This is a genomic window from Nocardioides pyridinolyticus (assembly GCF_054653575.1).
Genome location: NZ_BAAIFY010000025.1, coordinates 1 through 55,369 on the forward strand (window position 1 = coordinate 1; position 55,369 = coordinate 55,369).

Sequence of the window (55,369 nt, forward strand, 5' to 3'; positions counted from 1 at the left end):
ACGACCTGGGGCGGCTGGCCGGTCTCGCTCACCATGGGACGGCCGGCCGCCGCCCAGTCGAGCATGCCGCCCTCGAGGTTGACCGCCTCGTGGCCGTGCTGCTGGAGCCACATCACCGCCTGCGCAGAGCGGCCGCCGACCTTGCAGACCACCAGCACCTGCTGGTCCGCGGGCAGCTCGGCGACCCGCGCCGGCAGCGTGGCCAGCGGGATGTGGACGGCCCCCTCGATGTGGGCGTACTGCCACTCGACCGGCTCGCGCACGTCGAGGACCGTGAGGCCCTCCGGGAGCGGGTCCGGCACGCCGTCGACGGTCACGGTGGGGATCTGGGTCACGTGGCCGAGGCTACTCGCCCGGCTCACTTCAAGAACTTGCTCGTCCTGCGGTCGGCCAGCGGCTTGCCGCCGGTCTGGCAGGTGGCGCAGTACTGGAGGCTGGAGTCGGCGAAGGACACCTCGCGCACCACGTCGCCGCACACGGGGCACGTCTCGCCGGTCCGTCCGTGCACCGCGAGGTTCGACTTCTTCTCGCCCTTGAGCTCGCTGGCCGCGAGGCCGCGCGAGCGCTCGACCGCGTCACCGAGCGTGGTCCGCACGGCGTCGTACAGCACCTGGATCTCGTCGTCGCCGAGGTGCCCCGCGGGCTTGAACGGTGACATCTTCGCCGCGTGCAGGATCTCGTCGGAGTAGGCGTTGCCGATGCCGGCGATCGTCCCCTGGTGGCGGAGCACGCCCTTGAGCTGCTTGCCGCCCTCCTGCGCGAGGATCGCCTTGAGGGTGTCGACGGTGAAGTCGTCGGTGAGCGGGTCCGGCCCCAGGCTGGCGATGCCCGGCACGTCCTGCGGGTCGCGGACGACGTACGCCGCCAGGCTCTTGCGCGTGCCGGCCTCGGTGATGTCGAGTCCCGACTGGTCGTCGAGCGCCACCCGCAGCGCGAGCGTCGACTTGGTGCTCGCCTTCGGCGGGATCGCCGGCACCTCGTCGCGCCACCGCACCCAGCCCGCCCGGGCGAGGTGCAGCACCAGGTGGGTGCCGGACGCCTCGATGTCGAGGAACTTGCCGTGCCGGGTCACGTCGTCGACCAGCGTCCCCTCCAGAGCGGAGAGCGGCGGGTCGAAGGTCTTCAGCGCGCTGAACTGCGCCACATGGATCTTCGCGATCGCGTGCCCGTCGAGCCGGCCCTTGAGATCGAGGGCCAGCGCTTCCACCTCGGGGAGCTCGGGCACGTCGCCGAGTGTAGGTGGGTGCGGAGGCATACCCACGGACGATCCGTACGTTCGGCGGCCCTCCTGACCGCAGGATCGTCCGTGGCTACCCCGGCGGGGGACCCGGAACCAGTGACAGGCGTCGCCTCGCGGGCGCAGAATGAGGACGTGACCGCGGTCCGGCCGTTCCCGACTGAGGGGTCGATCTTCCTCGACGCCCGCGGGGGCGACCGTGCGCTGCGGGCCTCCTGGCACGAGGAGGCCGGGGTCGTGGTGCTGTCGCTGTGGCGCGACAACATCTGCGCCGGGTCGTTCCGCCTGACCATCGACGAGGTCCCGGACCTGATCGAGATGCTCCGCGCCGGCCTGGTCCGCGCCTACGACGCCGCGTGCACCCGCCTCGAGGCCGTCGAGTCCGCCTGACTCCGCCGCCTGACCCCGCCAGCTGTAACGCGGGGTTAGGAGATCTGGGCACCCCGTTCTAAGGGGTTCATAGATGTCATAACCCCGCGTTACAAGCGGCGGCGGCGCGTTGTCTACAGAATCCGCTAGAGAGCCGGATACCGTGCGAGCGTGGACCCGATCCGGAACCCGTACGCCCCGGGGGCAGGCCAGCGGCCGCCCGAGCTGGCCGGCCGCGACCGAGAGCTGGAGCAGTTCGAGGTGACCCTCGAGCGGGTCGCGGCGGGCCGGCCCGAGCGCAGCATGGTCCTCTCCGGCCTGCGCGGCGTCGGCAAGACCGTGCTCCTCAACGCCCTCCGCGGCCAGGCCGTCCGACGGGCGTGGGGGACCGGCAAGATCGAGGCCCGTCCCGACCAGAGCATCCGCATCCCGGTGGCGCAGACCGTGCACGCCGCCGTGCGGGAGGTCAGCCACCGGCACCGCGACCCCGACCGGGTCGATCAGGTCGCGGGCGTGCTGAAGAGCTTCGCGATGAGGACCGCCCTCGACGACCGCAAGGGCATGAGGTGGACGCCGCCGGTCGACGTGCCGGCTAGCAAGGGCCGTGCGGACTCCGGCGACCTCGAGCTCGACCTCGTCGAGCTGTTCACCGACGTGGCCACCCTCGCGCAGGACCTCGGCGTCGGCATCGCGCTGTTCGTCGACGAGATGCAGGACATCCCGCTGCCCGAGCTGGCCGCGCTCTGCGGCGCCTGCCACGAGATCAGCCAGCAGGGGGCGCCGCTCGTCGTCGTCGGCGCCGGCCTGCCGCACCTGCCGGTCGCGCTCGCCGCGTCCAAGTCCTACGCCGAGCGCCTGTTCCGCTACGTCTCCGTGGACCGCCTCCCGCGGGAGATGGCGGACCGGGCGTGGACCGTGCCCGCCGGCACGGAGGGGGCGGAGTTCGAGCAGGAGGCGCTCGACGAGCTCTACCGCCTCACCGACGGCTACCCCTACTTCGTGCAGGCCTACGGCAAGGTCACCTGGGACGCCGCGGTCACCAGTCCGATCACGGCCGCCGACGTCCACGAGGCCGCGCCCGAGGCGGAGGCCGAGCTCGCGGTCGGGTTCTTCGGCGCCCGCTACGACCGCGCGACGCCGGCCGAGCGCGACTACATGTCCGCGATGGCCGACCTCGGCGCCGAGCACGGCGACGCGGCGGTCGCGACCTCGGACATCGCCCGCCACCTCGAGCGCAAGCCGCAGTCGCTCTCGCCAGCCCGCGACGGGCTGATCAAGAAGGGCCTCGTCTACGCCGCCGAGCGGGGGAGCGTGGCGTTCACGGTCCCGCACTTCGGCAAGTTCCTCCGGTCCCGCTGACGCGGGCTGTCATCATCGAAGGGTGGACCTCGTCCAGATCGCCCAGCACGCCGACGACCTCGAGCGCGCGACCGCCTTCTACGCCACGCTCCTCGGTTCCGGGCCGACCGCGAGCTTCGACCCGCCCGGCCTGGTCTTCTTCGACCTCGGCGGGGTCCGGCTGATGCTGTCGACCGGCAGCGCGCCGGCCACGATCTACCTCCGCGCCGACGACGGCATCGACGCCGCGGTCGCCCGGCTCCGCGACACCGGGGTCACGGTGGAGTCCGAGCCGCACGTGATCTTCGGCCACGACGACGACACCCTCGGCCCCGCCGGGACCGACGAGTGGCAGGCCTTCGTCCGCGACACCGAGGGCAACCTCGTGGGCCTCGTGGAGCATCGAGCGCGATGAGACCGCAGGTCGTCGCGCACCGCGGCGCCAGCCACGACAACGCCGAGCACACCCTCGGGGCGTACGTCGCCGCGCTCGACGCCGGCGCGGACGGGCTGGAGTGCGACGTGCGGCTGACCGCCGACGGGCACCTGGTCTGCGTGCACGACCGCGACCTGCGGCGTACCGCCGCCAACAAGGGCGTGGTCTCCACCATGGAGCTGGCCGACCTCGACCAGCTCGACTTCGCGGCGTGGAAGAACCCGTGGGCCGACCTCGACGACGAGGCGCCGGCTCGTGACGAGCGCCTGGACCGGGTGCTGACGCTGCGGACGCTCTTCGAGACCGTGGCCGACTACGACCGCCGCGTCGAGGTCGCGATCGAGACCAAGCACCCGACCCGCTACGGCGGCCTGGTCGAGCGCCGGCTCGTGGAGATGCTGCGCCACTTCGGCTGGGACCAGCCGGGGTCGCCGGCGCGGGTGATGAGCTTCAGCTGGACCGCGCTCCAGCGGGTCGACCGCCTCGCGCCGGCGGTCCGGAAGGTGCAGCTGATCGACAAGGCGCGCCACTGGCCGGTGCTGCGCCGGATGATCGGCGAGGACTGGCTGGTCGGACCCGGCATCGAGGCGCTGGCCGAGCACCCGGGGCTCGGCCCCCGGATCACGGCGTCCGGGCGCGACCTGCACGTGTGGACGGTGAACACCCCGGCCCACCTCGACCTGTGCCTGGAGCTCGGCGTGAAGGCGGTCATCACCGACCGCCCGGCCTACCTGATGGAGCAGATGGAGCAGCGCGGGCTATAGGTTCTCGGGCATGGCGAAGAAGTCCCGCACCAAGGCCCGTCCGGCGCAGACCGACGGTGACGTCAACCCGCGTCAGCCCTGCCCGTGCGGCTCGGGCAAGCGCTACAAGGCCTGCCACGGGGCGGCCGGCGGGGCACCCGCGCCGTTCGTGAGCCGCCCGTTCGAGGGCATGCCCGGCGAGTGCGACGTGGTCGCCCTGCGCGAGCTGGTGCCGGCGGCGACCGCGCCGCTGACCCTGAAGGACCACCCGGACCGCGAGGTCGTGCTCTGCTCGCTGCTGCCGATGGCCGCGCCCGGCATGGTGCGCGACAGCGGCGCGATCTGGCTCGGCATGCAGGTCCAGCACAACTTCGGCGACGTCTCCCGCGACCTGGGCGCGGTGCTCACCAGGGCACTGGACGCCGAGCCCGGCATCGTCGGCCTCACCGACCCGCCGGGCGAGGGCCCGCGCCTCCAGGACCTGGTCGCGAACGACACCCTGGACGTGACCGTCCACGACGGCTTCGAGTTCTGGATCGCGGACGTCGAGGGCGGCGACCGCGCCGCGATGACCGCGGCGCTCGAGCAGGCCAACGGCGCGGCCTCGCCGACCGCCCGGCTGACGTCGGTCGAGGCGGCGTACTGGACCAACGTCGGCTCCAAGGAGCACCTGCGGTGGGTCATGCCCGAGCCCGAGGGCCCGCTGCTCGACGCGCTCGCCCGGCTGCACGCCGCCGGCCAGGACGTGCTGGTCGCCGACTCGCGGTTCGTCGGCATGTTCCGCGCCCACGGCCTGCTCGCCCCGGTGTGGGACCTGCCGGTCGGCACCGGCGCCGAGGTGCTCGAGGAGCCCGCGGCCCGCTTCGCCGCCGACCTGGCCGAGGCGCTCGCCGACTCCTCCGACCTCACCGCGGAGCAGCGGTCCGCCCGATCGGGCCTCGCCAACCGTCAGGTCACCCTGCGCTGAGCCGTGTGACTCTCGTCGCCTCGGTCACGATCGGCGTGTGAGTTGTGTCCCGGGTGCCGGGCACGTAGATTCGCAGCGCTCGGTCGTTGTCGCGTCCCCCGTCGGCAACGGCCGAGCCCTTTACTTTCCGGCTGCTATCTCGCGGGCGGTTCGGCTCGCCGCAGCACGTGCGGCTGGAGCCGCGCGTAGCCCTTCACCGAGGCCCGCGGCACCGGCTTGAGGCGGTACGCCGGGATCTCGGCCAGCGCCTCGCACGCGCCCCGGTCCACGAGCACGGTGCCCGGCCGCGCGACCGAGGTCAGCCGGGCGGCGACGTTCACCGTCGGTCCGAACACGTCGCCGAGGCGGCTCACCACGTCGCCGTACGCGAGCCCGGCGCGGACCTGGGGGAAGGGCTCCTCCCGCTCGGCCAGGAGCAGGACGGCCTCGGCGGCCTCCTCGGGGCGGTCGGCCACGAACATGACCTCGTCGCCGATGGTCTTGATGATGCGCCCCCCGTGCTCGACGACGACCTCGGTCGCGGCGTCCTCGAAGCCCTCCAGCCAGGCGACCAGCTCGGCCTGGTCGAGCCGCTTGCTGCGTGAGGTGTAGCCGACGATGTCGACGAAGGCGACCGCCAGCGGGCTGGCCGCGCCGTCGGCCTCGTCGAGGGTCCGGGCGGCGGCGCTCGCCAGGTGCCGGCGCCAGGCGTAGGACTGGAGCTGCTCGACCCGGGCGAGCAGCGTGTCGGCCATCGCGTCGTCGGGATCGACCTCGGCGAGCAGTTCGGCCTGCCACTCGGCGAGGCGGGCGAAGCTGCGCCCCCACGTGCGCACCAGCGCCGCCTGAGAGTCGGGTCCGATGACGCCGAGCTCGATCAGCTCGCGCGCCTGCCGCAGCGCGACCACGTCGGCCTCGGTGAACGCCCGGTCGTCGTCCGCCGCACGCGGGAAGCCCAGCATCCGCCAGAGCTGCTCGGCGACCTCGATGGGCACGCCGGCGCGCTCGGCCACCGCGACGCGGGTGAGGTGCGGCCGCTGCCCGAGCAGCTGCGCCTCCAGGTCCATCCGGCCTACTCCGTGCCTACTCGGAGCCGAACCGCTCGAGCGCGACCGCCTCGAGCGCCGACGAGAAGGTCGGCATCTCGTCGCACAGGCGGCGGACCGCGTCGTCGGTGAAGTGGATCATCTCCAGCGGCGTGAGGGCGACGATCGAGGCGGTGCGCAGCGAGTGGTTGACGATCGCGGCCTCTCCGACGATGTCGCCCGCCCCGAGCTGGGCGATCTCGCGGCCGTGCTGCCGCACGGAGACGGTGCCGTCGAGGATCAGGTACGCCTTGTCGGCGGGCGTCTGCTCCCAGATCGGCGACCACCCCTCGGGCACGCGCACCCGGGTGCCGGACGCGCTGATCCGGGCGATCTCCTCGGGGGAGAACCGGTCGTAGAACGAGTCAGCCATCAATCAGTCCTCTGCGGTGGGTCCCTCCCCCTCCCGCGCCGATCTTCCCCGAGGGGTACCCACCGAAACCGGGTCCAGACCAGTGGGCCGGACCGGTTACCGTTCGCGTCGTGTCGAGCCTGCTGATCCGCAACGCCCGCCTGGTGCCGCTGCAGCCCGGCGAGTCCGCACCCGACCACCTCGTCGACGTCGCCGTGACCGACGGCGTCGTCACCGCCGTCGCCCCCGGCGCCGAGCGCCCGGACGCAGCCCACGTCGTCGAGGCCGGCGGCCGGTGGCTGGTCCCGGGCCTCTGGGACCAGCACACGCACCTCACCCAGTGGACCCTCGCCTCGCAGCGCCTCGACCTCGGCGCCACCCGGTCGCCCGAGGAGATCGTGCGGCTGGTCGCGGAGCGGATCCGCGAGTACCCCGAGCTCCCCGTCGTCGGCTGGGGTCACCGCACCGGCACTTGGGACCGCGAGGCCACCGTCAGCGAGCTCGACGCCGTCTCCGGCGACACCCCGGTCGTGCTGATCAGCGGCGACGGCCACCACGCCTGGCTCAACACCACCGCGCTCCTGCACCTCGCGATGCCGGTCCGCGACTCGGTCGTGCGGGAGAAGGAGTGGTTCGCGGCGTACCCCCGCCTGGTCTCGGTGGTCGGCGCCGACGGCACCTCGCCGGAGGCCTACCGCCGGATGCTCGACACCGCGGCCGCGCAGGGCATCGTCGGCATGGTCGACTTCGAGTTCGGCGCGAGCATGGAGGGCTGGGCCGGCCGCTGGTCCGAGGGCTGCGACGTCCTGCGCATCCGCTGGGCGACGTACGCCGACACGCTCGACGACGTCCTCGCCGTCGGCCTGCGCACAGGGGACATGCTGCCCGGCTGCGGTCCGCTCGCGACGATGGGGCCGCTCAAGATCATCAGCGACGGGTCGCTCAACACCCGGACCGCGTGGTGCTGCGAGCCCTACGGCGACGCGCACCGGCTGGAGTACCCCGCCGGCCAGCCGAACCAGTCGGGCGAGGAGCTCCGCGAGCTCTACCGTCGCGCGCACGCGGGCGGCCTCGAGGTCGCCTGCCACGCGATCGGCGACGCGGCCGTCGAGGACGCCCTCTCGGCGTTCGCCGAGACCGGCGCGCGCGGGTCCATCGAGCACGTGCAGATGGCCCGGCGCGAGGACCTGCGCCGGATGGCCCGGCTCGGCATCCGGGCGAGCGTCCAGCCCGCGCACCTGCTCGACGACCGCGACCTGACCGAGCGCGTGTGGGGCGAGCGGTCCGAGCGGTGCTTCGCGTTCCGCTGGATGCTCGAGGACGGCGTCGACCTGGTGCTCGGCTCGGACGCCCCGGTCTCGCCGCTCGACCCGTGGCTGGCGATCGCCGCCGCCGTGCACCGCAGCGCCGACGAGCGCGAGCCGTGGCACGCCGAGCAGGCGCTCACCGTCCGCGAGGCGCTGGCCGCGTCGGTCGACGGTCAGCCGATGGTGCGGCCGGGCTCGCGGGGCGACCTGGTGCTGCTCGACCGCGACCCGCTCGGGCTCCCGGGGGGCACGGCGGAGGTGGGCGGCGCGCTGCGCGGGATGGCGTCCGCGCTGACGGTCGTCGCCGGCGTACCCGTGCACGACACGATCAGCTGAGCTCGACACGCCGGGGCTCAGGCGGCGGGTTTCACCGGGTACCCGGTGAAACCCGCGCGACACGCCGAGGCACACCGGCGTGTCGGGCGGGTTTCGGCGGAGAAGCTCAGCCGAGCTCGGCGATCGCCGCGCGGACGTCGACGACCAGCACGGCGTCCTGTCAGTCCGCGAGCTCCTCCAGCACGAGGTCCGCGACGGCCTGCTGCTCGACCGCGAGCGGGTGGTAGGCCAGCGCGGTGGTGGCGGAGGTGACCCGCCCGTTGATCCACGGCTCGTCGGCGCAGATGTCGTGGCCGGCGCTCGGCTCCCAGAGGTCCACGAACTCGACTCCCGCCTCCTCGGCGGCCCGCTCGACGGCCCGGGCCAGACCATGGTTGATCGTCCGCGCGAAGGCGTAGTCGCCCTCGGCGAGCGGCAGGTCGTCGCAGGTGCCCGATGCGGGGATGAGCTGCGGGTAGCCGATGAGCAGGATCCGGGCGTCCGGGGAGCGCTCCTCGATGCCCGCGACGACCTGGACGAGGTTGTCGGTGATCCGCGCGAGGATCCGGTCGATGTCGCGACCGCCACGGGCCGCGTCGGTGCACGGCGAGCCGGTCGGGTCCTGCGACGCGACCGCCACGCAGTTGCCGAGCGTGCCGCCGAACAGCCGCTCGTCGTTGCCGCCCAGGCCCACCGTGACCAGGTCGGTGCCGGGCCGGAGCGCGTCGAACTGCGGCGGCACGGAGCCGCCGTCCCCGGCCTGCGGGCGGAGCGTGTGGCGGGTGGCGGCGCTGCTGCAGCTCACGTCGGTGAGCTCGGTGCCGGGCAGCTGCTCGGCGACCAGCGCCGGGTAGTTGACCGCCGAGCGCAGGCAGCGGGTCGAGGTGTCGGTGGGGGGCACCAGCGGCGCGGCCGTGTAGGAGTCGCCGAGCGCGACGTACTGGTCGTACACCGTCGGCGCGCCGACCGGTGCGCCGGTCTCGCGGGCGGGCAGCGGCTCCGGCTCGGCGTCGCCCGAGCAGGCCGTCAGGGCGGCGGCGAGGGCAACGGCGGCGAGGAGCGGACGCATGCCGACGACCGTACGTGCGTCGCGTGGGTCACACGCCTGGGGGTACGGAGGGTGCGTGTTCACCGTCCTCGTCGCGCTGACCGCCAACGGGCTGCTGGCGATCGCGAAGTCGGTCGCGGCCGCGGTCACCGGCTCGGCCTCCATGGTCGCCGAGGCCGCGCACTCGTGGGCCGACACCGGCAACGAGGTCTTCCTGCTGGTCGCCGAGCGGAAGGGGGCCCGTCCGCGCGACGAGAGCCACCCGCGGGGGTACGGGCGCGCGACGTACATCTGGTCGCTGGTCGCGGCGTTCGGGCTGTTCTCCGCGGGCGCGGTCGTGTCGATCTGGCACGGCCTCACCGAGCTCGCCGCCGAGGGGCCGGAGGAGACCAGCTACCTGGTGAACTACGTGGTGCTGGGCATCGCGTTCGTGCTCGAGGGGACGTCGTTCCTCCAGGCCACCCGGCAGGTGCACGGCGCCGCCCGCCAGCGCGGCCTGCACCCGCTGCGCTTCGTGGCGCGCACGTCGAACTCCACGCTGCGCGCTGTGTTCTTCGAGGACTTCTCCGCGCTGCTCGGCATCCTGCTCGCCGGCGGCGGCATCGCGCTGCACCAGCTGACCGGCGACCGGGTCTGGGACGCGGTCGGCTCGATCGCCGTCGGCGTCCTGCTCGCGCTGGTCGCGGTGTTCCTCATGCGCCGCAACATGGACTACCTGCTGGGGGAGGGGCTCAGCCCCGACCTCCGCTCGCGCGTGATCGGGCAGCTGCTCGACCACCCGGCGATCGACCGGCTGACCTACCTCCACGTCGAGTACGTCGGACCGCAGCGGCTCTTCGTCTTCGCCGCTGTCGACCTGACCGGCGACGACCCCGAGCCGCACCTCGCCGTCCGCCTGCGGCAGACCGAGGCCGACATCGAGCAGGATCCGCTCATCGAGGACGCGATCCTCACCCTCGCCCTGCCCGACGAGCCCGCCCTGCGCCCCTGACGACGTTGAGTTGGGCCTTGCTGCCCGTTGAGTCGGGGGCATGGTCCCGCGGGCCGCTTGACGACCGATGGGTTCGTGCGTTGAGACTGACCAATGCCGGATGGTGGGCGGCCTACCTCCGGGACGGTCAACGGATGAGTCTCGAACGCCTCGCGCTCGGTGTCCTGCTCCCGGCCTTCCCGGGTACGACGCTGCCCGGCGACTGGGCCGAGCTGTTCGACCAGGGCCTCGGTGGCGTCTGCCTGTTCGGCAGCAACACCGCCGCCGGGCCGCACGCCGTCGCCGACCTCGCTCGCTCGATCCGCGCAATTGCGCCGTTCGCGGTCATCGCGGTCGACGAGGAGGGCGGCGACGTCACCCGGCTGCACGCGCTGACCGGCAGCCCGGTGCTCGGGCCGGCCGCGCTCGGTGCGGCGGACGACCTCGAGCTCACCCGCGCCACCGGCCACGCGATCGGCAGCGAGCTGGCCGCGGTTGGCATCGACCTCGACCTCGGCCCGGTCGCCGACGTGAACACCAACCCCGACAACCCGGTGATCGGGACGCGCAGCTTCGGCACCGCCCCCGCCCGGGTCGCCGAGCACATCGCCGCCTGGGTGGAGGGGCTCCAGGCCGCGGGCGCCGCCGGCTGCGCGAAGCACTTCCCCGGGCACGGCGACACGGCGCAGGACAGCCACCTCGAGCTCCCAACCGTCGACGCGCCCCGCGCGACACTGGAGGCCCGCGAGCTGGTGCCGTTCGGGGCATCGGTCCGGGCCGGGGTCGCCTCGGTGATGACCTCGCACATCGTCGTACCCGCCCTCGACGCGGAGCTCCCCGCGACGCTGAGCGCGCCGGTGCTCGGGCTGCTGCGCGAGGACCTGGGCCACGACGGCGTGATCGTGACCGACGCGCTCGACATGGCCGGGGCCTCCGCCGGCCGGGGCATCCCCGAGGCCGCGGTGCTGTCGCTGAACGCCGGCGCCGACCTGCTCTGCATCGGCGCGGACCCCGGCCGACCTGGACGAGGACGCCCAGCGTGGCGACCGCGGCGAACATCGCGATCGGCGAGGTCCCGTGGGGCCTGCCGCCCGACCGCGTCGTCGCACCGGGGGAGCCCGTCGCCGGCGACCGGCCGGTGGTCCTTCAGGTGCGCGACGCCCACCGCCGTCCCGACATCGTCCCCACCGGGGCCGCGGTCGTGGTCGAGTGAGGGTGGCCGGGTCCCTACGACGACGTACCGCCGCGGATCTGCACGAACGGGTACTCCCGGCCGGGGGCCGTGGCCCTGACGGACGAGCTGCGGAAGGCAGGGTGGGAGCGGTGAACGTCGGTCTGGACATCGGTGCGACCAAGACGCTCGGGCTGGTCATCGACGATGCCGGCGAGATCCTCGCCGAGGTGCGCGAGGCGACCGAGCCCGGCGCCGACGGCGTCCTGCGCACGGCCGCCCGCGTGGTCGAGGCGCTGCGGGCCGCGACCGGCGAGCCACTGACCGGCACCGTGGGCGTCGGAGTCCCGGGCCTGGTCGACCGCGCGGACGGCACGGTGAAGCACGCGGTCAACCTGGGTCTCGAGGGGGACTGGTTCGCGCTCGGCGAGCGCCTCGGCGAGCGGCTCGGCGTGCCGGTCGTCGTCGAGAACGACGTCAACGCCGCGACCCTCGGCGCGGTGAGGATGAGCGGCGAGGACGACCTCGTCTACGTCAGCATCGGCACCGGCCTGGCCGCCGGCCTCGTGCTCGAGGGGCGCCTCCGCCGCGGCGACCACGGCGCGGCCGGCGAGGTCGGGCACCTCCCGGTCGCACCCGACGGCGCCCTCTGCGAGTGCGGCCAGCGGGGCTGCCTCGAGACCATCGCGTCCGGTCGGGCGCTCGCGACCGCCTGGCCCTCGGCCGGCCACGTCCCGCCGGCCCAGGCGCTCTTCGCCGCCGCGCAGGACGGCGACGAGAAGGCCGTGACCCTGCGGGACGAGTTCGCCGCCGGGCTGGCCGCGGCCATCCGCGTGCTCGCACTGGCCGTCGACCCGCGCACCGTCGTGCTCGGCGGCGGCGTCGCCCAGCTCGGCGAGCAGCTGCGGGTCGCGGTGGCCTCCGCGCTGCGCGAGCAGGCCGCGACCTCGCCCTTCCTCGCCTCGCTCGACCTGGCCGGTCGACTGCGCGTGGTGCCGACCGACTATCCCGTCGCGGCCGTGGGCGCCGCGCTGCTGGGCCGATGAGGGTCCCGGGCCTCGTCGACGCCCAGGTCAACGGCGCGGCCGGCATCGACCTCACCGCGTCGCCCGACCGGCTGTGGGAGGTGGCGTCCGCGCTGCCGGCGTACGGCGTCGTGGCGTTCGTCCCCACCGTCATCACCTCCGATCCCGAGGCCCGCGCGGTGGCGCTGGCGACCCTCGCGGCCGGACCGCCCGCCGGCTGGGAGGGCGCCGAGCCGCTGGGCCTGCACTTCGAGGGGCCGATGATCTCCCCGGCCCGTCGGGGGGCGCACCCGGAACACTGGCTGCGGCCGCCGTCGCCCGACCTCGTCGACGGCTGGTCGCGCGAGGCGGGGGTCATCATGGCCACGATCGCCCCCGAGCTGCCGGGCGCGCTCGACGTGATCGCGCGCTTGGTGTCCGAGGGCGTGGTCGTGTCCGTGGGGCACACGGACGCGACCGCGGCGCAGGTGACGGCGGCGCTCGACGCCGGCGCCACGGTGGTCACGCACCTGGGCAACGCGATGCCGCCGCTCCGGCCCCGCGAGCCGGGCCCGGTGGGCGCCGTGCTCGGCGGGGCCGACGTGGTCGCCGGCCTGATCGTCGACGGCCACCACCTCGATCCGCTGTTCGTGCGGGCGGCCTGGCGGGCGCTGGGGCCCTCCCGCTTCCTGTCGGTCGCCGACACCACCGCGGCGCTCGGGCTGCCCGACGGGCCGACCCGCCTCGGCGACCAGGACGTCGTCATGGCGGCCGGCACCGTGCGGCTGCACGGTCGACGAGGCGGTCGAGACGGCGACGACCGTCCCGCTCGCCCTGCTCGGCCTGCCGCCGCGCGAGGAGACCGTCGAGCTGGAGCTGGGCATCGGCACGGTCCAGCGGAGTTCGGGTCGTGTGCCTGAGCACGCTCCATAGCGCGTGCTCAGGCACGACCCGTTCAGCGACCAGTCACCTCGTCGATCTGCTCGCGCAGGATGTCCATGTGGCCGAGGTGGCGGGCGACCTCGGCGATCTCGTGGTGGAGCACCCACCGCAGCGTCTTCGGGCCGGTGTCACCGACCGGCAGCGCGGTGAGCGTCTCGGCCGACTCCGCGGCCGCGATGTGCCGGTCGGCCTCGGCGATCGCGGCCCGGTAGTCCGCGACCACCGACTCCGCCGAGACGGATGCCGGCACCACCATGGTCCAGTCGATATCGGCGTACGCCGGGTCGCCGCCGAGGTGGTGCGCGAACCACCAGCGCTCCCCGTCGGCGAAGTGCTTCACCAGGCCGAGCAGCCTCGTGTCCGAGGCGACCAGCCGGCGCCGACGCTGCTCCTCGGGTGCCCGGCATGACCGAGATCGGGATCGGACAGGAGCCCCCGCTCACCGACGACGAGGGCCGCCACCCGAACGCGCGACGGATCGTCCTCGACCTGATCGAGGAGTACGGCCGCCACGTCGGCCACGCCGACCTGCTCCGCGAGTCCGTCGACGGCCTGGTGGGCGAGGACCCGGCGCCGGGCACCTTCCCCGGTACCTACACGGCGGTGTCGGGCTCTTCCTGAGCGGGCGGCGACCGCTGGCTGCGGTGTGACAGGGTGTCCCGAAGTGCAGACGCTCCGCGTCTGGGGTACGACGCCCCCATGCACCGACGGCACGGGAGGCTTCCGGGGGTGGACGCGCGATGACTCGCGACCCTGCACAGGGTGCGGCGCGCACCATGCGCGAGACCTTCGAGGCCACGGGGCGGGTGGGCGCCGACCTGCTCGCCGTGGACTGGGCGACGACCCCGCTCGGCGACCCCGAGCACTGGCCGCTCAGCCTCAAGAACGCCATCCGCATCCTGCTGACGTCGAAGTTCTCGATGTGGATGGCGTGGGGCCCGGAGCTGACGTTCTTCTGCAACGACGCCTACCGCCGCGACACCCTCGGCAAGAAGTACCCCTGGGCGCTGGGCCGGCGCGCCGACGAGGTCTGGTCGGAGATCTGGGACGACATCGGGCCGCGCATCGAGCACGTCATGGCCTCCGGGGAGGCCACCTGGGACGAGGCGCTGCTGCTCTTCCTCGAGCGGTCCGGCTACGCCGAGGAGACCTACCACACCTTCTCCTACAGTCCCCTCGCCGACGACGACGGCTCGGTCGCGGGGATGCTGTGCGTGGTCGCCGAGGAGACCCAGCAGGTCGTCGCCACCAGCCGGATGGCGCTGCTGCGCGACCTCGGCGTCCGGATCGGCGCTGCGGGCGACGAGCAGTCGGCGGTGGCGGAGGCGTGCGGGCAGATCGCCGCCGACGGGCGCCTCCTGCCGTTCGCCGCCGTCTACCTCTTCGCCGACGACGGCGAGACCGCCTGGCGCGCCGGCACCGCGGGCATCGGGGGAGACCACCCGGCCGCGCCCCCGCTGCTCCGCGCGGAGTCGCCGGACCCGGAGTGGCCGCTCGTCGACCTGTGGGAGGGCCGGGCAGCCGTCGTGCCGCTGACGGGCCGCTACGACCGCCTGCCGCGCGGTCGCTGGCCCGAGTCACCGGTGGAGGCGTACGTCGTGCCGCTGGTCCAGGCGGCCGCGGACCACCCGTACGGGTTCCTCGTCGCCGGCCTCAACCGCTACCGGCCCTTCGACGAGAGCTACCGCGACTTCGTCGACCTGGTCGCCGGCCACCTCTCGACCGCGATCTCGGACGCGCGGGCCATCCAGGTCGAGCGCGACCGGGCCGAGCAGCTGGCCCGCCTCGACCAGGCCAAGACCGACTTCTTCGCCAACGTCAGCCACGAGCTCCGCACGCCGCTCACGCTGCTGCTCGGACCGGCCGAGGACGCGCTCGCCGACGACACGACCGCGCTGCCGGCGCCGCAGCGGGTCCGCGTGGAGACGATCGCGCGCAACGGGCAGCGGATGCTGCAGCTGGTCAACACGCTGCTCGACTTCTCGCGCCTGGAGTCCGGTCAGGCCCGCTCGTCCTTCCGGCGTACCGACCTCTGCTCGCTGACCAGCGAGCTGGCCGCGATGTTCCAGTCGGCGGCGGAGCGTGCCGGCCTGCGGCTCGAGATCGACTGCGAGGCCGGGCTGATGGCCTACGTCGATCGCGACCAGTGGTCGAAGGTCGTGCTGAACCTGATCTCGAACGCGCTGAAGTTCACCTTCGAGGGCGGCGTCTCGGTGAGGCTCGGCGTCGAGGACGAGCAGGCCGTCCTGCGCGTGATCGACACCGGGACCGGCATCCCCGAGGCCGACCAGCCCCGGCTCTTCGAGCGGTTCCATCGCGTCGCCGGCTCCCGGTCGCGCACCCATGAGGGGTCGGGGATCGGGCTGGCCCTGGTGGCCGAGCTGGTCACGGCGCACGGCGGCTCCGTCGAGGTCGACAGCGTCGAAGGCGCGGGCTCGACCTTCCTGGTCCGGCTCCCGCTCGGCCACGACCACCTGCCGGCGGACCAGGTCGAGCACGAGACCGGCGTGCTCGCGGTGGCGGCCGACGGGCTGACCCGCAGCATGGTCGCCCAGACCCTGAGCTGGCTGCCCGACGAGGCCCGCCCGCGGTCCGAGCTCCCGGACCCGGCGGGGCAGGGCTCCCGGGCGCGGGTGCTGGTCGTCGACGACAACGCCGACATGCGGGCCTACATCGCCGACCTGCTGCGGCCGGAGTACGACGTCGCGGTCGCCGCCGATGGCCTGGACGCGCTCGCCCAGATGGCCGAGGCCGCGCCCGACCTGGTGCTGACCGACGTGATGATGCCGCGGGTCGACGGCTTCGAGCTGCTGCGGCGGATGCAGGACGACCCGGCACTCACCGCGGTCCCGGTCGTCATGCTGTCCGCGCGGGCCGGCGAGGAGGGCACCCTGGAGGGCCTCGAGGCCGGTGCCAACGACTACCTGGCCAAGCCGTTCTCGAGCCGCGAGCTCCTCGCCCGCGTGCGGGTGAACCTCGAGCTCGACCGCGAGCAGCGGGTGCGCCGGGCGCTCGAGCGCAGCGAGGAGCTGCTCGACCAGGCGCAGCGACTGGCCGGGACCGGCAGCTGGGAGGTCGACCTGGCGGCCGACAGGATCACCGGCACGCGGGCGTTCCACGAGATGCTGCAGATGTCGCCGGAGGACATGGAGCGCCTCGGCGCCTCGCGCGTCATCGCGTCGCTCGTCCACCCCGACGACCTCGACCGCGTCAACGCGGAGCTCGTCGCCGCTGTCCCGGGCCAGCTGGTGGCCTACGAGGCCCGCGTCGTGCTGCGGGACGGCCGGGTGCGACTGCTGCAGGTCCGGGGCGAGGTCACCACCGACCACCGTGACCGGAGCGTGCTGCGCGGCTCCTTCCAGGACATCACCGACCAGCGGGCCACCCAGGAGCGCCTGATCGCCGCCGAGGCCGAGCGCGAGGCAGCCGCCCGCGAGCGCCTCATCGCCGACGAGCTCCAGGCCAGCCTGCTGCCGGCGAGCGAGTTCGACCTGGCCGCGGTCGAGGTGGCGACGTTCTACCGGGCCGGCGTCGAGGGCACCCACGTGGGCGGGGACTGGTACGACGTCATCGAGCTCGGGGCCGGGCGTACGGCGTTCGTCATCGGCGACGTCATGGGCCGCGGGGTCCGGGCCGCCGCGGTGATGGGTCAGCTGCGCTCGGCCACCCGTGCCTACGCCGCGCTCGACCTCACGCCGGTCGAGGTGCTCGAGCACCTCGACCAGCTCGTGCAGGAGATCGGGACCAACCAGATCGTGACGTGCGTGTACGCCGTGCACGACCCGGCCGAGCACACGCTGACCTACGCGAACGCGGGCCACCTGCCGCCGCTGCTCGCGCGGCACGACCTCGTCGAGATCGCGGCCCGCATCGACGCCACCGGCCCGCCCCTCGGCGCGGGCTACTTCGGGATGGAGTCCTCGGTCGTCGAGCTCGAGGTCGACGACGTCGTCGTGCTCTACACCGACGGCCTCGTCGAGCGACGCGGCACCGACCTCTACACCGGCATCGCCCGCCTCGCCGAGGCGGTCCGCGCCCGCGCGGACGACCCGATCGACCGGCTCCCGGCCACGCTCGCCGAGGTCCTCCTCGACGGCGAGGCGGACGACGACATCGCGCTGGTGCTGCTCAAGGTGCGGGAACCGGAGGACCGCAGCGTCCAGCTCCGCCTGGACACCGACGGCGAGGCGCCCCGGGAGGCCCGGCGCGCGGTCCGCCGCCAGCTCGCGAGCTGGGGGGTGCCGGAGGAGGCGGCCCACGAGCTCGAGCTGATCACGAGCGAGCTGGTGACCAACGCCTTCGTCCACGCCCGGCCGCCGATCGACCTGCACCTGCGCCACAGCGCGAACGAGGTCGTGCTCGAGGTGCAGGACCGCGCGGTGCTGCGGCCCCGGCGCCGCCGGCCGGACGACGACGACGAGCACGGTCGCGGCCTCAACATCATCGAGGTGCTGGCGACCGACTGGGGCACCCGCTCCTCGGAGTCCGGCAAGACCGTCTGGTGCACCCTGCGGGTCTGACCCGCTCAGCCCAGCGCGACGGTCAGCGCGAGCACGGTGTCCGGGTCCTCGAGCCGGTCGCCGTAGAGCTCGCGCAGCTGGCCCATCCGGTAGCGCACGGTCTGTGGGTGCACGAACAGCGCCGCGGCGACGTCGTCGCGCCGGCCCTGGTGCAGCAGCCACGCGCGCAACGTGTCGGCGAGCTTCTCGGCCGTGCTCGGGCGCAGGCCGGCGAGCGGAGCCAGGAGCTGGGTGCGCAGGTCGGCGCGGGCGTCGGCGTCGGCGTCGAGGACCAGCTCGACCAGGTGGGCCTCGGTGTCGGCGCGCAGGCCGGCGGCGTACGCCCGCAGCGCCCGGTCGTACGACGAGCGCGCCTCGAGCCACGGCCGAGCGGGCCCGGCCAGCGCCTCGCGGTCGGCGAGGGTCCGCAGCAGGACGGCGCGCCGGTGGGCATGCGCGTCGGGCACGAGCAGCAGGACGCGGTCGTCGAGGTCGGGCGGGTCGGCGACCGCGAGCGTGGCGGGGGAGACCGCGTTGAGCACCGGGCGCACCTGCGACTCGGGCACGATCACGGCGGTCAGGGTCTTCGGCGGCTCCCAGCCGGCGCGCTCGGCGGCGGCCACCACCTGGTCGACCGGGGAGCTGCCGAGCAGATGGTGGGCGACCCGCTCGAGCAGCCGCTGGCGCACGCGACCGGTCGTGGCGAGCTCGTCGGTGTGCCCGGCGACCGCGGCGGCGGACTGCTCGTCGATGTAGGCGAACACCAGCTCGGCGAAGTCGGCCAGCACCTCGGCCCCGAGGCCGTGGCGCACCGCGGTGGTGGAGAGCTCGCGCCACGCCACCCGGGCGCCGATCCGGTAGGCCGACAGCAGGGCGTCGGTGGTGCGTCCGCTGCGGGCCTCGCCGCGGCCGAGCTGGTAGGACCCGTCGACCGCGGAGGGCGCCCTGAGGTCGACCGCGCGTCCCCGGCTGGCCAGCGTCAGGAAGCCGCCGAGGGCGAGCTCTACCGCGTTGCTGATGGTCTCGCCCATCGGGCCCGAGAAGGCGTCGCGGTAGCTCGGCACCTCGTCGACGATCGTGGCCACCACGTCGTCGGCCAGCGTGGGCAGCTGGGCGTGCATCGCCGCCAGTGCGTCCGGCGGCACCTCGAGGTCGAACCCGGTCGTGCGACGGTCCATCTTGTCTCCTGCGAACAAATGTGACGCAGATCTTCACGTCTGACGGTCATGATCTTACGCTCTGGGGCCAGCACACTGGACACATGAGCTTCGCTGTCCCGACCTCCGGCTCCTCGGGGTTCAGCCTGCGGCAGAGCCTGCGCCGGGTCGCCGAGGCCGCGGTCACCCCGCTCGACGTCGGCGACGTCCTCGACGTCTTCAGCCCGCTGCGCCGCGGCCGCGACGGCCTCCAGGGCCGGATCGTCTCGGTGGTCCCGGAGACGGCCGAGTCCGCGACGATCCTCATCAGGCCCGGTCGCGACTGGGCGGGCCATGTGCCGGGGCAGTACGTCCGGATCGGGGTCGACGTCGACGGCGTCCGCCTCTGGCGCACCTACTCCCTCACCCACGGCCCCCGCCAGGACCGCTGCATCAGCATCACGGTCAAGGCGATCCCCGGCGGCGTGGTCAGCAACCACCTCGTGCACCGGGTCCGTGCCGGCACGATGGTCCAGCTCGAGCAGGCCGAGGGCGAGTTCGTCCTCCCGCAGCCGCTGCCGGACAAGCTGCTCCTGGTCACCGCCGGCTCGGGCATCACCCCGGTGATCGGCATGCTGCGCAACCTCTTCTCGCGCCGCCGGGCGCCGGGCGTCGACATCGTCCTGGTGCACGTCAACCAGTCCGCCGACACCGCGATCTTCCGCGACGAGCTCCGCGCCCACGGCGACGCCGGCCGGATCACGCTGGTCGAGCGGTACGACGACGTGCACGGCCTCCTCGACGTCTCCGACCTCATCGACCTGGTGCCGGACCTCGACGAGCGCCTCGCCTACGGCTGCGGCCCGGCCGGCCTGCTCGACGCGCTCGAGGCCCACCACGAGGCGCGCGGCCTGAACCTCACCACCGAGCGGTTCCGCGCCGTGCTGGTCGAGCCCGGCGACGGCGGCACGGTCACCTTCGCCGACGGTCGTGAGATCGAGGCCGACGGCGCCACCCCGATCCTCGACGCCGCCGAGTCGGCCGGCGTCCTCATGCCCAGCGGCTGCCGGATGGGCATCTGCATGGGCTGCGTCGTCCCGATGAAGCAGGGCGCCGTCCGCGACCTGCGCAACGGGGCGGTCACCGTCGCCGTCCCGGGTGAGACCGACCCGGCCGGCGTACCGATCCAGACCTGCATCAGCGCTGCGGCTGGTGCCTGCCACATCGACGAAGGAGCGCGCTCCCGATGACGACGATCACGAAGAAGCCCGTGAACCCCACCGCCCACCTCACGCCCGAGGACATCGAGCAGATCGGCATCGAGCTCGACGCGATCCGCCAGGACGTCCTCGACGACCGCGGCGAGCGCGACGCGGCCTACATCCGCAAGGTCGTCGCCGTGCAGCGGCGCCTCGAGCTCGGCTCCCGCGCGGTGCTGCTCGGGTCGGCGCTGCCGCCGCTGTGGGTGCTCGGCACCGTGGGGCTCTCGGTCGCCAAGATCCTCGAGAACATGGAGATCGGGCACAACGTCATGCACGGCCAGTGGGACTGGATGCGTGACCCGAAGATCCACTCGACCACGTGGGAGTGGGACAACGCGTCGACCGCCGAGGGCTGGAAGCACGCGCACAACGAGGTCCACCACACCTACACGAACATCGTCGGCAAGGACAACGACCTCGGCTACGGCATCATGCGCGTCGACGAGGACCAGCGCTGGCACCCGATGTACCTCGCCCAGCCGCTCTGGAACTTCATCAACGCCTGCTTCTTCGAGTACGGCATCGCGGCGTACGACCTCGAGCTCGGCCGCAACCTGCGGATCCCCAAGGAGAAGCGCTCGGCGGAGTTCAAGGCGAACCTGGCGAAGACGCTGAAGAAGATCCGCAAGCAGGCCACCAAGGACTACGTCGTCAACCCGGCGCTGGCCATCCCGTTCGGCGGCTTCCTGCCGGCGCTGGCGGCGAACTTCACCGCCAACGTGGTGCGCAACCTCTGGTCGCACTCGGTGATCATGTGCGGCCACTTCCCCGAGGGCGTCGAGACCTTCGAGAAGAGGTCGATCCCGGACAACGAGACGCGCGGCCAGTGGTACCTGCGCCAGATGCTCGGCTCGGCCAACATCTCGGGCTCCAAGCCGATGCACATCATGACCGGCAACCTCTCGCACCAGATCGAGCACCACCTCTTCCCCGACCTGCCGAGCAACCGGTACGCCGAGGTCGCGCCGCGCGTGCAGGCGCTGTTCGAGAAGTACGAGCTCAACTACCACTCCGCGCCGCTGCCGCAGCAGGTCTACTCGGCCTGGCACCGGGTCGTGCGGCTCTCACTCCCGAACGGCTGGCTCGCCACCACCAACGCCAGGAACCTGCCCGAGCAGGCCAAGGTGCTCTGGGCCATGACCACCAAGGGCCCCAAGGTCCGCCGGGCCGCGGCCGCCCGGCTCGAGCAGCTCGCCCGCCGGAAGGCCGCCGAGGCCTGACGTAGCACGATGACCGCTGTCTGAGCCGCCCGGCGAAGGTTCGCCGGGCGGCTCCGGTATGTCAGTCCCACGACTTCGGGCGTCCCGGCTCCGTGAGGCGCGCAGCGGGTGACCGGCGAGCTCCTTGACGCTGTCGAGCGGCTGTGATTACACTCACAGCCGCACTACAAACGTTTGCAGTCAGCTGTCGTGGAGGGCTCGATGCAGATCCGTCAGTACGTCCTCCGGCGACTGATGATGCTGCCACTGATCATGCTCGGCGTGTCCGTCGTGGTGTTCACCCTGACCCGGTTCACCGGGTCGCCCGTCGGCATCTATGCGACGCCGAACATGAGCCCCGACCAGGTCGCTGCGCTCGAGCAGCGCTACCGACTCGACGAGCCGATCCCCATCCAGTACCTCTACTGGCTCGGCGGAGTGCTCCAAGGTGACCTCGGCTGGTCCGGCGTCTCGGTGGCGCCGGTGACCGAGGTCGTGCCCCTCAAGCTCGCCGCGACGCTGGAGCTGGCGGTCTGCGCCGGCCTGCTTGCGGTCCTCGGCGGCATCGCGCTCGGCACGATCGCGGGCGTGCGCCGCAACCGTTTGCCGGACCACCTCGCGCGTCTGTTCTCGATCAGTGGTGCCAGCACTCCGACGTTCTGGTTCGGGCTCCTGCTCCTCATCCCGTTCTACGTGGTGCTGGCATGGTTCCCGCTGGGTCGCGCGACCCCGGAGGTCTACGACCGGATCACGCACGTCACGAACCTCTACACGGTCGACGCGCTCCTCAACGCAGATCCCGGGGCGTTCGCCGACGCGATCTGGCACCTGGTGCTCCCGGCCGTGACCCTGGGCTTCTCCGCGATGGCGATCATCGTGCGGATGATGCGGTCCTCGATGGTCGAGAAGCTCTCGGAGGACTACGTGGACGCGGCACGCGCCAAAGGTCTGCCCGAGCGCCAGGTGATCCGGCGCCACGCCCGGCGCAACGCGCTGGTGCCGACGTCGACCGTGATCGGCCTCAGTTTCGGCTTCCTGCTCCAGGGCTCCGTGGTCGTCGAGCTCATCTTCCGATGGCCCGGGATCGGCCAATGGGTCACCGACGCCATCCTGTCGGGCGACCAGGCCACGATCATGGCCTACGTCCTCGTGACCAGCCTCATCTTCATGACTGTCAACCTCGCGGTGGACGTGACCTACGCCTACCTCGACCGCCGCGTCGTCCTGGAGGGTTGAGATGACCACGGTGCCCGACTCCATCCCGCAACGCGTCCCGTGGTCGTCCGGGTCGGCCGCGGTCGTGCGGACCAAGCGGTTCGCCGAGGTGTCGCGCGGCGTGCTGCGCAACCCGCTCACGATGCTCGGCCTCGTGATCGTCGTGCTGTTCCTGCTCGTCGCCGCACTCGCGCCATGGCTGACCGAGCCCAACCAGCCCGACCCCTACCAGATGCCCCGCGACTGGCAGGCGATCAGCGTTCCCCCGGGCACCGCGGGGCACCCGCTCGGCACCGACCCCACCGGCGGCGACGTTCTCTACGGGCTGATCTGGGGATCGCGGCTCTCGCTCCAGCTGTCGCTGACCGTGGTCCTGGCGACGCTCGTGATCGGTGCCATCGTCGGCAGCGTGGCCGGCATGGTCGGTGGGAAGGTCGACGAGGTCCTGATGCGGGTCGTCGACATCTTCCTGGCCATCCCGGAGCTGATCTTCGCGCTCGCGATCGCCGCGGTGCTAGGTCCGTCGTTCCGGAACATCCTCCTCGCGCTCGCCGTGGTGTTCTGGGTCAAGTACGCACGCATTGTCCGCGGCGAGATCATCCACGTCCGCCAGAACGAGTACGTCGAGGCTGCGCGGGCGATCGGTGACTCGAAGTGGAACATCTACCGCCGCGACGTCCTGCCGAACTGCATGACGCCGCTGATGGTCCAGGCGACGCAGGACATGGGAGGGGTCGTCCTCATCGGAGCGAGCCTGAGCTTCATCGGGCTGGCTGAGGCCGGCCTGACCGAATGGGGCGCCCTGGTGAGCATCGGCCAAGCTGGGATCGTCTCGGGCCAGTGGTGGGTCTCGACCTTCGCCGGCGCCGCGGTGTTCCTGTGGGCCCTGGCCTTCAACCTGATCGGCGACGGTCTCCGTGACGTCCTGGATCCCAAGACGGAAGGACGCTGATGGAGCGGCCGACGACGCCCGCGACGACGGCGGGCACCTCGGTCGACACCGCGCCGGTGGTGCGGGATCGGGCCGTCGGCGCGGTCGATGACTGGCTGCTGTCGGTCCGCGACCTGTGCGTCCACTTCGACACCTCACGCGGCACGGTGGAGGCGGTCGACGGAGTCTCGTTCGACCTCCGGCCCGGTGAGACCCTCGCGCTCGTCGGGGAGACCGGGTGCGGGAAGAGCGTCACCGCACGCTCCCTGATGCGGTTGGTGCCGACGCCCCCGGGGCGGTACCCGACCGGCTCGGTGCTCCTGCGCGAGCGGGACGGCGACGCGTCGACCGATCTGCTCCAGGCGCCGATGTCACAGATCAACCAGATGCGCGGTGACCGGATCGCGATGATCTTCCAGGATCCCGGGAAGGCGCTGAACCCCTCCCTCACCATTCGCCGGCAGGTCGGCGAGGTCTTCGGCGAGCACCGCTGGCGGACGATGCTCGAGCAGGCCGGTGTCGATCCCGAGCGTGCCGGACCGCTGGCGCGCCGCGTGGTCCGGCAGCGGGGCGGCCCGCTGTCACGCGGTGCGCTCAGGCTGCGTGACCGTTCGCTCGCCCGGCGGCTGAGCGAGCTGCTCGACCGATCCGTCGAACGTTCCCTGGCCGAGACCGGGATCCCCAACCCGCGCAAGGTGATGTCGAGCTACCCGCACGAGCTCTCCGGTGGCATGAAGCAGCGGGTCATGATCGCGCAGGCACTGGCCTGCGATCCCGACCTGCTCATCGCCGACGAGCCGACCACGGCACTCGACGTCACGATCCAGGCACGCATCCTCAACCTGATCGCGGACCTCCAGGCGCGCAGTGGAACGGCGGTCCTCTACATCACCCACGACCTCTCGCTGGTGCGCCAGCTCGCCGACCGGCTCGCGGTGATGTACGCCGGGCGGATCGCGGAGATCGGTCCGGTCGACGACGTGCTCGCTCGGCCACTGCATCCCTACACGGCCGGCCTCCTCGCGGCGATCCCGCACGCCCGGACAGGGCGGGGCGAGCTGGCGGCGATCCCGGGCACCGTTCCCCAGCTCGTCGCCCCTCCGCCGCAGTGCCACTTCCACACCCGGTGCTCGTTCTCGTCAGCTGCGTGCGGCGACACGGTCCCGATCCTCGCGCCCACCTCGGAGGCCGCTCACGCGGTCGCCTGCCTGCGGTATCCCCAAGCGGGCCAGCGTGCCCGGATCGAGCTCGACCGGCTGCCGGCAGCCGCCGCGCCCTCGACCGAGGAGGAGGCATGACTGCCGTGCAGGAGACCGGACTGCCCGACCGGGCAGGAGTGCCCGACCGGGACGACGTGATCACGCTGCGCGGCGTCGAGGAGCACTACCCGATCAAGCAGGGCGTGGTGCAGCGGGTCACCGGTCATGTCCACGCCGTCGACGGTGTCGACCTCTCGGTCCACCGCGGCGAGACCCTCGGCCTGGTGGGCGAGTCCGGCTGCGGCAAGACGACGCTGGGCCGGATCGTCGCGGGACTGGTGCGCACCACCGGCGGTGACGTGTACTTCGACCTCGACGCCGCCACTCGGGCCGAGCTCGACACCCTCCAGCAGCAGGAGCCGGATGACGCCGGACGGCGTCGGATCGAGGAGATCCGCCGGCACCACGCGCTCGGGGCGATGAGTCGCGAGCGCCAGCGCGAGTTCCGCCGCAACACCCAGGTGGTGTTCCAGGACGCCTTCAGCTCGCTCAACCCACGTCAGCTGGTCAAGGACATCGTCGGCCGCCCGCTCCGCGTCCACCGCGAGGCCTCCGGTGCCGACCTCAACGAGCGGGTCGTGACGCTCCTGGAGAGCGTCGGCCTGGGCCGCGAGCACCTGCTCCGCTATCCGCACCAGTTCTCCGGCGGTCAGCGACAGCGGATCTCGATCGCGCGCGCCATCGCCCTGAACCCCGACTTCGTCGTGCTCGACGAGCCGACCAGCGCACTGGACGTGTCGGTCCAGGCCCAGATCCTGAACCTGCTGGTCGACCTCCAGCGCCAGTTCGGGCTGACCTACCTGTTCATCACCCACGACCTCGGGGTCGTACAGCACATGGCCGATCGACTGGCCGTGATGTACCTCGGGAGGATTGCCGAAGTCGGACCGACCGGGCCGGTCTTCGACGATCCCGCCCACCCGTACACGCGCGTGCTCCGCGACTCGAACCCGACCCTGGACCAGGCTACGCTGCTCGGCTCCGGCCTACGGGGCTCCGTGCCCAACCCCGTCTCGCCCCCGAAGGGCTGCCGACTCCATCCCCGGTGCCCGGTGGCGACCGCGCGATGCGGCTGGGAGGTCGACGACGTGGTCGAGCTGCTCGAGATCGAGCACCCCGCCCTCAGCGAGCGGGTGACGACTGTCGAACGTGACTCGCGCACCCGCGGCATCGTCGTCCTCGACAGCGACGACGCCGCGGGCGAGGTCACGGAGATCGTCTCCTGCGAGTCCGGTCCTCTCGGTGCTGCCGTACGCGGCGTCCGGCGGGTCGACAACCGTGTGCATCTGGACTTCTCGGACATTGCAGAACCCCCACTGCTGAGGGTCGCCCCGGGGCGGGCAAGCGCCTGCATCCTCAGCCACGACCGAGCCGGCGAGAGCCGGCCGAGCTTGGAGGAACACAGCCATGACGACTAGCACTCGCGGCCCCGCACGCGCCGGGACCTGGACCGCGGTCGGCATGACGGCGATGGTGATACTGCTCGGGGCATGCACCGGGGCCGGCGGGCCACAGTCCGAGGACGACGGTGGCGCGGGCGGAGAGGTGCGCAACTCCGACGTGATCGTGCACCACCAGAATGGCGAGCCGGCCAGCCTCGACCCCGCTCGGGCGGAGCAGGGAGCCAAGGGCGAGGCGTTCATCGACAACGTGTACGAGCGGCTCGTCGACGTCGGTCCGGACAGCGCCGAGCTGATCCCCTCGCTCGCCACCGAGGTGCCGACCCAGGAGAACGGCTTGGTCAGTGAGGACCGACTGACCTACACGTTCCCCCTTCGCGAAGGGGTCACCTTCCACGACGGCACCGAGTTCGACGCCGAGGACGTCGTGTTCTCCTGGGAGCGCGTCATGACCATGAACCTGCCCGAGGGCCAGGCCTCCGTCCTCGTCGACAGCGTCGCCGACATGCGGGCCGTCGACCCCCGGACGTTCGAGGTGACCCTCGTGGAGCCGGACGCGTCGTTCCTCTACTCGGTGGTGCTCAACGGCGTCGCTTCCATCGTCAGCCCAGAAGCCGTCGAGTCCAACGGCGGCGTCGCTGCCGACACCCCGAGCGAGTGGATGGACACGAACATGGTGGGCACCGGGCCCTATGTGTTCGGCGAATGGCGACGCGGGGAGTCGTTGCTGATGACGGTGAACGAGGACTACTGGGGCGAGCCCGCCCAGCTCGACGTCCGGTGGGAGATCACGCTGGAGGAGAGTGCTCGGGTGCTCGCCCTTCGGGCGGGGGATGCCGACATCATCGACATCTCGCCGTCGAACGTCAGCGACGTCGCCGGCACCGCGGGCATCGAGATCTACGAGAACGGCCTGCTGCTGGAGCCGATCCATCTCGGCTTCAACATGCGGGCGCCGAGTGACGCGCTGCCGAGCGACGACACGATCCCGGGGGACTTCTTCGCCGACGTCCGGATCCGCCAGGCGTTCAGCCACGCCTTCGACTACGACACCTACATCAACTCGTTCCTCGACGGGTACGGCGCCCGCTACCCGGCCTACATCCCCCGGGGGGTGTTCGGCTACGACCCCGATGCGCCGCTCTACGAATACGACCCCGAGCGCGCGGCCGAGCTCCTCCAGGAGACCGAGTACTGGGAGGACGGCTTCACCGTGTCCGTGCTCGTCCAGTCCGGTGAGCCGGAGTTCGAGGGGGTTGCGCTGCTGATGAAGGACGGCATCGAGGCCCTCAACCCGAAGTTCTCCGTGCGGGTCGTGACCCAGGCGGAGACGCAGTTCGACGAGGCTCTCGGGTCGGACCCGGTTCCGTTCGCGCTGTGGGTCAAGAACGCGGACCCCGGTGCGGATCCCCACCAGTTCTTCGACCCGCTGCAGCACCCCGACGGAGACTGGGGCAGCAAGCACGGCTTCCGCGATGCCTACGCCGACCCCGACCGGATCGCGGAGTTGATCGACGCGGGCAAGGCCACCGTCGAGCCGGCCGAGCGCGAGGAGATCTACTCCGAGCTCCAGCAGCTCCTGCACGACGACCCGATGTGGGTGTACGCCGCGCAGGAGGGACTCGCGTACCCCTACCGGAGCTGGCTCACCGACTTCGTCGTGAACCCGCTGTGGCGCGGACCGCACTACGAGTACTACGGGAAGGGCTGACCGTGTGTCACCGCGTGCCGGCGCTGGGGGGCGAGGTCGAGCCGCGCTGGACGAGGATCAGAGGTAGCAGCACCGTCCTCGGCGGCCGGGACGGCTCGGCGAGCGACTCGAGGAGCATGCGGGCAGCCTCCGCCCCGACCCGGTGGTGAGGGATGGCGACCGTGGTCAGCGGCGGACGGAGCTTGTCGAGGAAGGGCATGTCGTTGAAGCCGACGACCGAGACCTCACCGGGGCAGGCGATCCCGCGCCCAGCGAACACGTCGTAGCAGCCGAGCGCGAGCAGGTCGTTGCCGGCGACGACGGCCGTGAAGTCGGTGCCGTCGTCGAGGGCGGAGGCGAGCGCTCGCGCACCCTCGGCCTCGCTCCACTGCTCGCAGGTGCGGACGAGGGCGTCCTCGTCAGCCAGGCCCAGCTCCCGGACGATCGCGCGGTGGGCACGCAACCGGACGACACCGGTCGAGGTGTCGGGCGGGCCAGCCAGGTGGAGGATCCTGCGATGTCCGAGTCCGGCGAGGTGGCGAACGGCGAGCTCGATGCCCGCGGAGTCGTCCGGGCCCACGGACGAGACGTCGAGATCGTCGGCGCGACGGTTCACCAGCACCATGGTCGTTCCCTCTTCGTGCAGACGCGAGAGGAAAGGGTGCTCCAGGCGCGCGGTGGCCACGATCAACCCCTCGACCTGCCGCGAGCGGAGCATGTCCACCTGGGTGGTCTCGCGCTGCGGGTCGTTGTCGGTGTTGACGATGAGCGCGCTGTAGCCGGCCTCGCCGAGCACGTCCTCGATGCCGCGGACGATCGGCGGGAAGAGCGGATTGGTGAGGTCGGGCAGGACGACGCCGACCGTGCCCGACTTCGCCGTCTTGAGTCCGCGCGCAATCGGGTTGGGTCGATAGCCGAGGCTCTCGGCGGCACGCAGGACGCGTCGGGCAGTGTCGACGTTGACCAAGGTCCGCGTCGCGGGGTTGAGCGCCCTCGATGCCGTCGCAGTGTGGACTCCGGCGGCGTCGGCGACGTCACGCAGGGTCGGGGACGGCACGATCGAATCCTACGGCCCCGCCGCAGGGGGAGCCGCGGGCAGCATGAGACCGCTCGCGGGATCCAGCGCCGACTCGAGCACGTCCCGGCCGTCGATGATCTCGGGCAGGTGTCGCTGTCGCAGCGCGACCGCGGTTGCCAGGCCGGCGCGGTCGTCGCTGCCGTCGAGCACCAGGCCCTGGTCGGGGTCGCGCAGCCGATCGACGTATCGCTCGGCGAGCTCCGGGGAGAGCCGGAGCGCCTCGGCGGCCTCCCGCGCGGCGGCCCGTGCCCCCTGGTCGGAGTGCACGGCCTCCCGGGCGCCTCGGAGTGCTCCGACCAGCGCCTGTGCGGCCGGCAGGTGCTCCTCGCCGAGCACGGCCAGAACCGTGCCGAGGTACGGCGCGCAGACGTCGGCCGCGCCCGCCACGCGGAGGCAGCCGGCCTCCTCCGCGCGCAGCTCGTTGCCGGCGTTCAGCATGGTGGCGTCGCACGCGCCGTCGAGCAGGGCGGTGAGGCGCCTCGGGGTCGAGCCGAGGGAGACCAGCTCGTACTCGTCGCGCCCGACACCCAGCGACTCCGCGATCGCGTACAGGGCCAGCGCGAAGCCCGAGTTCGGCACGTCGACGCCGACCCGCTGGCCGCGCAGCGCGTCCGCCGCGGCGAGCCCCGGTCGGGCGTACAGGGCCAGGCCGAGTCCCCGGTCGATCGGCTCGACCACGTGTGCGTCCAGCACGGCTCCCAACGGGTTCGCCGGGCTGAACCGGTAGCCGAGGACGTTGTCGGGACTGGTGATCGCGAGATCCAGCTCGCCGTCGCGCAGCGACGTGAACTGAGCCGGCGACGAGGCTACGGGACGCTCGAGGACGTCGAGACCCGCCTCGGCCAGCAGCCCCAGCCGCCGCGCCAGCCGGAGCACCACCGACGGGCTGAACGTTCCCACCCGGACCCTCGGCACCGCGGCTGTCATGTCGTCCTCCGGTCTCCGGTGCCCGTGTTCTGCATTCGATTGCGAGCCTTTGATGTTTGACGCAGGCCCCACTGTAGCCTACGGTTCTACAAACGATTGCAACGAGGAGCTCTCATGCCCAAGACCCCGCCTCCGGAGGACCGCGACCGGTCCCCCGCGGCCCCCCTGACCGTGGGCTGGATCGGCGCCGGCCGGATGGGCGCCGCGATGGCCGGCCGCCTGGCGAAGGCCGGCGAGGACGTGACGGTCTGGAACCGCACCCGCTCCAAGGCCGAGGCGCTCACCGAGGTCGGGTGCAAGGTCGCCGACACGATCGCCGACCTGCGCGGACTCGACGTGGTCTTCACGATGGTCTCGACCCCGGCCGACCTCGAGCAGGTGCTCGTCGGTGAGGGCGCCCTCCTGGCCGACCCCGCGAACGTCCCCGGCATGGTCGTCGACTGCTCGACGGTCTCCACCGAGGCGTCCGCCGAGATGCGCACCGCCTGCGTCCAGCGGGGCGTCGACTTCCTGTCCTCCCCGGTGAGTGGCAACGGCAAGGTCGTGAAGGCCGGCGGCCTCACCCTGGTCGTCTCCGGTCCGGAGGAGGCCTACGAGAGGGTCGCGCCGCTGCTCGACCACCTCGGCAAGGGCGCGACGTACGTCGGCGACGGCGAGCTCGCCCGTCTCGCGAAGATCTGCCACAACGTGATGCTCGGCGTCGTGACCCAGAACCTCGCCGAGATCACGGTGCTCGCCGAGAAGGGGGGCATCCCGCGTGCGGCGTTCCTCGAGTTCCTCAACAACTCCGTCATGGGCTCGGCGTTCACCCGCTACAAGTCACCGGCATTCGTGAACCTCGACTTCGCCCCGACCTTCACGCCGATCCTGCTGCGCAAGGACTTCGACCTCGGCTTCGCGGCCGCCCACGACCTCGACGTCCCGATGCCCGTCGCCGCCGCTGCGGCCGCCGCCGTCCAGGCGAGCGTGAGCAGCGGCCGGGTCGAGGAGGACTTCGCGATCCTGCTCGAGCTCCAGGCGCACAGCTCCGGCATCGAGCTCAAGCCGGAGAACGTGCCGGTCGACGACGGGCTGGGCGGTTGACCGCGTGACCGGCCCGATCCCCGCACCGGGGCACATGGGAGTCGACTACGAGGAGCGGGTCGACTTCGACCGGCTGCGCCAGTACCGGCTCGGCCGGGCCCAGGCCGCCCTCGAGAGCAGTGAGTGCGGTGCGTTCCTGCTCTTCGACTTCTACAACATCCGCTACACCACGCAGACCTGGATCGGCGGCGCGCTCGGCGACAAGATGATCCGCTACGCGCTCCTCGCGCGCGGCAAGGAGCCGGTCCTGTGGGACTTCGGGTCCGCGGTCAAGCACCACAAGAAGCACAGTCAGTGGGTCCCGGCGGAGAACTACCGGGCCGGCTTCCTCGGCTTCCGCGGCGCTGTCGCGCCGTCGGTCGGGCTCATGGCCGACGCCGTCGCGGAGATCAAGTCGCTGCTCGTCGAGGCCGGCGTGGCGGACCAGCCCGTCGGCATGGACATCGTCGAGCCGCCGTTCCTCTTCGAGATGGAGCGGCAGGGCCTGCGCGTGGTCGACGCCCAGCAGCTGATGCTGGACGCGCGGTGCATCAAGAGCCAGGACGAGATCGTCCTGCTCAACCAGGCGGCCGCGATGGTCGACGGCGTCTACCAGGACATCTTCGAGGCCCTCAAGCCCGGGACGCGCGAGAACCAGATCGTCGCGCTCGCCAACCAGCGTCTCTACGAGATGGGCTCGGACGAGGTCGAGGCGGTCAACGCGATCTCCGGCGAGCGGTGCAACCCGCACCCGCACAACTTCACCGACCGCCTGATCCGCCCCGGCGACCAGGCGTTCTTCGACATCATCCACTCCTTCAACGGCTACCGGACCTGCTACTACCGCACCTTCGCGGTCGGCAGCTCGACGCCGGCGCAGCGCGACGCCTACGCCAAGGCGCGCGAGTGGATGGACCGTGGCATCGAGGGCATCACGGCCGGCGTCGGCACCGACGAGGTCGCCGCGCTGCTGCCGGCCGCCGAGGAGTTCGGCTTCGGCAGCGAGATGGAGGCGTTCGGCCTCCAGTTCGCGCACGGCCTGGGCCTCGGCCTGCACGAGCGCCCGATCATCTCCCGGCTCAACTCGATGAAGGAGCCCGTCGAGCTCCAGGTCGGCATGGTCTTCGCGCTCGAGACCTACTGCCCCGCCTCCGACGGCATCTCCGCGGCGCGGATCGAGGAGGAGATCGTCGTCACCGAGGACGGTCCGAAGATCCTCACGCTCTTCCCCGCGCAGGAGCTCGTCGTCGCCAACCCGTACTAGTACCTCGGAAAGGCCCTTCCCTGATGGGTGACTTCTCGCTCGACCAGATCTCCGACCTGCCGCTCGACCTCTACGTCGGCGGCAAGGTGGTGTCCGCCTCCGACGGCGGCCGCTTCGACGTCCTCGACCCGGCGACCGGCGGGGTCATCACGACGGTCGCGAACGGCACCGTCGAGGACGCGCTCGCCTGCGTCGACGCCGCCGACGCCGCGGCCGCCGGCTGGGCCGCGACCGCCCCGCGCGAGCGGGCCGAGATCCTGCGGACGGCGTTCGAGCTGATGACCGGGCGCCGCGAGGAGATCGCCCACCTCATCTCGCTGGAGAACGGCAAGGCCCTCTCCGACGCACGCGGTGAGACGGCGTACGCCGCCGAATTCTTCCGCTGGTACGCCGAGGAGGCGGTCCGCGCCTCCGGCCAGGTGATGACCGCGCCGTCGGGCGCGAACAGGATCGTGGTCCTCCAGCAGCCGGTCGGCATCGCCGTGCTGGTGACGCCGTGGAACTTCCCCGCCGCGATGGCGACCCGCAAGATCGGTCCCGCACTGGCCGCCGGGTGCACGGTCGTCCTCAAGCCCGCCTCGGACACCCCCCTCACCGCGCTGCTGATGGCGAAGATCCTCGAGGCCGCCGGTGTCCCCGCCGGCGTCGTCAACGTGCTGCCCGCCCGCCGCTCCGGCGAGGTCGTCTCCGCGATGCTGCACGACCCGCGCGTGCGCAAGCTGTCCTTCACCGGCTCGACCGAGGTGGGTCGGGTGCTCCTCAAGGAGGCCGCCGACCAGGTCGTGAACTGCTCGATGGAGCTCGGCGGCAACGCCCCCTTCCTCGTCCTCGCCGACGCCGACCTCGACGCCGCCGTCGACGGTGCGATGATCGCGAAGATGCGCAACGCCGGCGAGGCCTGCACCGCCGCCAACCGCTTCTACGTCCACGCCGACGTCGCCGACGAGTTCTCGCGACGGCTCGCCGACCGGATGGCCGCGCTCCGCGTCGGCCCGGGCACCTCCGACGACACCGAGGTCGGCCCTTTGGTGAACGAGCAGGCGGCCGTCTCCGTCCACGAGCTGGTCTCCGGCGCCGTTGCGTCCGGCGCGCGCGTGTTGACCGGCGGCAGGCGCCCCGACCGCGAGGGGTTCTACTACGAGCCGACCGTGCTGCTCGACGTAGCTGTCGGCGCGGACATCCTCGGCGAGGAGATCTTCGGCCCCGTCGCCCCGATCATCACCTTCACCGACGAGGCCGACGCGATCCGGATGGCCAACGACACCGAGTACGGCCTGGTCTCCTACGTCTACACCCGAGACCTCGCCCGCGGGCTGCGCGTCAGCGAGCAGCTCGACTCCGGCATGGTCGGCCTCAACCGCGGCCTCGTCTCCGACCCCGCCGCGCCCTTCGGCGGCACCAAGCAGTCCGGCATCGGCCGCGAGGGCGGCCACGAGGGCATGCTCGACTACCTGGAGTCGAAGTACGTCGCTGTGTCCTGGTGATGCAGTGGCGAGACGTCATACGGATCGAGCCAACGGTGCTCTGTGAAGTGTCAGCACTGCGCTGACACCTGAAGCCCGAGGACCTCGCCGACGCCGGAGGTGGCGGGTCGCGATGGCCGCGAAGCTCGCGGCAGCGGTGGCTGCCTGTGCGACGGATCCGGGTCAGGGGCACGCCGCGCGACGTGCCGAGGCCGCCTGAGCCGTGGTGGTCGGGCCGGTCGCCGTCAGCTAAAGGCGACGACCGCGCGCCCGGCGACCTCGCCGCGGAGCTGCCGGGTCCAGGCCGAGGCGACCTCGTCGAGGCCGAACACCTCGTACGGCGCGGTGAGCCGCCCCGCCTCCGCGTGGATCTCGATCTGCTGCAGGGCGTCGTACCGCTGCTCGGCGGTGAGGTCGTTGTTGGTGTAGCCGCGCACCTCCCGCGACCCGCTGCGCAGGTGCGCGGAGGAGTACGACGCGGTGGGGCCGGCGCTGCCGCCGAGGTTCACCAGCCGGCCGCGGGGCGCGAGGCAGAGCGCGGCCGCGGACGAGGGCACCCCGCACAACGGGTCGAGCACCAGGTCGACCTCGCCGACCACCTCGCGCATCCGTCCGGCCAGGGCCTCGGCGTCGTCGTCGTGACCCAGCGGGACGAACCCGTCCGCGCCCAGCGCGCGGGCGGCGTCGCCGGCTCCGGGCTCGATCGCGGCGGCGTACACGGCGCCCGCGCCCTGGAGCCGGGCGGCCTGCACCGCCACCGTGCCCACGACGCCGCTGGACCCCAGCACGAGCACGCGCTCGCCCGCCCGCAGCGCCCCGCGCCACGACAGCGCCGTCCACGCGCCGATCGCGGAGAGCCCGAGCGCCGCGAGCTGCGCGTCGGGCAGCGCCCCGGAGACCGGCACCAGGTCGGCGTCGGGCACCACCGCCAGCTCGGAGGACCGCACGACGCCGACCCCCTGGACGCCGGGGACGTACGGCGTCGCGGGCTCGCCGAAGTATGAGGTGCCGCTCGCGCAGAGCAGGTCCAGGGGCGTGATCGGCGCGGCGGTCACCGCGACCAGCGCCTGACCCGGTCCGGGGGTGGGGGCCTCGACCTCGCCCACCCGCGGCGGCTCACCACACTGGTGGATCCGGGCCGCGCGCATCATGCCTCCGTGGCCGGGTCCACGTAGACCGCGTTGCGGTCCACGGTCATGTAGACGTCGTTGGCCACGGGCCGCCGGATCTCCTCGGCGATGTGACCGAGCAGGCCCGCGCAGCGGGCCAGCAGCACGGTGCCGCGCAGCAGCTGCTGCGGGATCCCGAGGTCGGCCAGCGCCGCGCCGCTCACGCCGGCTCCGTTGAGCGGGAGAGTCCGGCCCAGGCCCGGCACGAACCGGCCGGCCTCGCGCTGGCGGCGAACGGCGGCCGTCGCGACCTCGTCCCAGCCCGCCTCGTCGTCGGGGTGGGTTCGTTCTTCTACAAGACCAGCCAGCTGCCCCCAGAGGAGGCGCCGCCGTTCGCGGCGGACTGGGTGCGCAAGGTGGAGGCCTACCGGGAGACGCTGACCCGGGCGCAGCCGGACGTGCTGGTCATGGTCGGCTCCGACCACTTCCACCAGCTCTGGCTGGACAACATGCCGCAGTTCCTCATCGGCAGGGCGCCGTACTACGACGGCAACTGGGAGAACGAGATGCGGGAGTTCGGCCTCCCCAAGCTGTTCTTCCGGGGCCACGAGGAGCTTTCGGCGTACATGCTCCGCGAGGGGATCGACCGAGGCTTCGACCTCGCGTTCTCCAACGAGCTGCGCGTCGACCACTCGATCACCTGCCCGATCTTCACGGTGCGGCCGCAGAACGACCTGCCGATCGTGCCGATCTACACCAACATCTTCGCCCCGCCGCTGCCGCGCCCCGAGCGGTTCGTGCAGCTGGGCAAGACGATCCGGGAGATCATCGACTCTTGGCCGAGCGAGCTGCGCGTGGCGGTCATCGGCACCGGCCACCTCTCGCTCGAGCTCGGCGGCCCGCGCCAGTTCGGCCCGCACGGGCCCGACCCCGAGTTCGACGCGCAGGCCGTGCGGTGGATCGCCGACGGTGACATCGACGGCTGCCTGGCCAACGTCACGCTCGACAGCCTCCACGCGCCGGGCAACGCCACCCACGGCTTCATGGACTTCATGCTGATGATGGGCATCGCGGGCTACGCGAAGGCCGACTACGCCGACAACCTCGACCTGTTCCACACGATGGAGGCGTACTTCGCCTGGTACCCGAACCCGGACCTCATCGCGGCCCCGCCGCTGGCGTCGAGGGGAGCACTCCTGTGAACTCACCCCACGCAATCGCTCCGCTGGCGCTCCACGATTCCGAGGGGACCCCGAGATGAGCAAGTACCTCGTCAACAAGTTCCTCTTCACCGTCGACCGCGACGCCGAGCTCACCGAGCGCTACCGCGAGGACCCGGCCGGCACGGTCGCCTGGTGGGAGACCGAGGAGGCCAACCGGATCCTCAACTGCATCGCGGCCGAGAAGAGCACCTGGCTCTCGTTCACCGACGAGGAGCGGGCGGCGCTCGCCGGCCACGACCACGTCGCGCTGGTCGAGCTGGGCGCCCACCCGTTCCTCACGCTGACGCTGTGGATCGCGATGTTCGAGCGCGACTTCGACGAGCCGCTCGGCATGCAGCTCGACTACGCCGCCAAGCTCGCCCACCTCAGCCTGCCGTACCCGGACATCGCGACCTGAGCGGTCCCGCGGTCGGTGTCGAACGCCGGCGTCGACCGCGGGGCATGGCACCCTGAGGCCATGCGCTTCACCGAGCACGAGCTGACCGCGGCGCTGAACGGGGCCGCGAAGAGCATCCTCGCCGCCCAGGACAGGGCGGTGCGCAAGGGCAGGCGGAGCGTCGACGACGCCTGGGACGGGCTGGCGCCGTACGCCCGCTTCACCCTGCTCGACGGCCTCGGTGACCAGCTGCTGCCCGTGCTGGTCTCGCTCCCGGACGTCGACGTCGAGCCCGGCACCCGTCCTTCGTTCACCGACGCCCAGATCACGGCCGCTGTCGAGGAGCGGATGGGCAGCGAGAAGGGCATGCGCCGCGCCGTCCTGGTCAAGGCCCGCACCACCCTGGTCAAGATCGCGCTCGCCCACGTCCCGCCGCGGCAGGACCCGGACGCGCTGGTCGTGCCCGACCACCTCTGACCGCCCGCTGTAACGCCGGGTTATCTGCTCCTCCCACCGGGTTGCACACTCCTGGGAGGAGCGAATAACCCGGCGTTACATGCGACGGGCCGGCTCAGCCCAGCGCCGCATTGACCACCTCGCGCGCCTCCTCCTGCACCTGCGCGAGGTGCTCGGGGCCGCGGAAGGACTCGGCGTAGATCTTGTAGACGTCCTCGGTGCCCGACGGGCGGGCGGCGAACCACGCGGACTCCGTGGTCACCTTGAGCCCGCCGATCTTGGCGCCGTTGCCGGGCGCCTCGGTGAGCTTGGCGGTGATCTCCTCGCCCGCCAGCGACGTCGCGGTCACCGCCGAGGGCGACAGCGCCGAGAGGGCCGCCTTCTGCTCGCGGTTCGCCGGGGCGTCGATGCGGGCGTACGCCGGCTCCCCGTGCCTCGCCACGAGCTCGGCGTAGTGCGCGGACGGTGTCTTCCCCGTCGTCGCCAGGATCTCCGAGGCGAGCAGGGCGAGGATGATGCCGTCCTTGTCGGTGGTCCACGTCGAGCCGTCCCGGCGGAGGAACGACGCGCCGGCGGACTCCTCGCCGCCGAAGCCGAACGAGCCGTCGATGAGGCCGGGCACGAACCACTTGAAGCCGACCGGCACCTCGACCAGCTCGCGGCCGATGTCGGCGGCCACCAGGTCGATCATCGACGACGACACCAGCGTCTTGCCGATCCGCGCCGAGTCCGGCCAGCCGGGGCGGGCGCCGCCGAAGAGGTAGCCGATCGCGACCGCGAGGTAGTGGTTGGGGTTCATCAGGCCGGCGTCCGGCGTCACGATGCCGTGCCGGTCGGCGTCGGCGTCGTTGCCGGTCGCGATGTCGTACGACGACCGCTGCGCGATCAGCGACGCCATCGCCGAGGGCGACGAGCAGTCCATCCGGATCTTGCCGTCCCAGTCGAGCGTCATGAAGCGCCAGGTCGGGTCGACGAGCGGGTTCACCACGGTGAGGTCCAGCCGGTGCCGCTCGGCGATCTCGCCCCAGTAGGCGACCGACGCCCCGCCGAGCGGGTCCGCGCCGATGCGTACGCCGGCCTGGCGGATCGCGTCGATGTCCAGCACCTGGGGCAGGTCGTCGACGTAGGTCCCGAGGTAGTCGTAGGCACCGGCGTGCGCCCGCGCCCGTGCGAACGGGATCCGCCTCACGTCCGCGAGCCCGCCGCGGATCAGCTCGTTCGCGCGCTGCGCGATCACCGACGTGGCGTCGCTGTCGGCCGGGCCGCCGTGCGGCGGGTTGTACTTGAAGCCGCCGTCGGCCGGCGGGTTGTGCGAGGGCGTGACCACGATGCCGTCGGCGGTGCCGCCGCCGCGGTTCGCGCGGAGGATCGCGTGCGAGACCGCGGGCGTCGGCGTGTAGCCGTCGCGGTCGTCGACGAGCACGGTCACGTCGTTCGCGGCCAGCACCTCGAGCGCCGTGGCCCACGCCGGCTCCGAGAGTCCGTGGGTGTCGCGGCCGAGGAACAGCGGGCCGTCGTACCCCTGCTCCCGGCGGTGGTCCACGATCGCCTGGGTCGTCGCGAGGATGTGCGTCTCGTTGAACGCCGTCCGCAGCGACGACCCGCGGTGGCCACTGGTGCCGAACGCCACCTGCTGGTCGGGGTCCTCCGGGTCCGGGACCCCCGTGTAGTACGACGTCACCAGGTGCGCGACGTCGACCAGGTCGGAGGGCTCGGCGGGCTGTCCGGCGCGCGGGTCGCTCATGTCGTCATAGTGCCCCATCGGGCCACGCGCGTCCGCGTCACGTTTGCCGGTCCCGGGCGCGGGCACCGGACGCTGGATGCCCGCGACGCTGCTCGAGACTCCTGTCCACCACCGCCCGACCCTCGGCGCCGTGGCGCGACGCGTCTCGACCAGCCTCGTGATCGCGTGTGCGGTCCCGGCCGTGGTCTTCTACACGACCTTCCGCGTCCTCGGCGTCTGGCCGGCGATCTTCGCCGCGCTGGGCTGGGCGTACGGCGCGATCTCCTGGCGCTCGCTCACCGGCCGCCGCCCGTCGGGACTCCTTGTGCTCGCCGCCGCGGTGATGACCGGCCGCACGCTGATCGCGCTGATGGCCGACAGCACGTTCCTGTACTTCCTCCAGCCGGTGATCACCGACGCGCTCATCGGGACCGCGTTCCTGGTGTCCCTCGGGCGCGGGCGGCCCGTCGTGGCCCGGCTCGCGGGCGACTTCTACCCGATGGACGACGAGCTCTCGGTGCGCCCGGGGATCCAGCGCCTCTTCCGGCACCTGACGCTGCTCTGGGCGCTGCTGGCGCTCGGCAAGGCCACGATGACGCTGTGGCTGCTGACCTCCCAGTCGCTGGAGACGTTCGTGCTCGTGAAGAGCGTCGCGGTCCTCGGGATCAACGGCTCCGCCGTCGCGGCGACGAGCGGCCTGGCCGTGCTGGTCGGGCGCCGCGAGGGGCTGATCAGCCCCGCCGGCGCGGCCCCGTCGTCCTGACCCGCGCCGACACCGCACCGGCCGAGCGCGAGATCCACGGCCGAGGGCCTGCCGACGCCTAGCCTGGGGGCGAGATGAGGTTCGCGCGCACGGCCACCCTGGTGGGGGTGGGAGTCCTGTGGTGGGCCGTCGGCCCGCTGGTGCTGGTGCTCGCCGCCGGATCCCTCTACAGCCGATCGGTCCGCGCCTGGCTGCGCCCGACCCGGCGGGTGACGGCGGTCTGGGTCGCCGCGGTCCTCGCCCTGGCCGGCCTCGCCTGGGTCGTGCCCGACGGCTGGGTGCGGATGCCGCCGGGTCCCGGCGCGCTGGTCACCCCGTCGTACCTCGGCCGCCCGGCGATCGTGAACGTCGAGCACGTCGACGCGCCCCTCGGTGAGTCGCCGCAGGTGACCACCAAGTCGTACGGCGTCGCCGAGTGCCGCGAGGTGCGGTTCGACGACCACGGGCGGCTGGTGACGGTGTGCGGCGCGGTGCTGCGGCTGCTCGACCCGGAGTCGCTGCGCCAGCTCGCGACCAAGGACCTGCCGCCCGGTTGTGAGCCGGTGTTCGAGGTGGCCGGCGGCCGCGTGCTGGTCGCCACCGGCGACCGTCGGGTGCTCGCGATCACGACGGCCGACGCGGAGGGCGAGCCCGACCTCACCACCGCGGCGACCGTCGACCTGACCGACCGGCTGCCCGACGGCGACTGCGTCACCGGCATCGCGCCCGACGGCCACGGCGGTCTCTGGTTCGCCAGCCACGACGGCGTCGTCGGGGTGGTCGCCGGTGGACGCACCCGGGTGCTCGACCTCGACGACACCGTCACCCGGCCGGTCACGGCGACGGTCGACGGGGTGTACGTCGCCGGCTCCGGCGCCCTGCACAAGGTGGTCCTGCACGCCGGCAAGCCGGTCGAGGCCTGGGCGGCGGCGTACGACGACGGCGGCGAGCGCGGCAGCGCGCCGGTCGTGCTGCCGTCGGGCCTGGTCGCCCTCGCCGACGTCCGCGACCCGCGGCTCCAGGTCGTCGTCCACCGCGGCGACACCGGCGACGTGGTCTGCCGGACCGAGGTGTTCGACGACGACTCCGGCGCGACCGACGGCGGGCTGGTCGCGGCCGGCGACGGGCTGCTCGTGCAGAACTCCGACGGGTACGGCGGTCCGCTCTCCACCACGCTCGGCCGCACCACCACCGGCGGCCTCGCGCGGGTCGACGTGCTCGGCGGGGCCGACGGCGAGTGCGCGGTCACCTGGCAGTCCGCCCTCGACGCCCCCAGCGGCGCCCCGGCCGTCTCGACCGCCGTCGGCCTGGCCTACGCCTACACCAAGCGGCACAGCTGGCTCGGCGTCAACGCGTGGTACCTCACCGCGATCGACCTCGACACCGGCCGCGCCGTCTGGGCCCGCCGTACCGGCCTCGGCCTCCTCCGTGACAACCACCACGGCGCCGTCACCCTCGGCCCGGACGGCTCGGTCTACGTGCCCGTGCTCGGTGGGTTCGTGCGGGTGCGCGACCGGGGCTGAACGCCCGTGGCGGGCGTCACGACGGAGCCGTCGGACGCGGCAGCGGCGGGACGCGGCGCCGGCACTCCCGGCCCGCGCAGTCCTGGAGCGTCTCGACGAGGTGGAGTTGGAGGAGGTGCCGGATGCGGGAGTGGCGGCGGTCGTCGTACACGTTGGTCAGCTGCCACGGATCACGACGACGGTCGTACAGCTCCCGGAACGGCGGCTCCTGCCACCGCACCAGCGTGTAGCGGCGGGTCCGGACGGCCCGGTACTGCCAGGCGCGTCGCTGGACCTCCGCGCCCGACCCCGCCTGGACGAGCAGCGCCCGGTCCCGCTGCGGCGCGTTCGCGACGAGGTACGGCGTGAGGTCGATGCCGTCGGGTTTCCGCATCGGCGTCGCCCCGGTGAGCCCCGCGATCGTCGGCGCCAGGTCGACCGTGGCCACCGTCTGGCGGCGCCGCTCCCCCCCGCGGGATGCCCGGCCCGCGGACGAGCAACGGCACCCCGAGGGCCTCCTCGTACGGCACGTTCTTGCCGGTCAGCCGGTGCTCGCCGAACAGGTAGCCGTTGTCGGAGGTGAAGAGCACGACCGTGTCGTCCAGCTCGCCGGTGCGTTCGAGCTCCGCGACGATGCCCGCGACCGCCTCGTCGAGCGCGGCGAGCGTGCGGATGCGCTGGGTGAACAGGTGCTGCTGCTCCTGGGGCGACACGGGTCGGCGCCGGATCGCGGGCGGCTTGTCCGACACGTCCCGCTCGTTGAACGACGGTGAGTCCAGCGAGGGGAGGGCGACGTCCTCCAGGATGTCGGCGTGCCGGTCGGCCGGGGGCGGCGGGGCCGAGCACGTCCTCGAGCTGCCGCCGTCGCACGTCCCGTGGGGCGCGATGAAGCTCGACCAGAGGAAGGACGGGGGGTCGCCGGCGCTCAGGTCCCCGACCAGATCCTTCGCCTGCTGGGCCACGGTGTCGGTGTGGTAGTCCTCGGGCCCGAACCGGACCAGCTCGCCGGCGGCGTACTGGACGAACGAGTGGTAGTCGCCCGGGAGCCCGACGCCCCGATCGCCGTCGGGCGACTGCAGCCCGACGATCGGGCGCCAGCGGTCCCAGCCGGGCTCGGGGCCGTCGTCCTCGTCGTACCCGTGCAGGTACTTGCCCACGAACGCTGTGGAGTAGCCCGCCGCGTGCAGCCAGACCGGCAGCGCCGCCGAGGGGTCGAGGCTCTCGTGGCCGCCCCAGGGCGGGGCGTTCGTGCGTACCCCGTTGTTGTGGGCGTACTGGCCGGTGAGCATCTGGGCGCGGGAGGGGCTGCAGTTGGGGTGCGGGGCCACCATGTCGGTGAACGTCACACCGGCCCGGCCCAGCACGCGTCGGGTCTTCGGCAGCCACCGCAGGTCCGACTCGTCTGGTCGTCAGAGGTGATCAGAACGATGTTCGGGCGCTCGGCAGCGCGCTCGGTCCGCGCTTCGGCCGCGTGCGCCGGCGCTTGGACGAGCGTCGCCGGCGTCAGGCCCGCCGTGGCCGCCAGCAGCGGGGGCAGCCCGGCGAGGAGCCGGCGACGAGGGTCGCGTGGACGTGGGCGGCATGGGCCATGCTCGCACGCAGGGGGCGGCGCCGGGCGGACTCCCGCCGTGCGGCGACCGAGCGGTCCCACGGTCAGGGGTAGCTGATCCCCGTCGTCTCCTCGCTCAGCTGCCACAGCCGGCGCTGGGCGGTCTCGTCGTGGGAGAGCCTGCTGGAGGTGGTGACCCGGGGCCGGCCGCCGCCCTCGAGGAAGCCGTCCGGCCCGACGTAGGTCCCGCCGGGGAGCCCGGCGGTCGCGGCCATGAGCGTCGGCCACGCGCCCCGCTCGGGGGTGTTGGGCGAGATCAGCTTGATCGCGCCGTCGAGGATCGAGGCGCGGCCGCCGGCGGCGCGGCCGTACTGGCCGTTCGCGGCCAGGTGGGTCGAGGCGAAGCCGGGGTGCGCGGCCAGCGCCCGCACCGGCAGCTCGGCCCGGCGGCACCGGCGCTCCAGCTCGTAGGTGAAGAGCAGGTTCGCGAGCTTGGACTGCGCGTAGGTCGGCCATGGCTGGTAGCGCCCGTGCTGCACCCGCGGGTCGTCGAGCGGCGCCTTCCGGGCCACGCGGTGCATCTGCGATGACACCGTCACCAGGGTCGCGTCCTCGCTGTCGACCAGCTGCGGCAGGAGCAGGCCGGTGAGCAGGAACGGCCCGAAGTGGTTCGTCGCCATCTGGAGCTCGAGGCCGTCGGCCGTGCGCTCGTACGGCGTTCCCATGACGCCGGCGTTGTTGACCAGCACGTCGATCGGGCCGAGGGCCGCGGCCTCGGCCGCCGCCCGGCGTACCGATGCGAGGTCGGAGAGGTCGACCACCAGCGACTCGAGCGACGCCGAGGGCACCTCCTCGAGGATCGCGGCCCGGGTCTCGGCGACCCGCTCCGCGCGCCGGCCCGCGAGCACGACGTGGGCGCCGCGCCGGGCCAGCTCCAGCGCGGTGAACTGCCCCAGCCCGCCGACGGTCGTGCCGGTCACGAGGATCGTGCGGCCGCCCTGGGGCGGGATGTCGGCCGGGTCCCAGCGGTCGGCCGCGGTCACGGGGTCGTCGCCAGCGCGTCGAGCAGGCGCTGCCCGAGGTCCCGGTCGCCCTCGACCTCGACCGTGCCGGGCTCGGGATCGCAGCGGCCGCCGGCCAGCCGGATGAACGCCTCGCGGTCCATCCGCAGCCGCACCGTCGGCTCGCCGGGTACGTCGGACAGCCGCTCGCCCCGCCCGGCGTCGTCGACCGCGTAGGCGAACGGCGCGCTGCCCTCCATCTCCAGCACGGCGGTCGTGCCGGCCGGGGCGCCCAGCCGCTTGGCGAGCACGTAGCCGAGGCTCTCGGCGAGGTACTCGGCCGTGTGCCTCGCCGCCGGCGAGTCCATGCCGCCGGGCCGGTCGACCGCGCGGCGGACGTCCTGCTCGTGCATCCAGACGTCGAGCGGGCGGTTGCGCAGCAGCGTGCGCCAGTCCCAGGGCACGCCGCCGAAGATCGGGTCGGGCTTCGCGGAGCCGTCGGTGGGCGGGTCGGCCAGCAGCGCCGTGTGCCGCGCGGTGGCGGCCGACCGGATCTCGTTGATGATCGCGTCCGGGCTGGCGTCGCGGCGGTTGACCACGCCGACCTCGGTGTAGAGCCCCATCATCCCGGTGACGTGGTCGGGCTCGCCGACCTCGGCGGTCTCCTCGCGGCCGCCGGCGAGGATGGCCTCGAGGTGCGCGATGTGCGAGGCCACCGCCTTCACGTCCCAGCCGGGCAGGTCGGTCGGCGTCGCCCACTCCGCCTCGTCGAGCTCCTCGAGGAGGTCGGTGAAGTCGTTGATCGCCCGCCACCACACGTCGACGTACTCACTCAGCACCTGCTGGTCGGTCATGTGGTCGGTCATGCCACCGACACTAGAAGACAGGGTCAGCCCAGCGCGAGGGAGAGTGCGATGGCCAACATGGTCAGGCCGATCAGCACGTCGAGCACCTGCCACGCCCGCGGCTGCGCGAGCAGGCCGCTGGCCCGCCGGGCACCGAAGCCGAGGCCGCAGAACCACAGCAGGCTCCCGACGCACGCGCCGACCGCGAACCACCAGCGGCCCACGGGGCCCTCGTGGTTGGCGATCGACCCGAGCAGGAGCACGGTGTCGAGGTAGACGTGCGGGTTGAGCCAGGTGAGCGCGAGGGCGCGCACGACGACACCGCGTCGGGTCAGCCGGGCGCCGCCGCCGTTCGCGTGCAGGGACTCGGCCTTGCGCGCGCGCAGCAGCGAGCTGACGCCGTACCAGGTCAGGAACGCGACGCCGAGCCAGCGGATCAGGTCGATCGCCCACGGCGCGCGCTCGACGATGGTCCCGATGCCGGCGACGCCGGCGGTGATGAGGACGATGTCGGAGACCGCGCAGATCGCGACGACCAGGCCGACGTGCTCGCGCGCGAGTCCCTGCCGCAGCACGAACGCGTTCTGCGCGCCGATGGCCACGATGAGCGAGAGGCCGGTGACCACGCCGGCGAGCAGGGAGTCGAGCACCCGGCCAACGCTAGGGCTCCGGCCCGGTGAAGGCCAGCGAAAGATATTCAGCAACCATTAGCATTTCTTCATGGACCTCGCACCGTCCCAGCTCGCCGCCCTGGTCGCGATCGCCGACCACGGCACGTTCGAGGCCGCGGCACGGGCGCTGCACGTGACGCCGTCCGCGATCAGCCAGCGGATCCGCGCGCTCGAGTCGCAGGTCGGCCGGGTGGTCGTGCAGCGCACGACGCCGTGCCGGCCCACCGAGGACGGCGAGGTGCTGCTCCGGCTGGCCCGGCAGACCCGGCTGCTCCACGACGAGGTCCGCGACGCGCTCGCGCACGGCCACACCTCGGTCGTGGACCTGCCGCTCGCGGTGAACGCCGACTCGCTGGCCACCTGGTTCCGCGGCGCGGTCGCCGAGGTCGCCGGCTGGGGGGACGTCGTGCTCCGGCTGCACGTCGAGGACCAGGCCTTCTCCGCCGGCCTGCTGCGCAGCGGCGGCGTCCTGGCCGCGGTCACCTCGGAGCCGACGGCGGTGCAGGGCTGCTCGGTCGAGCGGCTCGGCGTGCTGCGCTACGTGCCGGCCGCGACGCCCGAGGTCGCTGCGCGGTACCGCCGGGGCCGAGGCCCGGACTGGTCGGCGATGCCGGTCGTCGTCTTCAACGAGAAGGACCTGCTCCAGCACGAGGTGCTGGCCGGTCGCGGCGTGCCGGCGCCGCCGGTCGTGCACCGGGTGCCGACGTCCGCGGACTTCCTCGAGGCGGTCTGCCTCGGGCTCGGCTGGGGGATGATCCCGGAGCCGCAGCTGCGGGTCGAGCGCGACCGGCTGGTGCCGCTCGTCGGCCGGCTGCACGTCGACGTACCCCTGCACTGGCAGCGGTGGCGGCTCGACTCACCGGTCCTCGACCGGCTCACCGACGCCGTACGCCGGGCCGCCCGCGACGTCCTGAAATAGCCGAGTCGGCGCAGCTTCAGCTGAAGCTGCGCCGACTCGGGTGGAACAGGGGTCAGAAGGCGGACTCGTCGAGGTCCATCAGGTCCAGCCCGACGCCCTCGGCGATGGCGCGCTCGGAGGAGATCTTCGGCAGGACGTTCTGGGCGAAGAACTGCGCCGCGGCGACCTTGCCCTCGTAGAACGCCTGGTCCTTGCCCGGGTCGCCGCCCAGCTTCTCCAGGGCCACCTCGGCCTGGCGGAGCAGCAGCCACGCGCAGACGACGTCGCCGAGCACCATCAGCAGGCGACTGGTGTTGAGGCCCACCTTGTAGATGTTGCGGACCTCGTCCTGGGCGGACATCAGCTCGTTGATCATGTGGCCGACGATCGCCTGGGCGTCGTCGAGGGCGGTGGCGAGCAGCTCGCGCTCGTTCTTGAGGCGACCGTTGCCGGCCTCGCTGTCGATGAACTTCTTGACCTCGCCCGCCAGGTGGCCCAGCGCGGCGCCCTGGTCCTTGACGATCTTGCGGAAGAAGAAGTCCTGGCCCTGGATCGCGGTCGTGCCCTCGTAGAGGGTGTCGATCTTGGCGTCACGGACGTACTGCTCGATCGGGTACTCCTGCAGGAAGCCGGAGCCGCCGAAGGTCTGCAGCGACTCGGTGCCCAGCAGCACCCACGAGCGCTCCGAGCCGTAGCCCTTCACGATCGGGAGCAGCAGGTCGTTGACCTTCTCGGCCAGCTCGTCGCGCTCGCCGTTGTGCTCGGCGACCATCACCTGGTCCTGCCAGGTGGCGGTGTAGAGCACGAGGGCGCGCATCGCCTCCGCGAACGACTTCTGCGTCATCAGCGAGCGGCGTACGTCGGGGTGGTGGGTGATCGTCACACGCGGCGCCGTCTTGTCGGCGGACTGCGTGAGGTCGGCGCCCTGGACGCGCTCCTTGGCGAACTCGAGCGCGTTCAGGTAGCCGGTCGACAGCGTCGCGATGGCCTTGGTGCCGACCATCATGCGGGCGTTCTCGATGACCTGGAACATCTGCGCGATGCCGTTGTGGACCTCGCCGAGGAGGTAGCCGACGGCCGGCTCGCCGCCGCCGACGCCCGGGTCGCCGAAGGTGAGCTCGCAGGTGTTGGACACCTTGATGCCCATCTTGTGCTCGACGTTGGTGACGTAGACGCCGTTGCGCTCGCCGAGCTCACCGGTCTCGAGGTCGAAATGGTACTTCGGCACGACGAAGAGCGAGAGCCCCTTGGTGCCGGGTCCGCCGGCGCCCTCGACGCCGACCGGGCGGGCCAGGACCAGGTGGATGATCTGGTCGGTGAGGTCGCTCTCGGCGGAGGTGATGAAGCGCTTGACGCCCTCGATGTTCCAGGTGCCGTCGTCGTTCTGCGTGGCCTTCGCGCGGCCCGCGCCCACATCGGAGCCGGCGTCCGGCTCGGTCAGCACCATGGTGGTGTTCCACCCTCGGTCGACGACCAGCTGGGCGATCTTGCGGTCGCGCTCGTTGCCGTTGCGGTGGAGCACGCCGGCGAACATCGGACCGGCGCCGTACATCCAGATGGCCGGGTTGGCGCCGAGCACCAGCTCGCCCATCGCCCAGCAGATGCTGGAGGGGGCCGGGGTGCCGCCGAGGTCGGCGAAGGTGGTCAGGCGCCAGTACTCGGCGTCCATCCAGGCCTGGTAGCTCTTCTTGAACGACTCCGGCACCGGGGCGGTGTTGGTCGTGGGGTCGAAGACCGGTGGGTTCCGGTCGGCGTCCTCGAAGGACGCCGCGAGGTCCTCGCGGGCGAGGCGGTCGACCTCGGCCAGGATCGAGCGGGCGGTGTCGGTGTCCACCTCGGCGAACGGGCCGGTGCCCAGCACCTGGTCGCGGCCGAACACCTCGAAGAGGTTGAACTCGATGTCGCGGATGTTGCTCTTGTAGTGGCTCACGGCCCCACCTTCACGTTGCTTACTCGTCGGTAACACCAAGGGTACGTACCCATCAGTAACCCCGCAACCGGCGCCGGTCAAACCCGAGATCTGGGAAAGTGATCGGCAATACCCTGCAAAAGCGATAGTTGTGGCAAACTTGATCGAGTCACTGGACTCAACCGACTCAAGGGTGCAACTCGAACATGCGCAAGCTCATCGTCCTCGGCGTCGTCGGCCTCCTCGCCCAGCTCATCGACGGCTCGCTCGGCATGGCCTACGGCGTCACGTCGTCCACGCTGCTGCTGGCCGCCGGCGTCGCGCCGGCCGCTGCGTCGGCCGCCGTGCACTTCTCCGAGATCGGCACGTCGATGGTGTCCGGCATCGCGCACCACAAGCTCGGCAACGTCGACTGGCGGACCGTGTCGATCCTCGCGGTCCCGGGCTTCGTCGGCGCGTTCGCCGGCGCGACGTTCCTGGCCAGCCTCGACGGCGACACGGCCAAGCCCTGGGTCGCGGGCATCCTGCTCGCGCTTGGCGGGTACGTCGTGTGGCGGTTCCTGGTCCTCGGCGGCCGCCGCCCGACGTTCAAGTCGCGCCCGTCCGCGGGCTTCCTCGCCCCGATGGGCGTGGTCGGCGGTGCGCTCGACGCGATCGGCGGCGGTGGCTGGGGCCCGGTGGGCACCACGACGCTGCTCTCCTCGGGCCGGCTCGAGCCGCGGAAGGTGATCGGCTCGATCGACACCTCCGAGTTCGTCGTCGCGGTCGGTGGCTCGCTGGGCTTCCTGTTCGCGCTGGGCGCGCAGGGCATCCACTGGGAGTACGCCCTCGCGCTGCTCGCCGGTGGCGTGATCGCCGCGCCGATCGCGGCCTGGCTGGTCAAGAAGCTCGCTGCCCGGGTGCTCGGCGTCGCGGCCGGCGGCCTGATCATCCTCACCAACTCCAAGACGATCGCCGAGGCGCTGGGCGCCTCGACCAACCAGGTCATCGCGCTCGCGGTCACCGTGGCGATCCTCTGGATCAGCGGCATCGTCTGGGCGGTCAAGCAGGAGCGCCGCTCCCGCCGCCTGGCGACGGAGCAGCAGGAGCTGGTCGCCGCTTGACCGACACCGCGGACGGATTGACCATGAAAGCACTTGACGTAGTGGTCAATCCGTCTCGAAGGTGACGCTCATGCGCAAGCTGGTCCTGCTCGCCCTGCTCGGCCTCGCCGCCCAGCTGGTCGACGGCTCGCTGGGCATGGGTTACGGCGTCACTCCGCCACGCTGCTGGTCGCCGGCGGGCTCGGGCCCGCCGCGGCCAGCGCCGCGATCCACTTCTCCGAGATCGGGACCTCGCTCGTCTCGGGCGTCGCCCACCACACGCTCGGCAACGTGGACTGGCGCACGGTCGGCATCCTCGCCATCCCGGGATTCGTCGGTGCGTTCGCGGGAGCGACGTTCCTCGTCCAGCTCGACGGCCGGACGGCCCGGGTCGTCGTCTCCGTCGGCGCCTCCCTCGGCTTCCTCGCCGCGCTCGGCAGCCAGGGCATCGAGTGGGCCGTCGTGCCCGCACTGATGCTCGGCGGCGTCGTCGCCGCCCCGATCGCCGCGACCCTGGTCCGCTACCTCCCCGCCCGCATCCTCGGCGTCGCCGCGGGCGGCCTGATCGTGTTCACCAACGTCCGCACCCTCGGCATCCAGATCGGCGCCGAGCACCTGACGATCGCGCTGGTGGCCTCGCTCGTCGTCACCCTGTGGGTGCTGTGGATCTCGTGGGCGGTCAAGCTCGACCAGGCCGAGCGGGAGGGGGATCGGCACGCCCGGGCGACCTCGTCGCCCACCAGTAGCCGCCAAGGTCGACTGAACAAGTCGACACATCTGACACACTGGACGCATGCGAGTTTCCGCCAAGTCCGACTACGCCCTGCGTGCGCTGATCGAGATGGCCTCGCGTGCAGACGGTCGCGCCGTGAGCGCGGAGGAGCTCGGCCGGCTCCAGGACATCCCCCACGGCTTCCTCCAGGCCATCCTCGCGGACCTGCGCCGCGCCGGCGTCGTGATGTCCCAGCGCGGGCAGTCCGGTGGCTGGCGGATGGGTCGCGAGGCCAGCAGCGTCTCGGTCGCCGACGTGATCCGCGCCGTCGACGGTCCGCTCGTCTCCGTCTACGGCCTGCGCCCGGAGGCGGTCACCTACAACGAGGCCGCGGACGTGCTCCAGCACGTGTGGATCGCCGGCCGCCGCTCGCTGCGCGACGTGTTCGAGAACGTCTCCATCCAGGACCTCGCCGACCGGCGCCTCCCGGACGCGGTGACCTCGCGGACCGCCGACGAGGACGCCTGGCAGCCCCACTGAGCGGTCGGGCAGGACGGCGCAGTAGAACGTGTTCTACAGTGGCGCCATGATCACGTCGGACGCCATCACGTGGACCGCGCCGAACGACGACCACCCCGCGCGGGCGGCCTCGCAGCGCTCCTACTCCGCCGTCGCCTCCGCCGTCGCCAAGGGCGACCTGGCCGAGTGGCTCACGGTGTACGCCGAGGACGCGGTGCTCGAGGACCCGGTGGGTCCGTCGATGTTCGCCCCGAGGGGCGGGGGCATCGCGGCCACGCGGGCATGGCGGCGTTCTGGAACAGCGCAATTGCGCCGATCGCGCAGTTCGAGTTCGAGATCCACGACTCCTTCGCCAACCCGGGCGGCAACACCTGCGCGAACATCGGCCGGATCCGGACCTCGTTCCCCGACGGCAGCCACACGACGACCGAGCTGATCATGGTCTACGTCGTGAACGACGCCGGCCTGGTCACGTCGATGAAGGCCTACTGGGAGCCGGACCGCACGATGGCGAGCTTCACCCCGGCGTGACCGGATCGCCGGCTCGCGCGTCGTAAGGGTCATGGAGCAGCAGCCCGGAGGGCTCGAGGAGTTCGCCCTGGCGGAGGTACGCGTCTTCGCCGCCGGCGGGTACGTCGCCGTCGCCCAGGTCGTGCCGCGGGGTGGTTCGGTCGACGAGGACCGGCTTCGTGACCTCGCCCTGGCGGACGCGTGGTGGGACTGACGTCAGTCGCGCACGTGCTCGGCGACCCACTCCACGAGCGGCCGCAGCGACTGCCAGTCCTCGCGCACGAGGTCGAGCAGCTCGGGGGTGTGGATCACGGGCTCGAAGCCCAGCTGGTGGCCGGCGGTCAGGGACCGGTGGCGGAGGAGCTCGATGCGCGGGTGGTCGGCGTCGTACCCGCGGGGCGTGGTCTTGAGGCGGTCGCCGCCGATCTCGAAGTCCTGCTTCGCGAGCCTCGCCAGGATCTTCTCCAGGGCGGGACCGAACCGGTCGTGCGCGACGGCCGCGCGGAAGGCAGCGAGGCGGCCGCCGCTGGCCTCGTAGAAGCCCGCACCGGTGCGGACGCCGCGGGGCGAGACCTCGACGTACCACCCGGTCGCCTCGCCGACCCGGACGAACGCGCCCTGGTGGGTCTTGTACGGCGTCTTGTCCTTCGCGAACCGGACGTCGCGGTAGGGGCGGAAGATCTTGGCCGACCCGAACTCCGGCTCGAGCGCCGCGCACAGCGCGGCCATCGGCGCCTTCACCGACTCCTCGTAGACGGTCCTGTGCTTCTCCCAGAACGCCTTGGTGTTGTCGACCTCGAGGTCGTCGTAGAAGTCCAGGGCAGCGACGGGGAAGCCGGTGAAGGGAGCGCTCACGACCGGCAAGCGTAACGAGACGAGGTGGCGGCACCCGCTGCGACGCCGCCACCTCGCCGTCACGTCGGATCCCCATGCTCCGACAGTGGGTCCAACGCAGCGAGGGCGCCTGCGTGACGGGTGTGGCGCGAATTTCCTCAGCGCACGCGGGCGGTGACCTGCTCGTCGCCGTCCTCGGCGAGCGCCGTGACCGTGACGTGGTCGCCGCCGCAGCGCGGCTCGGACAGGAACGCCCGGCCACCGGGGGACTCGTAGGCCACGCTCAGTCCGTCGGCGGGGGACCAGCGCATCAGCGCCGCCGGGTCGCCCTCGGTCTGCGGGTCGCGGGTGAACCACGCCGCCTCGCCGCACCAGACCAGGCTGCCGGCGACCCCGGGCCCGAGGTCCGTCTCCTCGCCGCCGGACGTCGCGTGGAAGTGGGCCTGCTCGATCCGCTTCTCGTTCGGGATCACCGACCACACCTGGCCGTCCTCGGTGAGCAGGCCGTCCCAGGCCGAGCACTCCTCGACCCCGTCGAACGGGGTCGCCTCGGTGCCGCTGATCGCCATCAGTGTGCGGCAGGAGGGGCGGCCGGCGTCGAAGCTCAGCACCGAGGCGCCGCCAGGCGTGAGCTGGCCGCCGTTGAAGCCGTGCCGCTTCGGGGCGCACCACGAGAGCTGCGAGTCCTGGGTGGTCAGGTCGACGGTCGCGACGCAGTAGGCGCGGCCGGGCCCGACGGTCGCGTGCATCAGCCGGTCGCCGCCGAGGGCCCAGGTGCCGCCGTTGGTGGTGGGTACGTCGGACGTCGCGTCGATCGTGAACGTGTGACCGGTCTCGAGGTCGGTGACCTCGGCCCGGCTCGGCTCCGCCTCGGTCGGGTCCTGGAGCACCACGACCGCCCAGCGCTCGTCGAGCAGCCCGTCGCTGACGCGCCACGTCGACGAGCCCTCGCCGGAGGAGCCCCGCGGGCCGTCCAGCGACCAGCCCGCGCCGTTGCCGGTCACCGTGAGCGTCCAGTCGCTGTTCCGGGTGACGCTGTCGCGGACCGGTGCGTCGACCGGCTGCCAGTCGAGCTCCTGTGCGGTGGTGCCGGTGGCGGTCGGCGACTCGGTCGGCGTCGGGCCGGCCGCGGTCGTCGACGGGCTCGTCGTCGGCTCCGTCATCGGGTCCGTCGTCGGCTGCGTGCCCTCCGGCCCGCCGTCGCTGCACGCGGTCAGCGTCAGCGCCACCGCGACGCCCGCGACGGCGTACCGCAGGCGCCGCACGCCGGCCTCAGACGCCGACATTGTGCTGGAAGTGCGCCTTGTTGGCGCGGAAGCTGCGGTAGGCGTCGCGCCACTGCACGCGGGCGATGTAGGGCTCGGACGGGTCGAACCGCTGCTGGTTCCAGGGCTCGAAGTAGCCGAGCTGGTCGGGCTTCTTGCCCCTCTTCGCGAAGCCGCGGCCCACCTGGAAGTGCCCGGATGCGTCGTCGTCGAGGTAGGGGTAGTACCGCTTGAGCAGGATCGGGTGCAGCACGACCGGTGCGCGGTAGTCGTAGATGTGGCGCATCATCAGCTGCATCCACTTGCTGAAGGTGTAGTCGCCGATGTCGAGGACGATGTAGGGCCCGGCGTACTTCTTCCGGTCGTAGCCGGTCGCCTGGTTGACCACGCGCACCATGTCCCAGATCGACGTGCCGCTGGTGGTGGTGCGCAGACGGCTGGCCCAGTGCTTCTGCGGCTTCCGCGCCTTCTGCCAGCCCCACGCGATCATCTGCATCGAGGCCGGGCCGCACCAGTAGGTCCGGGTCTGCGCGGCGGTGTTGTCGCCGTCGAGGATCTGGAAGCGCCTGGGGTAGTGGCCCTTGACCGGCACCTTGGTCGGCTGGACCGTCGGGGACGACGTGGGGCTGGGCGACTTGGTGGGCTTGGCGGTGTTGGGCGTCGCGCTCTGCGGCTTCGCCACCGCGGCGCTCGTGGAGGTTTCGCGTGCCTCCGGGTGCCGGTCGAGGAAGCCCTCGGGCAGCGGCACGCCCTCGATCTGGTGGCGGAGCAGCCACACCTTGGCGATCGAGCGAGCGGCCATCCGCAGCTCGGCACGATCGGCCCGGGCCAGTGCGGCCGGGCTCATCCGGGCCCGCTGGGCGAGCGCCGACTGCGCGTCCAGGTCTCCGGTGGTCTCCACCGCGCCGGCCGGGCGGGCCGCGACCTGCCGGGCGGCGCTCACGGTGCGAGCCCGCACCTGCTCCTCGGTGTCGTGGGTCCAGCCCGCGCCCAGGCAATAGCGCTGCCCCTCGAACTCCGCGCACCGGACGGCGGTCTCGGCGAGCTGCTCGGGCGTGGCCTTGCCCGTGGTCCGGGCCGTCCGGCGGCTGAGCATCGTGCCCTCGTTCACCACCCGGTCGATCTCGGCCCGGGCCTGCGGGGTCAGCTTCGAGAAGCCGGCCGTGTCGGCCGCGCGGGCGCCGTACTCCTGGTCGCCGGACGGGACCAGCGAGTCGTCGTCACCGCCGCCGCGGGGGACGAAGGGCGCGAGCGCCAGCAGGAGGACCAGGGCGCCGACGACGATGAGCATGGGGCGGCGAGACATGGAAGGAAGACCTCGAGACTCAGGGGAAGGGAGCCACCCCACTGTCACCTCTGGTCACTTGGATAGTCAAGTGCATCATCAGTCACGGCAGTGTCGCGCGCGCCGATTCATCACGGGAGGCAGGCGAATCGGCACTCCCCTCGGTGGGCCCGGCACGGGGAGTGGGCACTCACCTGCCTACCGTGATGAATCGGCAACGGCCGGAGACACAGAAGACCCGCACGGAGGCGGGTCTTCTGGACGTGGAGCGGATGACGAGACTCGAACTCGCGACATCGACCTTGGGAAGGTCGCGCTCTACCAACTGAGCTACATCCGCATGCTGCGCGGCGATCCTAGTCGATCGGCAGGAGGGTCGGACGCTTCGGGTCCAGACCGTCGCCCGAGGACCGGCCGGTGAGCCGGCGGTGCACCCACGGCACGAGGAACTCGCGGGTCCAGCGGGCGTTCTCGGCGAGCTTCTCCCGCCGGTCCAGGACCGGGATCGGCGCGAGCGGCGGCGGCGCCAGCTGGTGGCGTACGCCGAGGGCGTCGAGCACCCGCATCGCCATCATGCTGTGGCCGGCGGCGTTGAGGTGCACCCGGTCGGAGTCCATCACCGCCGGGAGCTCGACGTCGCGCATCCGCCACTGGTCGACCAGGGTCGCGCCGTGGCGGTCCGCGATCTCGCGAGCCCACTCGTTGAATACGGCGAACCGCCCGCGCACCGAGGCGTAGATGCCCGAGGTGCCGGGGTCGAAGAGCGTGAACATCACGACCCGGGCGCCGCTGGCGCTCAGGCGACCGACCGCGTCTGAGTACCGCGCGGCGAGGGCGTCGAGGTCGACCTTGGGTCGGAGCACGTCGTTGCCGCCGCCGTGGACGGTGACCAGGTCGGGGCGCAGGGCCAGGGCCGGCTCGAGCTGCTCGTCGAGGATCGCGGGCAGCTTGCGCCCGCGGATCGCCAGGTTCGCGTAGCGGAAGTCCGGGTCGAGGGTGGCCAGGTGCTCCGCCACCCGGTCGGCCCAGCCGCGCAGGCCGTTGGGGCGCGTCGGGTCGGGATCGCCGACGCCCTCGGTGAAGGAGTCGCCGATCGCGACGTACCGCTGGAAGCTCACCGGTCCATTGTCCGGACGGCGCCGGGCCGCCCGCCGGTAGGGTGCCAGCGTGCTGCTGTCAGACCGCGACATCCTCAGCGAGATCGACGCCGGGCGGATCGCCCTGGACCCGTACGAGCCGGGCATGCTCCAGCCGTCGTCGATCGACGTGCGACTGGATCGCTTCTTCCGGGTCTTCGACAACCACAAGTACCCGCACATCGACCCGGCGGCCGACCAGTCGGACCTGACCCGGATGGTCGAGCCGGACGGCGACAACCCCTTCATCCTGCACCCGGGCGAGTTCGTGCTCGGGTCGACCTACGAGGTCGTGACGCTGCCCGACGACATCGCGGCCCGGGTCGAGGGCAAGTCCTCGCTCGGCCGGCTCGGGCTGCTGACTCACGCGACCG

General features: G+C 72.4%; 53 protein-coding genes, 1 tRNA gene and 3 pseudogenes (1 of these 57 cut by a window edge). 34 read left to right on the plus strand and 23 right to left on the minus strand.

The window, feature by feature from the left end; translation table 11 throughout:
* The coding region (locus tag ACYQ0U_RS18175) for a rhodanese-like domain-containing protein (RefSeq protein ID WP_459975295.1) at window positions 1-335 on the minus strand (335 nt) is incomplete at its 3' end.
* Between the two features lie 23 nt (window positions 336-358).
* Window positions 359-1,225: an Fpg/Nei family DNA glycosylase gene (locus tag ACYQ0U_RS18180; RefSeq protein WP_459975296.1), complete on the minus strand. Its 867-nt coding sequence runs from the start codon at window positions 1,223-1,225 to the stop codon at window positions 359-361.
* Between the two features lie 147 nt (window positions 1,226-1,372).
* On the opposite strand from ACYQ0U_RS18180, the gene ACYQ0U_RS18185 reads away from it, so the two are divergent.
* From ACYQ0U_RS18185 to ACYQ0U_RS18205, 5 genes are all read left to right on the plus strand, one after another.
* Window positions 1,373-1,627 (plus strand): hypothetical protein, encoded by a 255-nt coding sequence (locus ACYQ0U_RS18185; RefSeq protein ID WP_459975297.1) that lies wholly within the window; start codon window positions 1,373-1,375, stop codon window positions 1,625-1,627.
* 150 nt (window positions 1,628-1,777) lie between these two features.
* Window positions 1,778-2,965: an AAA family ATPase gene (locus ACYQ0U_RS18190; protein ID WP_459975298.1), complete on the plus strand. Its 1,188-nt coding sequence runs from the start codon at window positions 1,778-1,780 to the stop codon at window positions 2,963-2,965.
* A 22-nt stretch (window positions 2,966-2,987) separates the two neighbouring features.
* Complete coding sequence (locus ACYQ0U_RS18195; RefSeq protein WP_459975299.1) at window positions 2,988-3,359, plus strand: VOC family protein; 372 nt, start codon at window positions 2,988-2,990, stop codon at window positions 3,357-3,359.
* Window positions 3,356-4,144, plus strand: a complete 789-nt coding sequence (locus tag ACYQ0U_RS18200; protein WP_459975300.1) for a glycerophosphodiester phosphodiesterase — start codon at window positions 3,356-3,358, stop codon at window positions 4,142-4,144. The genes ACYQ0U_RS18195 and ACYQ0U_RS18200 overlap by 4 nt, the downstream gene beginning before the upstream one ends.
* A 10-nt stretch (window positions 4,145-4,154) precedes the next feature.
* Window positions 4,155-5,090: a DUF5926 family protein gene (locus tag ACYQ0U_RS18205; RefSeq protein WP_459975301.1), complete on the plus strand. Its 936-nt coding sequence runs from the start codon at window positions 4,155-4,157 to the stop codon at window positions 5,088-5,090.
* 134 nt (window positions 5,091-5,224) lie between these two features.
* On the opposite strand, the gene ACYQ0U_RS18210 is transcribed toward ACYQ0U_RS18205, so the two are convergent.
* Both ACYQ0U_RS18210 and ACYQ0U_RS18215 read right to left on the minus strand, forming a co-directional pair.
* Window positions 5,225-6,136 (minus strand): adenylate/guanylate cyclase domain-containing protein, encoded by a 912-nt coding sequence (locus ACYQ0U_RS18210; RefSeq protein WP_459975302.1) that lies wholly within the window; start codon window positions 6,134-6,136, stop codon window positions 5,225-5,227.
* Window positions 6,137-6,152: 16 nt separating this feature from the next.
* Window positions 6,153-6,527: a Crp/Fnr family transcriptional regulator gene (locus tag ACYQ0U_RS18215; RefSeq protein ID WP_459975303.1), complete on the minus strand. Its 375-nt coding sequence runs from the start codon at window positions 6,525-6,527 to the stop codon at window positions 6,153-6,155.
* Between the two features lie 110 nt (window positions 6,528-6,637).
* Here ACYQ0U_RS18215 and ACYQ0U_RS18220 point away from each other — a divergent pair, with 110 nt between their 5' ends.
* Window positions 6,638-8,149 carry an amidohydrolase gene (locus ACYQ0U_RS18220; RefSeq protein WP_459975304.1) on the plus strand — a complete coding sequence of 504 codons (1,512 nt, stop codon included), beginning with the start codon at window positions 6,638-6,640 and terminating at the stop codon, window positions 8,147-8,149.
* A 160-nt stretch (window positions 8,150-8,309) separates the two neighbouring features.
* On the opposite strand, the gene ACYQ0U_RS18225 is transcribed toward ACYQ0U_RS18220, so the two are convergent.
* Window positions 8,310-9,197, minus strand: coding sequence for an SGNH/GDSL hydrolase family protein (locus ACYQ0U_RS18225; protein ID WP_459975305.1), 888 nt, complete (start codon window positions 9,195-9,197; stop codon window positions 8,310-8,312).
* A gap of 55 nt (window positions 9,198-9,252) precedes the next feature.
* Here ACYQ0U_RS18225 and ACYQ0U_RS18230 point away from each other — a divergent pair, with 55 nt between their 5' ends.
* From ACYQ0U_RS18230 to ACYQ0U_RS18245, 4 genes are all read left to right on the plus strand, one after another.
* Window positions 9,253-10,167, plus strand: coding sequence for a cation diffusion facilitator family transporter (locus tag ACYQ0U_RS18230; protein WP_459975306.1), 915 nt, complete (start codon window positions 9,253-9,255; stop codon window positions 10,165-10,167).
* 134 nt (window positions 10,168-10,301) lie between these two features.
* Window positions 10,302-11,438, plus strand: coding sequence for a glycoside hydrolase family 3 protein (locus ACYQ0U_RS18235; RefSeq protein WP_459975307.1), 1,137 nt, complete (start codon window positions 10,302-10,304; stop codon window positions 11,436-11,438).
* Window positions 11,439-11,469: 31 nt separating this feature from the next.
* On the plus strand, window positions 11,470-12,363 hold the full coding sequence (locus ACYQ0U_RS18240) for an ROK family protein (RefSeq protein WP_459975308.1): 894 nt from the start codon (window positions 11,470-11,472) through the stop codon (window positions 12,361-12,363).
* Entirely contained in the window at window positions 12,360-13,241 is an 882-nt protein-coding gene (locus ACYQ0U_RS18245; protein WP_459975309.1) for an N-acetylglucosamine-6-phosphate deacetylase, read from the plus strand. Before ACYQ0U_RS18240 ends, ACYQ0U_RS18245 begins: the two co-directional genes overlap by 4 nt.
* Before the next feature lie 35 nt (window positions 13,242-13,276).
* Here ACYQ0U_RS18245 and ACYQ0U_RS18250 read toward each other — a convergent pair.
* A pseudogene (locus ACYQ0U_RS18250) lies at window positions 13,277-13,648 on the minus strand (mycothiol transferase); the annotation flags it as partial.
* A gap of 20 nt (window positions 13,649-13,668) precedes the next feature.
* On the opposite strand from ACYQ0U_RS18250, the gene ACYQ0U_RS18255 reads away from it, so the two are divergent.
* Entirely contained in the window at window positions 13,669-13,884 is a 216-nt protein-coding gene (locus tag ACYQ0U_RS18255) for a mycothiol transferase (RefSeq protein WP_459975310.1), read from the plus strand.
* Window positions 13,885-14,003: 119 nt separating this feature from the next.
* A complete protein-coding gene (locus ACYQ0U_RS18260; protein WP_459975311.1) occupies window positions 14,004-17,783 on the plus strand; it encodes a SpoIIE family protein phosphatase in 3,780 nt (1,259 codons plus the stop codon).
* A gap of 5 nt (window positions 17,784-17,788) precedes the next feature.
* Here ACYQ0U_RS18260 and ACYQ0U_RS18265 read toward each other — a convergent pair whose 3' ends face one another.
* On the minus strand, window positions 17,789-18,940 hold the full coding sequence (locus ACYQ0U_RS18265) for a PucR family transcriptional regulator (RefSeq protein ID WP_459975312.1): 1,152 nt from the start codon (window positions 18,938-18,940) through the stop codon (window positions 17,789-17,791).
* An 83-nt stretch (window positions 18,941-19,023) separates the two neighbouring features.
* Here ACYQ0U_RS18265 and ACYQ0U_RS18270 point away from each other — a divergent pair, with 83 nt between their 5' ends.
* The 7 genes from ACYQ0U_RS18270 (at window position 19,024) to ACYQ0U_RS18300 (ending at window position 27,875) form a co-directional block, all read left to right on the plus strand.
* Complete coding sequence (locus tag ACYQ0U_RS18270; RefSeq protein ID WP_459975313.1) at window positions 19,024-20,148, plus strand: ferredoxin reductase; 1,125 nt, start codon at window positions 19,024-19,026, stop codon at window positions 20,146-20,148.
* Window positions 20,145-21,380 carry a fatty acid desaturase family protein gene (locus ACYQ0U_RS18275; RefSeq protein ID WP_459975314.1) on the plus strand — a complete coding sequence of 412 codons (1,236 nt, stop codon included), beginning with the start codon at window positions 20,145-20,147 and terminating at the stop codon, window positions 21,378-21,380. The genes ACYQ0U_RS18270 and ACYQ0U_RS18275 overlap by 4 nt, the downstream gene beginning before the upstream one ends.
* 201 nt (window positions 21,381-21,581) lie before the next feature.
* Window positions 21,582-22,595: an ABC transporter permease gene (locus ACYQ0U_RS18280; RefSeq protein ID WP_459975315.1), complete on the plus strand. Its 1,014-nt coding sequence runs from the start codon at window positions 21,582-21,584 to the stop codon at window positions 22,593-22,595.
* 1 nt (window position 22,596) lies between these two features.
* Entirely contained in the window at window positions 22,597-23,526 is a 930-nt protein-coding gene (locus ACYQ0U_RS18285; RefSeq protein WP_459975316.1) for an ABC transporter permease, read from the plus strand.
* Entirely contained in the window at window positions 23,526-24,803 is a 1,278-nt protein-coding gene (locus ACYQ0U_RS18290; protein ID WP_459975317.1) for an ABC transporter ATP-binding protein, read from the plus strand. Before ACYQ0U_RS18285 ends, ACYQ0U_RS18290 begins: the two co-directional genes overlap by 1 nt.
* On the plus strand, window positions 24,800-26,182 hold the full coding sequence (locus ACYQ0U_RS18295; protein WP_459975318.1) for an ABC transporter ATP-binding protein: 1,383 nt from the start codon (window positions 24,800-24,802) through the stop codon (window positions 26,180-26,182). Before ACYQ0U_RS18290 ends, ACYQ0U_RS18295 begins: the two co-directional genes overlap by 4 nt.
* Window positions 26,172-27,875, plus strand: coding sequence for an ABC transporter substrate-binding protein (locus tag ACYQ0U_RS18300; RefSeq protein WP_459975319.1), 1,704 nt, complete (start codon window positions 26,172-26,174; stop codon window positions 27,873-27,875). Before ACYQ0U_RS18295 ends, ACYQ0U_RS18300 begins: the two co-directional genes overlap by 11 nt.
* A 7-nt stretch (window positions 27,876-27,882) precedes the next feature.
* Here the strand turns inward: ACYQ0U_RS18300 and ACYQ0U_RS18305 are convergent, their stop codons facing one another.
* Both ACYQ0U_RS18305 and ACYQ0U_RS18310 read right to left on the minus strand, forming a co-directional pair.
* A complete protein-coding gene (locus ACYQ0U_RS18305) occupies window positions 27,883-28,911 on the minus strand; it encodes a LacI family DNA-binding transcriptional regulator (protein ID WP_459975320.1) in 1,029 nt (342 codons plus the stop codon).
* A 9-nt stretch (window positions 28,912-28,920) separates the two neighbouring features.
* Window positions 28,921-29,859 carry an ABC transporter substrate-binding protein gene (locus tag ACYQ0U_RS18310; protein ID WP_459975321.1) on the minus strand — a complete coding sequence of 313 codons (939 nt, stop codon included), beginning with the start codon at window positions 29,857-29,859 and terminating at the stop codon, window positions 28,921-28,923.
* Window positions 29,860-29,973: 114 nt separating this feature from the next.
* On the opposite strand from ACYQ0U_RS18310, the gene ACYQ0U_RS18315 reads away from it, so the two are divergent.
* The 3 genes from ACYQ0U_RS18315 to ACYQ0U_RS18325 are packed head-to-tail and all read left to right on the plus strand — an operon-like array spanning window position 29,974 to window position 33,669.
* A complete protein-coding gene (locus ACYQ0U_RS18315; protein ID WP_459975322.1) occupies window positions 29,974-30,942 on the plus strand; it encodes an NAD(P)-dependent oxidoreductase in 969 nt (322 codons plus the stop codon).
* Between the two features lie 4 nt (window positions 30,943-30,946).
* On the plus strand, window positions 30,947-32,185 hold the full coding sequence (locus tag ACYQ0U_RS18320; RefSeq protein WP_459975323.1) for a M24 family metallopeptidase: 1,239 nt from the start codon (window positions 30,947-30,949) through the stop codon (window positions 32,183-32,185).
* Window positions 32,186-32,208: 23 nt separating this feature from the next.
* The gene (locus ACYQ0U_RS18325; protein ID WP_459975324.1) at window positions 32,209-33,669 is read left to right on the plus strand and encodes an NAD-dependent succinate-semialdehyde dehydrogenase; all 1,461 of its coding nucleotides are present in this window, start codon (window positions 32,209-32,211) and stop codon (window positions 33,667-33,669) included.
* A 224-nt stretch (window positions 33,670-33,893) separates the two neighbouring features.
* On the opposite strand, the gene ACYQ0U_RS18330 is transcribed toward ACYQ0U_RS18325, so the two are convergent.
* Window positions 33,894-34,799 (minus strand): quinone oxidoreductase family protein, encoded by a 906-nt coding sequence (locus tag ACYQ0U_RS18330; RefSeq protein ID WP_459975325.1) that lies wholly within the window; start codon window positions 34,797-34,799, stop codon window positions 33,894-33,896.
* The gene (locus tag ACYQ0U_RS18335) at window positions 34,796-34,981 is read right to left on the minus strand and encodes a citrate synthase family protein (protein ID WP_459975326.1); all 186 of its coding nucleotides are present in this window, start codon (window positions 34,979-34,981) and stop codon (window positions 34,796-34,798) included. Before ACYQ0U_RS18335 ends, ACYQ0U_RS18330 begins: the two co-directional genes overlap by 4 nt.
* A gap of 114 nt (window positions 34,982-35,095) precedes the next feature.
* Here ACYQ0U_RS18335 and ACYQ0U_RS18340 point away from each other — a divergent pair, with 114 nt between their 5' ends.
* From ACYQ0U_RS18340 to ACYQ0U_RS18350, 3 genes are read left to right on the plus strand one after another with little or no spacing between them, the layout of a single operon-like run.
* A complete protein-coding gene (locus ACYQ0U_RS18340) occupies window positions 35,096-35,959 on the plus strand; it encodes a DODA-type extradiol aromatic ring-opening family dioxygenase (RefSeq protein ID WP_459975327.1) in 864 nt (287 codons plus the stop codon).
* A gap of 55 nt (window positions 35,960-36,014) precedes the next feature.
* Window positions 36,015-36,377 (plus strand): hypothetical protein, encoded by a 363-nt coding sequence (locus tag ACYQ0U_RS18345; RefSeq protein ID WP_459975328.1) that lies wholly within the window; start codon window positions 36,015-36,017, stop codon window positions 36,375-36,377.
* Window positions 36,378-36,437: 60 nt separating this feature from the next.
* Window positions 36,438-36,833: a hypothetical protein gene (locus ACYQ0U_RS18350; RefSeq protein ID WP_459975329.1), complete on the plus strand. Its 396-nt coding sequence runs from the start codon at window positions 36,438-36,440 to the stop codon at window positions 36,831-36,833.
* A gap of 94 nt (window positions 36,834-36,927) precedes the next feature.
* Here the strand turns inward: ACYQ0U_RS18350 and pgm are convergent, their stop codons facing one another.
* Entirely contained in the window at window positions 36,928-38,556 is a 1,629-nt protein-coding gene (gene pgm, locus ACYQ0U_RS18355) for a phosphoglucomutase (alpha-D-glucose-1,6-bisphosphate-dependent) (protein WP_459975330.1), read from the minus strand.
* Between the two features lie 130 nt (window positions 38,557-38,686).
* On the opposite strand from pgm, the gene ACYQ0U_RS18360 reads away from it, so the two are divergent.
* Both ACYQ0U_RS18360 and ACYQ0U_RS18365 read left to right on the plus strand, forming a co-directional pair.
* Window positions 38,687-39,298: a VC0807 family protein gene (locus ACYQ0U_RS18360; protein WP_459975331.1), complete on the plus strand. Its 612-nt coding sequence runs from the start codon at window positions 38,687-38,689 to the stop codon at window positions 39,296-39,298.
* 74 nt (window positions 39,299-39,372) lie between these two features.
* A complete protein-coding gene (locus ACYQ0U_RS18365; protein WP_459975332.1) occupies window positions 39,373-40,800 on the plus strand; it encodes a hypothetical protein in 1,428 nt (475 codons plus the stop codon).
* A gap of 16 nt (window positions 40,801-40,816) precedes the next feature.
* On the opposite strand, the gene ACYQ0U_RS18370 is transcribed toward ACYQ0U_RS18365, so the two are convergent.
* The 5 genes and pseudogenes from ACYQ0U_RS18370 to ACYQ0U_RS18390 form a co-directional block, all read right to left on the minus strand.
* The gene (locus ACYQ0U_RS18370) at window positions 40,817-41,227 is read right to left on the minus strand and encodes a sulfatase/phosphatase domain-containing protein (protein WP_459975333.1); all 411 of its coding nucleotides are present in this window, start codon (window positions 41,225-41,227) and stop codon (window positions 40,817-40,819) included.
* A 34-nt stretch (window positions 41,228-41,261) separates the two neighbouring features.
* Window positions 41,262-42,143: pseudogene (locus ACYQ0U_RS18375) on the minus strand (sulfatase-like hydrolase/transferase); the annotation flags it as partial.
* Window positions 42,144-42,432: 289 nt separating this feature from the next.
* Window positions 42,433-43,371, minus strand: coding sequence for an oxidoreductase (locus tag ACYQ0U_RS18380; RefSeq protein WP_459975334.1), 939 nt, complete (start codon window positions 43,369-43,371; stop codon window positions 42,433-42,435).
* The gene (locus tag ACYQ0U_RS18385; RefSeq protein ID WP_459975335.1) at window positions 43,368-44,195 is read right to left on the minus strand and encodes a maleylpyruvate isomerase family mycothiol-dependent enzyme; all 828 of its coding nucleotides are present in this window, start codon (window positions 44,193-44,195) and stop codon (window positions 43,368-43,370) included. The genes ACYQ0U_RS18380 and ACYQ0U_RS18385 overlap by 4 nt, the downstream gene beginning before the upstream one ends.
* Window positions 44,196-44,218: 23 nt before the next feature.
* Entirely contained in the window at window positions 44,219-44,824 is a 606-nt protein-coding gene (locus ACYQ0U_RS18390; protein ID WP_459975336.1) for a LysE/ArgO family amino acid transporter, read from the minus strand.
* A 70-nt stretch (window positions 44,825-44,894) separates the two neighbouring features.
* On the opposite strand from ACYQ0U_RS18390, the gene ACYQ0U_RS18395 reads away from it, so the two are divergent.
* The gene (locus tag ACYQ0U_RS18395; protein ID WP_459975337.1) at window positions 44,895-45,764 is read left to right on the plus strand and encodes a LysR family transcriptional regulator ArgP; all 870 of its coding nucleotides are present in this window, start codon (window positions 44,895-44,897) and stop codon (window positions 45,762-45,764) included.
* A 52-nt stretch (window positions 45,765-45,816) separates the two neighbouring features.
* On the opposite strand, the gene ACYQ0U_RS18400 is transcribed toward ACYQ0U_RS18395, so the two are convergent.
* Window positions 45,817-47,673 (minus strand): acyl-CoA dehydrogenase, encoded by a 1,857-nt coding sequence (locus ACYQ0U_RS18400; protein ID WP_459975338.1) that lies wholly within the window; start codon window positions 47,671-47,673, stop codon window positions 45,817-45,819.
* 185 nt (window positions 47,674-47,858) lie between these two features.
* Here ACYQ0U_RS18400 and ACYQ0U_RS18405 point away from each other — a divergent pair, with 185 nt between their 5' ends.
* The 5 genes and pseudogenes from ACYQ0U_RS18405 (at window position 47,859) to ACYQ0U_RS18425 (ending at window position 50,689) form a co-directional block, all read left to right on the plus strand.
* Window positions 47,859-48,755: a sulfite exporter TauE/SafE family protein gene (locus ACYQ0U_RS18405; RefSeq protein WP_459975339.1), complete on the plus strand. Its 897-nt coding sequence runs from the start codon at window positions 47,859-47,861 to the stop codon at window positions 48,753-48,755.
* A gap of 207 nt (window positions 48,756-48,962) precedes the next feature.
* Window positions 48,963-49,079 (plus strand): annotated as a pseudogene (locus ACYQ0U_RS18410) (sulfite exporter TauE/SafE family protein); the annotation flags it as partial.
* A 448-nt stretch (window positions 49,080-49,527) separates the two neighbouring features.
* Window positions 49,528-49,986, plus strand: a complete 459-nt coding sequence (locus ACYQ0U_RS18415) for an RrF2 family transcriptional regulator (RefSeq protein WP_459975340.1) — start codon at window positions 49,528-49,530, stop codon at window positions 49,984-49,986.
* Between the two features lie 261 nt (window positions 49,987-50,247).
* Window positions 50,248-50,496: a nuclear transport factor 2-like protein gene (locus ACYQ0U_RS18420; protein WP_459975341.1), complete on the plus strand. Its 249-nt coding sequence runs from the start codon at window positions 50,248-50,250 to the stop codon at window positions 50,494-50,496.
* 31 nt (window positions 50,497-50,527) lie between these two features.
* Window positions 50,528-50,689: a hypothetical protein gene (locus ACYQ0U_RS18425; RefSeq protein WP_459975342.1), complete on the plus strand. Its 162-nt coding sequence runs from the start codon at window positions 50,528-50,530 to the stop codon at window positions 50,687-50,689.
* 2 nt (window positions 50,690-50,691) lie between these two features.
* Here ACYQ0U_RS18425 and ACYQ0U_RS18430 read toward each other — a convergent pair whose 3' ends face one another.
* The 5 genes from ACYQ0U_RS18430 to ACYQ0U_RS18450 all read right to left on the minus strand — a co-directional run bounded on the left by ACYQ0U_RS18430 (window position 50,692) and on the right by ACYQ0U_RS18450 (window position 54,977).
* The gene (locus ACYQ0U_RS18430; RefSeq protein WP_459975343.1) at window positions 50,692-51,330 is read right to left on the minus strand and encodes a DUF2461 domain-containing protein; all 639 of its coding nucleotides are present in this window, start codon (window positions 51,328-51,330) and stop codon (window positions 50,692-50,694) included.
* 137 nt (window positions 51,331-51,467) lie between these two features.
* Window positions 51,468-52,595 carry a hypothetical protein gene (locus tag ACYQ0U_RS18435; protein ID WP_459975344.1) on the minus strand — a complete coding sequence of 376 codons (1,128 nt, stop codon included), beginning with the start codon at window positions 52,593-52,595 and terminating at the stop codon, window positions 51,468-51,470.
* The gene (locus tag ACYQ0U_RS18440; RefSeq protein WP_459975345.1) at window positions 52,582-53,880 is read right to left on the minus strand and encodes a C39 family peptidase; all 1,299 of its coding nucleotides are present in this window, start codon (window positions 53,878-53,880) and stop codon (window positions 52,582-52,584) included. The genes ACYQ0U_RS18435 and ACYQ0U_RS18440 overlap by 14 nt, the downstream gene beginning before the upstream one ends.
* Before the next feature lie 243 nt (window positions 53,881-54,123).
* Window positions 54,124-54,199, minus strand: a tRNA-Gly gene (locus ACYQ0U_RS18445).
* 16 nt (window positions 54,200-54,215) lie between these two features.
* Complete coding sequence (locus ACYQ0U_RS18450; RefSeq protein ID WP_459975346.1) at window positions 54,216-54,977, minus strand: SGNH/GDSL hydrolase family protein; 762 nt, start codon at window positions 54,975-54,977, stop codon at window positions 54,216-54,218.
* A 49-nt stretch (window positions 54,978-55,026) separates the two neighbouring features.
* Between ACYQ0U_RS18450 and dcd the strand changes: the two genes are divergently transcribed.
* A protein-coding gene (gene dcd, locus ACYQ0U_RS18455; protein WP_459975347.1) for a dCTP deaminase crosses the window boundary here: on the plus strand, window positions 55,027-55,369 show its 5' portion. It continues 233 nt past the right edge of the window; only the first 343 of its 576 coding nucleotides appear in the window; the start codon lies at window positions 55,027-55,029; the stop codon falls past the right edge of the window.

Excerpts from the sequence above, each read along its gene's own strand:
- pgm (WP_459975330.1), bottom strand. The coding sequence starts at position 38,556 with ATGAGCGACCCGCGCGCCGGACAGCCCGCCGAGCCCTCCGACCTGGTC.
- ACYQ0U_RS18395 (WP_459975337.1), top strand. The coding sequence starts at position 44,895 with ATGGACCTCGCACCGTCCCAGCTCGCCGCCCTGGTCGCGATCGCCGAC.
- ACYQ0U_RS18345 (WP_459975328.1), top strand. The coding sequence starts at position 36,015 with ATGAGCAAGTACCTCGTCAACAAGTTCCTCTTCACCGTCGACCGCGAC.
- ACYQ0U_RS18245 (WP_459975309.1), top strand. The coding sequence starts at position 12,360 with ATGAGGGTCCCGGGCCTCGTCGACGCCCAGGTCAACGGCGCGGCCGGC.
- ACYQ0U_RS18285 (WP_459975316.1), top strand. The coding sequence starts at position 22,597 with ATGACCACGGTGCCCGACTCCATCCCGCAACGCGTCCCGTGGTCGTCC.
- ACYQ0U_RS18310 (WP_459975321.1), bottom strand. The coding sequence starts at position 29,859 with ATGACAGCCGCGGTGCCGAGGGTCCGGGTGGGAACGTTCAGCCCGTCG.
- ACYQ0U_RS18365 (WP_459975332.1), top strand. The coding sequence starts at position 39,373 with ATGAGGTTCGCGCGCACGGCCACCCTGGTGGGGGTGGGAGTCCTGTGG.
- ACYQ0U_RS18405 (WP_459975339.1), top strand. The coding sequence starts at position 47,859 with ATGCGCAAGCTCATCGTCCTCGGCGTCGTCGGCCTCCTCGCCCAGCTC.
- ACYQ0U_RS18300 (WP_459975319.1), top strand. The coding sequence starts at position 26,172 with ATGACGACTAGCACTCGCGGCCCCGCACGCGCCGGGACCTGGACCGCG.
- ACYQ0U_RS18330 (WP_459975325.1), bottom strand. The coding sequence starts at position 34,799 with ATGATGCGCGCGGCCCGGATCCACCAGTGTGGTGAGCCGCCGCGGGTG.
- ACYQ0U_RS18290 (WP_459975317.1), top strand. The coding sequence starts at position 23,526 with ATGGAGCGGCCGACGACGCCCGCGACGACGGCGGGCACCTCGGTCGAC.
- ACYQ0U_RS18275 (WP_459975314.1), top strand. The coding sequence starts at position 20,145 with ATGACGACGATCACGAAGAAGCCCGTGAACCCCACCGCCCACCTCACG.
- ACYQ0U_RS18435 (WP_459975344.1), bottom strand. The coding sequence starts at position 52,595 with ATGTCGGCGTCTGAGGCCGGCGTGCGGCGCCTGCGGTACGCCGTCGCG.
- ACYQ0U_RS18425 (WP_459975342.1), top strand. The coding sequence starts at position 50,528 with ATGGAGCAGCAGCCCGGAGGGCTCGAGGAGTTCGCCCTGGCGGAGGTA.
- ACYQ0U_RS18255 (WP_459975310.1), top strand. The coding sequence starts at position 13,669 with ATGACCGAGATCGGGATCGGACAGGAGCCCCCGCTCACCGACGACGAG.
- ACYQ0U_RS18205 (WP_459975301.1), top strand. The coding sequence starts at position 4,155 with ATGGCGAAGAAGTCCCGCACCAAGGCCCGTCCGGCGCAGACCGACGGT.
- ACYQ0U_RS18315 (WP_459975322.1), top strand. The coding sequence starts at position 29,974 with ATGCCCAAGACCCCGCCTCCGGAGGACCGCGACCGGTCCCCCGCGGCC.
- ACYQ0U_RS18235 (WP_459975307.1), top strand. The coding sequence starts at position 10,302 with ATGAGTCTCGAACGCCTCGCGCTCGGTGTCCTGCTCCCGGCCTTCCCG.
- ACYQ0U_RS18215 (WP_459975303.1), bottom strand. The coding sequence starts at position 6,527 with ATGGCTGACTCGTTCTACGACCGGTTCTCCCCCGAGGAGATCGCCCGG.
- ACYQ0U_RS18280 (WP_459975315.1), top strand. The coding sequence starts at position 21,582 with ATGCAGATCCGTCAGTACGTCCTCCGGCGACTGATGATGCTGCCACTG.
- ACYQ0U_RS18225 (WP_459975305.1), bottom strand. The coding sequence starts at position 9,197 with ATGCGTCCGCTCCTCGCCGCCGTTGCCCTCGCCGCCGCCCTGACGGCC.
- ACYQ0U_RS18295 (WP_459975318.1), top strand. The coding sequence starts at position 24,800 with ATGACTGCCGTGCAGGAGACCGGACTGCCCGACCGGGCAGGAGTGCCC.
- ACYQ0U_RS18200 (WP_459975300.1), top strand. The coding sequence starts at position 3,356 with ATGAGACCGCAGGTCGTCGCGCACCGCGGCGCCAGCCACGACAACGCC.
- ACYQ0U_RS18350 (WP_459975329.1), top strand. The coding sequence starts at position 36,438 with ATGCGCTTCACCGAGCACGAGCTGACCGCGGCGCTGAACGGGGCCGCG.
- ACYQ0U_RS18325 (WP_459975324.1), top strand. The coding sequence starts at position 32,209 with ATGGGTGACTTCTCGCTCGACCAGATCTCCGACCTGCCGCTCGACCTC.
- ACYQ0U_RS18265 (WP_459975312.1), bottom strand. The coding sequence starts at position 18,940 with ATGGACCGTCGCACGACCGGGTTCGACCTCGAGGTGCCGCCGGACGCA.
- ACYQ0U_RS18415 (WP_459975340.1), top strand. The coding sequence starts at position 49,528 with ATGCGAGTTTCCGCCAAGTCCGACTACGCCCTGCGTGCGCTGATCGAG.
- ACYQ0U_RS18385 (WP_459975335.1), bottom strand. The coding sequence starts at position 44,195 with ATGACCGACCACATGACCGACCAGCAGGTGCTGAGTGAGTACGTCGAC.
- ACYQ0U_RS18420 (WP_459975341.1), top strand. The coding sequence starts at position 50,248 with ATGGCGGCGTTCTGGAACAGCGCAATTGCGCCGATCGCGCAGTTCGAG.
- ACYQ0U_RS18260 (WP_459975311.1), top strand. The coding sequence starts at position 14,004 with ATGACTCGCGACCCTGCACAGGGTGCGGCGCGCACCATGCGCGAGACC.
- ACYQ0U_RS18440 (WP_459975345.1), bottom strand. The coding sequence starts at position 53,880 with ATGTCTCGCCGCCCCATGCTCATCGTCGTCGGCGCCCTGGTCCTCCTG.
- ACYQ0U_RS18210 (WP_459975302.1), bottom strand. The coding sequence starts at position 6,136 with ATGGACCTGGAGGCGCAGCTGCTCGGGCAGCGGCCGCACCTCACCCGC.
- ACYQ0U_RS18270 (WP_459975313.1), top strand. The coding sequence starts at position 19,024 with ATGAGCTTCGCTGTCCCGACCTCCGGCTCCTCGGGGTTCAGCCTGCGG.